This is a genomic window from Rickettsia philipii str. 364D, from assembly GCF_000283995.1.
Classification (GTDB): domain Bacteria; phylum Pseudomonadota; class Alphaproteobacteria; order Rickettsiales; family Rickettsiaceae; genus Rickettsia; species Rickettsia rickettsii.
The window spans coordinates 1,038,086-1,093,442 of the sequence record NC_016930.1; the positions used below are offsets into that span (position 1 = coordinate 1,038,086).

Genomic DNA, 55,357 nt, shown 5'->3' on the forward strand with positions numbered 1-55,357 from the left:
CATCAACAGTTGTAGCAGCGCCGTTTGTTGTTCTATTCTGCTGTATAGCAGCACCCATAGCTGAACCTGCAAAACTGGCTACTATGGTAGCTGTAGAAGCAGTTACCAACCCTGCGGAAATTAATTTTTTTAGAAAATTTGGTTTTTGAGCCATAATTTTTGTCCTATATTTAAGTTAAAATTTAGTACCTAGTATTAAAACAAGCTTATCAAACGTGAGTCAAGATATCCCACATTTGATAAGGAAATAACCTAATATTTTGTTTCAATAGTTTCTAAACTACGGGCTGAGCATACTATATATTGTATATAATTACAAGCATAGCTATAGTTTTTTTATAAAGTTTTAATAAATGTTATATTTTTACCACATTGGCGTTATGCCTTATCAGTGTCATCCCGTGGCTTGACCGCGGGATCCAAAAAAAATAACTTAATAAGTACACATTTTTGATTTTTTTAGATGGATACCGCTACAAGCTCGCAGTATGACACCAAGCACTGGATTCCATGGTCAAGTCACTGGATGACGAACCAATTATCCCCCTAATCTTTGTTAAATATTAGCACTTCAGCAGTATTTGCCCATTTTAGCATTTCGTCGTATTTAGTATGCCAAATACGCATAATTTCTTTTTCATATTCTACAATTTGCTCTTCGAATCCTTCAAATTGTTTCACCATTTGACGTGCTTTAGAAAGTATCGTGTCATTAGTAATGTCAAAAACTTTTTGCAAATGACGGTCTTGTTCTTCTTTATAATTTAAATGAGCTGCTCTACCAAGCTCCGCATCTTTATGCATATTTTCACTTCTTATCTGTATTTCAAAATTACGTTTAGAGTGTAAAAGCTGCATTATATTATGAAGAGACTGATAGCCGTTACTTTTTGGTCTATTGATATAATCTTTGGTGTATAACCAATCTAAATGCGGAGAACTCTTAACTATGTCCAAAGCATTATAGCATAGAGCTTTAGATTTAACTATAATCCTACATGCAATTAAGTCTTTCAATGCATCAATCGGCACTTCTTTCCTTTTCATCTTTTTTAAAACAGAATAAGGTTCTTTAAGACGCATATATATCTCATTTTCTATATCTGCTTTATTTAAATCTTCTTTAAGCAGATTAATAATATCACAAATCAAATCCCCTCCTGCTACCTAAAATTCTCTATATCTCTATTCTTAGTAAAGATTACCTATAGCTTATTTATAAAATTAATTCTTTAACTAAAAATTAAAAAACAGATTAATAGTAAAAATAAATTTTTTCAATATAATTGTTTAATTAATTTTAACTTAGATTAATTGGATAAGTTCCTTAATAGCCATTTTACGGCTAAATACCTGCCGTTGTGCAGTTGTCATCCCGTGGCTTTATGATCATGGGATCTTACATCACAGACTGGGTCCTAAGATACCGCGGTCGAGCCGCGGTATGACATTAAATGAATAATAGCATTACGCAATAAACAAGTCAGAAAATTTATCTATAGAACTTTCCGAAACACTACATAGAACTTCAGACATTTTGTTAAATTCTCCGGTACATTCAAGTACTATATCTACGCCTGCATCTAAAACTTCTTTGGTTATATCTGCCATACTACCGCTTAAAGCTTTCATATCTATTGCATCGGAAATAATAAGCCCTTTAAAGCCGATATTATTTTTAATATAGTCTATCACTTTTTTTGATAGGGTGGCAGGATTCTCAGGATCAAGAGCTTTATAAATTATATGTGCCGTCATAGCAAGTTTAATATTATCGTGCTTCGCGAGCTCCTTAAATACTTTAAAGTCTGTTTTTGCTAACTCTTCTATATCAACATCGACAATCGGTAATTTTTTATGGCTATCCACCGTAGCTCTACCATGGCCCGGAATATGTTTTATACAAGCCCCGACTTTCTCTTCTTGTAATCCGTCTATAGCAGCTAAACATAAAGGCACGACTACTTCCGGCTCCCAACCAAAACTTCTATCGCCGACTATCTTGTCTGCTCCTTCGTGGAGCAAATCCGCTACCGGTGCAAAATCTAGATTAATGCCTACTTCTCTCAGCTCTTTCGCAATATCACTATAATTTTGTTTACATGCTTGGGGATCAGTAAAAGTTTGAGCAGCCGGAGCGTCATAAAAAGTCGGTGCTATAAGCCTTTGTACCCTACCGCCTTCTTGATCTATAGAGATGATAGTATTTTCCCCTAATACTTCTTTTATATCTGCAATAAGCTTAATAAGGGCTTCTTTAACCTGCGCACCGTTATCATTCTTTCTAATATTACGACGGAATAAAACTACACCTAAAGGATTATGCTCTTCAAATAATTCTCTTTCGGCATCGGTTAATTCAGGACCAGATATACCTATAATTACTGGCTTTACCATTTGTCTTATTGTCATAATATGTTCTTTTCTTTAAAACATGATATGACAAGTACTATACGCACGTCATCGAGGAATCGGCAAGAATTTTTTTTATTTGAAGAGACAAATTATGGAAATTGGTAAGTAATATATCGATTCTAGCGGTAGAAAGAGATGTAATATCTTTATTTAAAGATTTTTGGAGTAGATCAATATCATTAGCAGTATAATATTTTCTATTATTTATTTTATAATTAGATAAATCAGGGCTTTTTGTCTCTAGATATCTTAATTGATGTAAAGCAATATTTAAATGCTTAATCACTTCACTAGCAGAATAATATTTTTTTGTTAGCTTATTGTTTGTCATATACTCCGAATACAGATTTTGTTGCATGGCTCGTTTTATGTCATTCCCGCGTAGGCGGGAGTCCCAAAAATAACCTTAATATTGATACACATTATTGACACAATAAACCTAAAAAAACAAGTTTTTTATAGGTTTTACTGGATTCCTACTTTCGCGGGAATGACATAAAAAGCATTTTCCGAGACATACAACAAGCCAACAAATTATAACGAAGTTCATCGAGTAGATTCATTAATTAAAGCTTTTAATTTAGAAGAAGGGACAAAACGTAAATGCTTTTTTGATTCTATAATTACCAGTGCTTTGGTATGAAAATTTATTCCGGGACGTGGATTTTTTTGTTTCACCTCAAAGCTACCAAAATTCTTTAAAGTTAATTTTTGCGCTTTTGCTATTTCTAAAATATTAGAAAAAACCGTATGAACTATTTCCTCGCATAAATGATTTGAAAAACCCAATTTAGAGCTTAACATAGCTGCAATTTTTGCTTTGGTAATAGTCATAAATAATACCGGTTTTTAAGGGTGTATTGTCTGCAGTCATTGCGAGGAAAAACTATAAGTTGCGACGAAGCAATCTCAGAAGTTGATCCTACTTTATGAGATTGCCGCGTCGATGCTACGCATCTCCTCGCAATGACGTTAAAAAATTACGAATTTGCTTTTTCTTCATCGTTATTATATTCGTTAATATTTTTATTTAGCTCTTCTAATTTATCCACTAGGTGCTGACGTATTTTTTCTTGCTTCTTGCTGCCTGCTTTTTTATAAGCTTCCATTTTTGCTTTTACAGCATCTATAGATTTTTGCAGTTCTTCACCTTGTTTATCTTTCTGATCTTTCACATTCTTTTTTATCTCTGTAACGCTTTGGGCTATCTGATCATAAGTATTGCTTAAGGTCTGATTAAATTTATCGGCTCCCGTTTGTGCTAGATTTGTTAAATTGTCTTTTAATTCCTGTAAGTTTTCGGTAATTGTTTTTGTACTGCTTGTAGCTACTTCTGCAGTTTGTACTTCATTTGCTGTTGTTTCATCCTTGGTAGGCAAATCTGCAAAAATACTAGGTGTTAATAATAAAGTAGCGGCAGCACCTAAGGTTATTAAAAATTTTTTCATTATATTCTCCAATTATTTATGTTTATTATTATATTGTTCAACTTTCTGACTTAAATCATCAAGTTTTTTCACAAGAGTCTATCTATATTCTTCCACTTTATCATCTTTAATTTTCTGATAATCCTGTAACTCTTTCGTTAAATTTTTATATTGCGCTTTTATAGTTTCTAAAGAATGGTCTTTACTATCCTTAGCATATGCCTCTAAATCATTAATTTTGACGGATAATTTATCTGCTACTTCATGACATTTTTTATTAAAATCGACAGTAGTAATTTTAGCAGAGTCCTTAAGATGTTAATGTAATTCTTCAAGTGCTTCACTTATAGTTCTTATAAAACCTCTTTCTTTATTGAAATAGTTAATAAAAATTAAACTTAAGCATTATATACCGGTATCATAAATAATATAATTATAAAAAGCAATTTTAAAAAGTACATATTGAATATATAGTTATTGTATCAAATAAATTTGAGGGTGTTATGACATTAGAACTAGGAAAAAAACTTCCCGATTTATCTTTACACATAGGTCAAGATAACGTAATTAAACTATCGGATTTAAAAGGAAAATTCGTAATATTATATTTTTACCCGAAAGACGATACACCTGGATGTACTATTGAAGCACAAGATTTTAACAAGCTAAAACCGGAATTCGATAAACTTAATACGGTAATTATCGGAGTATCCAAAGATAAGCTTGACTCTCATGATAAATTTAAAGAAAAATATAGTTTAGGATTTGATTTAGCCTCTGATGCAAATTCAAATTTATGCGAACAATTAGGGGTATGGATAGAAAAATCAATGTTCGGTAAAAAATATATGGGTATTGATAGAGCTACGTTTTTACTTGATAAGGAAGGCATAGTTAAACATATTTGGCGGTCGGTAAATGCTAAAAATCATGCTCAAGAAGTACTTGAGAAATTACGGACTATGCTTTCTTAAAATGTCATACCGTGGCTCATTTTTTTGTCATTGCGAGGAAATTGCATAGCAATTGACGAAGCAATCTCAGGATATTGGACGAGATTGCCACGCAGCTTACGGCTGTTCGCAATGACGTTTCATTGCTTCCATCTATTGTGAAACCAAAACCATTGAGCAGGATTTTGCTTAACCCATTCTCCTAGCATTTGATTAATATTAAGCATAATATTATAGCAATCGGCTTTATTATCGCCGGTTTGCTCCAACTTTAATTGCGGATGAACTATTACTTTAAAATAACTGCCTTTAGTTCTAATGATTTGGCAAGGTATAATTGGATATTTATACTGCAAAGCAATTTTAGCGATGGCGCTTGCAGTCATAGCAGGATGCCCTAAAAAAGGCACTTCAATTCCATCGTTCATTTTTTGATCAACAAGCATAACAATAGATTCACTCTCCTTGATAGCCCTGACTAAAGCTCTGCTACCTTCAGGACCTTTCGGTATAAGTCTTAATTTATCACCGGCACGACTTTCATTAACCAACTTGTTAACATATGGGTTATTTGCTTTACGATAAATTACGGCAACTTTCGGATAAAATTTATGAAGAATCTTAATACTAATATCCCAATTGGCAAAGTGACCGCTAAATAATAAAAAAGGTTGTCCTTCAAGTTTTTTAATATTTTCTATGCCGATTATTGCGATTCTACGCTCTAACTCGGCTTCATCCATCTTGCTAACATATGTAAATTCACCGATAAACCTACCAAAATTATCCCAAGTTTGATCTATGATTTTTTCAACATCACACATATAACCGAATACTACTTTAATATTTCGTCTAGCAATTTTATTAACAGCAAATAATATACCGACTTTTCTTGCTATAAAACTACAAATATCCGCCGCTTTATCTACACCGAATATTCCTATTACTTTCAGAAATATAACAACGATAAAATACTCAATTAAATATCTAAGCTTTTTTAAAAATTTTTTCATTTAATAAATCAGGATGGTTTATAGATAATTCTACATCTAGACAGACAATATTATTATTTAAATCATTAAACTTAACATGATCTTTTCTTGTAGTAACTAAGGTAGCATTATGCTCTTTAGCTAATGAATATAAATTTTCTAAATCTGCTTGTAAATAATTATAATGATCAGGAAAAATTTTGTAACCGGTTATATTTAATCCGTAATTTTTTAAAGTCGCAAAGAAACGCTCAGGATTACCGATACCGCTAAAAGCAAAATAATTTTTAGTTTTATCTATATTATTTGAAGGAACTATTTGAGCATTTATTAACTTATTGACATAAGGAGTTAAAATCTGCGGTATTTTATCTTGGTGGCTACTGACTAAAAAAATTAAATCAGCTGCATCAAGGGCTTTATTTGGATATTGTCTTAAAGGACCGGCAGGAATTAGAAAACCGTTGCCGAAAAGCCTTTGGCTATCTACTGAGACTATAGTAAAGTCTTTATGAAAATAAGGATTTTGTAGGAAATCATCAACTATTATTATATCAGGTTTAAGCTCGTTAATTAACGGCACAATCTCTTTAATATTTTTAGTAGCAATAACTGCTCCGTACTTTGCAAGTATTACCCCCTCATCTCCTACCTCTAATGCTGTATGTCTTTGATGTATGGTAGTTGCACTTTTAAGGTTACTACCATAAGCCTTAGTTACTATTACAAAACTTACATTTCTAGCTTTTAGTAATTTGGCTAGATACATTACTATCTGCGTCTTACCCGTACCTCCTACGCTACAATTACCGACACAAATAACTTTAGCAGGCAACATAATAGGACGTGCTAAACTAGCTCGTAAATAGCCTAAAAATTGATATATCAAGCTTATAGGCAAAAGCAAATAAGCTATAATATTTCGCTTCTGCCAAAATTCAGGATATAAAAGTTTGATCATAGTTTAACATTTATGGTAGTTAAAAATAAAGTCAAACGGATTGATTGCTTTATTATCTAACAGAATTTCAAAATGCAAATGTTCACCCGTTGCATTACCAGTGCTTCCTTGTATACCGATAAATTGACCACGCTTAATTTTATTTCCTTCCTTGACTGACATTTCTTTTAAATGAGCATATTTCGTAACAAATTTGTGTCCATGTTTAATCTCAACAAAATTCCCGTAATCAGGTGCTCTAGCGGCTTTTATAACAATTCCGCTTGCTGCCGCATATATCGGTGCTGCTTTTTTAGCTTGTAAATCAATACCACTATGGAAACATTTCTTTTTTCTTTTCTTTTTATGAGGACTTGTCCTAGTTCCGTAATGGCTAGTAATTTTCGGCTCATATTCCGGCATCATAAGTGGTATTGTACTAATTATTTTATCAAGCTTGGTTAATTCTGAGATATTATTCCTATGAGTTTGTTTTTTTGCAAAATAGCTAGCTTCCGGTTTAGAGAGAAACTTATATTTTGAATGTAGTTTTGTTACAACTGCTTTTATATTAGCTATTTTTATTTCGGCTGCTTTATTAAATTCTGCTGGGTTTTTATTATGTAATTTGTGTAAAAAAATCTTATTTTGTTTAGGGTTATTAATTATTAGACCTAAGTTTTTTGCATATATACATTTGCTATTTTTGTTTGTTAAATCATACTGTACTACTAAATCCGCATGGCTGATTTTATATTTTTGTTTTAATTGAGATGAAGTAGTAGCAAGTAACGTAGTATCACTAGATTTTTTAATACTGCTACAACCTTGAACAAGAAAAACTATAAACAGTAAAAAGATATATTTTTTAAAAGACATTAAAGATAAATGTATGTAAATTTCAAATTAAGAGTGCCACTTAAATATTCTGTTAATTGCTCTAATTCTCCTCTAATATTTGGAGGGTTAATTAACATTAACCCACACTTTACCATATTTTTATCACTATTTAAAAGCTCATATTCAATAATCATAGTTTCTTTAAATCCGATATTTTTGTAATTATGGTAAAAATCACGGACTAAAGATAAATCTTTTATAGGATACCAAATTAAGACAGTATTATTAAGAACTCGTAGCTTAATTTTTTTAAGTGCTTCAAGTAATTTTTGAAACTCATTTTTTACTTCAAAAGGCGGATCAAGAAAAATTAATCCTCTATTCTCTTTAAATGGTAGCAAAGCTTTGATAGCATTATAAGCATCTATATTATGCGTATCATTTGGTAATAATTTTTTTAAACTTAAATAATCGCTTGGATGAAGTTCGCAGGCAATTAAGCGATCATTTGGTCTTAATAATTGCTTAATTATAAAAGGTGAACCTGGGTAGTGACTTTTGCCTGCTATATTTATTATATTTAAAAAAGTTTGTAAGAGCTGAGGAATAGGATCGGTAGCTTGCAGTAATTTATTAATTCCCGTATCGCTTTCTAGAGTTTTAGACGCCGCCTCCGAGTTTAAATCGTAAAGACCTGGCCCAGTAAAAGCATCTAAAACCACAAAAGGTTTTTCTTTTTTCTTGAGCTGTTCTAAAATACTAATTAGGACTAAATGTTTGACTATATCGGCAAAATTGCCTGCATGATAAATATGACGATAGTTCATTTTAAATTAATCATAAATTTCACGTCTATTACCAACTCGCACGCATGGCTCTATGTCATTCCCGCTTTCGCGGGAATGACATAGAGCATATACTTTATAAACCATATTTCTTTTTTAAGAATTCCGTTGCTTCTGTTGAAGTAAGTAATTTATCACTTTTATTATTGCTTCTTGCTAAAGCAGTTTCTGCATCTGCTCTATCTTCTTTTAGTTCACGTAAATAATTTTTAATGGCTTCTCGTATTAGTATATTTAGGCATCTCGTCTAATTTAGCTACAGTAATTATATATTATATCATAGTATAATTTACTGTGCAATCTTTCGTAAAAGCAGTGTAGATTAATACTATAGCCTTTAATTAGACATTCTTTAAGTAAGTTAGTAGCCCATTTTCTGAAAGCGATCCCTCTCTTAGAATTTACCCTATATCCTACTGATATTATCATATCTAAATTATAGTATTCTACTTGGTATGTTTTACCATCAGCGGCAGTATGTACAAAATTTGCACATACTATATAGTTTTCTTTCTTTTAGCATTTTATTAATATGTTTTGTAATAACTGTTCTATCTTTGTCAAAAAGTTTAGCATTGCCTAGAAAAAGTTGTTTTATAGTGTAGTTTAGCTTTCCGATGTCATTCCCGCTTTCGCGGAAATGACAGCGAGTTTTTTATTTACTATCATTTAGTTAGCAATGCCTTGCTTTAAACATTTTTTATAAGTGTAAGCCATTCTTCTTCATCAATAATTTTAATATTAAGCTCTTTAGCTTTTTTAAGTTTACTGCCTGCATCAACGCCGGCTACAACTAAATCCGTGTTCGATGATACGCCAACTGCAACTTTAGCCCCAAGCTTCTCAGCCGTTGCTTTAGCTTCTGCTCTAGATATCGTCGGTAAACTACCGGTAAATACGACTATCTTGTCCGTTAAACTACTCTGTTCTCTAGTCTCTTTATAATCTTCAATATTTAATATTTCACCAAGTTTTTTGATAAGCTCAATATTTTCTTTAACATCAAAAAAATCAATAATATCTACTAAAATCTTATCACCGATTCCTTCTAAATTGTTTAGTTTTTGATAAATATCAGGCTCATTTGTTCTAAGCAATTCCATTTGAGCTATAAAATTATTATAGCTGCCAAATTCTCTAGCAAGTAATTTAGCATTTTGTTCACCGATATGCCTTATGCCTAATGCATATATAAATCTTGGCAAACTAACGTTTTTTGATTTTTCTATATTTTTAAAAAGATTTTCTACTGATTTTTTACCCCATCCATCCATATTTTCAAGTTTTGCTAAGCTAGAGTCATTTTTGTCTTTTAAAAAGAAAATATCTAAAGGATTACTAATCAATCCCTTATCTATTAAAAACTCAACTTGCTTACGCCCAAGCCCCTCAATATCCATAGCATTTTTCGATACAAAATGACGGATACGCTCATAATTCTGAGCAGGGCAGTTAAGGCCATTATCACAGCGTATAATAATATCTTCAGGCGTATAATGCAATTTAGAATTGCATGACAGACAAAATAAAGGAGTATCAAACGTTTCTGTATCATTAGGACGTTTATCAAAATCAACTCCCATGATTTTAGGAATAACGTCACCAGCACGTTGCAGGAATACATAATCCTTAATCCGCAAATCTTTTCGTGCAATTTCTTGGAAATTATGTAATGTTGCTCTGCTAACAGTGACCCCGCCTATTTCTATGGGTTCAAGTTCGGCTACTGGCGTTAACGTACCAGTTCTACCGACCTGTACAGTAATAGAAAGTAACTTTGTTTGTCCTATTATTGCAGGAAATTTATGAGCGGTAGCAAAGCGTGGATTTCGTGCAATAAAGCCCATTCTATTTTGCAGTGCAAAATCATTTAGCTTATATACTACTCCATCAATTTCATAAGGTAAATTTTCTCTATTTGTTTTGAGATATTCGTAAAAGGCAAAAATTTCTTCTTCAGAACTCGCAAGTTTAGATATTTCATTAATGTTAAAGCCGCATTCTTTTAATTTTGTAAGTAATTGATCTTGTGAAGAAGCGAGATTCTGTTCAGTTACCCCTCCTGAATATACAAAATATTTGAGCGGTCTTTTAGCCGTAATAGAAGAATCAAGCTGACGAAGTGATCCGGCAGCAGCATTACGAGGATTGGCAAATTTATCCTTGCCCTGCTCTTCTTGTTCTTTATTTAGATTTAAAAAATCTTGTTTTTCAATATAAATTTCCCCTCGTACTTCTAAAAACTCCGGAACATTATCTATTTTATGAGGAAAATTTTTGATTGTTTTAATATTTGCTGTTATATCTTCACCGACATATCCGTCACCTCTTGTAGCTCCCGTTGTAAGCACCCCGTGTTTATAAACAGCAGAAAAAGACAAACCGTCTATTTTAGGTTCACAAAAGATAGGAGCAAACTCATTAAGGCGTAAGAAAATTTTTATACGGTCTACAAAATCTCTCACATCTTGCTCATCAAAAGCATTACTGAGAGATAACATGGGCACTTGATGCGTAACTTTAGCAAATTTATTTGCTATTTTAGCCCCTACTTTTTTGCTAGGACTATTTTCTAAAATTAAATGAGGAAATTTTTGTTCTAACTTGAGATTGGTATTAAATAGCTGATCATACTCGCTATCAGAAACTAAAGGATTATCTTCTATATAATAAGCATGGTTATACGCTGCAATTTTATCAGCGAGTTCTTCTAGTAATTTTTGTGCTTCCTCTTCAGATATTAAATCAATATTTTGCATTAGTAGTTCATACTTTTATTTTAATTTACAATCAAATCCAATTCCTAAAATTTTTATTTTCTTCAAAATCGCTAATTGCTCGTTTTAGTCTTTCAGCATTTTTAGGACTTTTTAACCAGTATAGTTTCCTCCATAGCATTATGATCTTCAAGCGACATAATAACCACCGGTTTTTGTTTTTGTCTAGTTACAATCACTGAAGTGTGATCTGCACAAACTTTTTTCATAACATAACCTACTTAAGTACGTTTACATGTAATAAGGCATGTTTTATAACTAGTCACTTTAAGAATCAAAATCAAAATCTTTACCTAGTTTAATATATGCTCTAATACGGCTCATGAGATTTTGGAAATATGTTAAATTATGCCATGTCATTAGCATAGAGCCAAGTATTTCACCGATTCTAACTAAATGATGTAGATAAGCTTTACTATAGTTTCTACAAGCAGGACATAGGCAATCATGTTCTAGCGGCTTGTTATCATCGGCATATTTGCTATTGCGGATATTTACCGTACCGTATTTCGTAAAAGCCTGACCGTTGCGACCTGAGCGTGTCGGGATTACGCAGTCAAACATATCTATACCCCTGCTAACCGCACCTATAATATCAGCAGGCTTACCGACTCCCATTAAATAACGCGGCTTATTTTGCGGCAGAAAATCAGGAGCATAATCAAGTACTTTAAACATAAGCTCCTGCCCCTCCCCTACTGCAAGTCCACCTATAGCATAACCGTCAAAATCAAGTTCTACTAGATCCTTAGCCGATTGCTCACGTAATTCTTCGTAAACGCTACCTTGAATAATACCGAATTGTGCATAGCCTTCCCGCTTAACAAAAGTATTACGTGATCTCTTCGCCCATCTAGTCGTAAGCTGCATAGAAGTTTTAGCTTCTTCAAAGGTTGCAGGGTAAGGCGTACATTCATCAAAAGCCATAGTGATTGTGCTACCGAGCAGATATTGTATTTCGGTAGAACGCTCAGGAGTTAACATATATTTATCGCCGTTAATATGAGAGCTGAAACTTACTCCCTCTTCGGTGATCTTGCATAACTTCGATAGCGACATTACCTGAAAACCGCCAGAATCGGTTAATATCGGCTTATCCCAATTCATGAATTTATGTAAGCCACCAAGCTGTACTATACGTTCGGCAGTCGGCTGAAGCATTAAGTGGTAAGTATTGCCAAGCAATATATCCGCCCCCGTTTCTGCTACCGATTCAGGTAGCATTGCCTTAACCGTTCCTCTAGTTCCAACTGGCATAAAAGCGGGTGTACGCATCTCACCGTGTGCAGTCACGATAATACCGCTTCTAGCTTTTTTATGCTGATGATGAATATTAAAAGAAAATTTTGACACTGATAATCACTTATTTTTAAAAGCAATATCTTAGCATACTATAGTTTATCCTGGAATATAAAAATTAAGATTAAAAGCAGATATCACCTAAAAGCAGTTGTTTTATGCTGTAATTTAGCCTTCCGATGTCATTCCCGCGTAATGATAATCTTTTCAACTCTAAATAATTATAGTCATTGACTTATTTTAATTACTTTATAGATTACTTTTCTTAAAAATGATAATTAAACTCTGTCATTCATAATATAATTTAATTTATAAGAGTTAAAATATGGAAAATAAAGAAGAAGAAACTTTAACCTTTGAGTGAATAATAGATGAAGAGGAGGAAAAGCGTTTAAAAGCTCACAATGCAAGAAAAGAGCTTAAGTTAATATTAATAACATTTGCTATTATTCTCACTAGTTTTTTAACTTTTTGTTATTTCTTTTTTAAATATATAGAAGAAAAAGCAGCAGGGTATAAATGACAGCAAGAACAAGAAGCAAAAATAAATAATAACACAAAATGAAATTGTTTAAATACAATGTAACCAAAAACTATTAATCTATTTAAAGTTAAAAATTATTTGTTATTACAATTTTTACACTTTTGCTTTAATTGTAATCAACTATTATTAATATAAATAAAATAACTTTTATGGAAGATATAAACTCTTGGAAAGAAAAGTTTGAAATTTGTGTTTACGCTAAAAAGCTAGTTGATAAACTCGAATATTTAAACACTAAAGTAAAAAATCCTGTTGATATAGAGGCAGTTAAAACAGGTATCTACTACGCTCGTAAATATCATGGTGCACAAATGCGTCAGTCAGGTGATCCGTATTATTCGCACCCGATCGAAGTAGAGATTATGCTTGCAAAGTTTGTAGCAGACGAAGCGCCTAAGCTTTTTACTTCTAATATGATAAATGCTGCTCTACTTCCACTATACTAGAGGATACAGAACTTACTGAAAAGCTGAGCATCGAAATTTTTGGTAAAGAAATAGCAAAACATGTAGAAGGTTTAACTAGAATTAAACCTCACGGACAAATCAGTGTCGAGGAAAGCTTAAACCTATTAATTAAGCAAAAAAGATAGGATACCGCACTTATAAAATTATTTGATCGTATTCATAATGTACAAACATTAGGAGCTAAATAACCTGAAAAAGCGAAGCAGATCATTGTGGAAACATTTAAGAAGTTTCTAGTTGTTGCTATACATTTAGAGTGTTATGAAATTGAAGAAAAGTTTAATGAAATTTGCTATAGGTTTTTATACAAAGATAAATATCATTATTCACTATGAATAACCTGCTTCTTTTTCCAACTTTTGAAAATGATTTAGACCAAACATACAAATTATAAGTAATGGAACCATCACAACAAACAAACCATATTGACCCAAATATTTTGTTAAATATATAATTCCAAACGAAGTGATTATACACATTAAGGCTCTAGAAACAGCATATATAATACTACTGTGAAGCGTTTAAAAACCGGAGCCTAAAAAAGATTGAAACAGCAGGAACAGTATCAAATGAACATATTATCAAACCTATTTGAATTAAAAGAAGCTGGAAAGGTGTAGTTGTACTTTTTAAAAGGTATGGTGCAAATAGAATCAATATAAGAGTAAAGCTAATTTTACTCTAAGAATTTTTAAAGGATATATTTTATAACTTAGAAAACATATTTAAAGACATACTAGCTAGGTGGAACATTGAAATAATAAAATTATGATGAACAACCTGAGCTGCACTATATCCAAATGCATTCTTTAAAACTTCACCACAAGTAATATAAGTATAGTAGAAAATATGGGCCAAGCACAACCATTATGACAAAATATATAGTTGTCTTCTTATTAGGTTTTTGGTAAAAAATCTCATCGTTTTTTAATTCTTTTTTGTCAATATTTGCTTTTTCATATTTTCGTAAAAGTCTAGCACTTGCATCTACAAAATCAGGCGTTTCTCTAAGATGAGCTTTAGCGTAACCTCTCACAACTACAATAATTGCATCTATCCAAACGGCAAGACGCCAATTAAATCCTTGAGTAGTAACTAAAGATACTATAGCTAAAGCTACAGTTGTCCCAATTACTGATGCTACGGCAATAAAAGAAACTACGGGATATTGTATAGGTGGTTTTGTAATTTCAGTTAAATAAAGTTCTGCTACTACTATTGCACCTACAGAAGCTATACCTTGAATTGCACGGCAAATTGTGATTAATACAGCAGCAAAATAACCTACTTGTTCATAAGTATAATTATACAGGATAAAGCCATTAAGGTAGATAATAACAGTAGATTTTCGCCCTAATTTATATCTATCACCTATTCAACCAAAAACATATGCTCCTAGTGGTCTAAATATAAAGGTAGCACAAAAGGTAAAGGCAGAGAGAAGAGCAGCTGCACTCGCATCATATGTAGGAAAGAACAATGCATTGATACTGCTAAATGGACGTACAACATTAAATCACAATACTCAAGAAAAGTAGCTGTAGATAAAATTCCTGTGGCTGCTTTTTGGTCGCTTGTTAAACTTCTCTGTTCTTTTTCATAGCCTAGAATAAATTCTTTACAAAAAATTAAATTGTAAAGAAATTTATACTGTTTTATATAAAAGTCAATAGAAAATTTCACTTTATACGATAAATAAGCAAAGGAAGTACAACTTAATATATTCCGTGAATTGATAGAAAGAAGCTATAATATATTGCGATGTTTTTTATAGTTGTAATTATATAGATTTAACTGTATTCCCCAGCAAATAGTAACGTTAAAAGCAAGAAACAAGCTAACAATTAGTACTTTAAATTTACTTTATTTTATTAGCATGGATAGATATGTGATAAATAAACTAATTGAGAGAAAAAATAAATAATATACAGTAATAATGGTTCATTTTTAGATTGAAAAGTAAAATACTATACTATCATTGGTAGTTATAATTAAATATATTCAAAATATGCTTTTTCAATCACTAAATTTATACTCTATCTTAGTTGTAGGGCTTACAGCTACTTTTATCGTGTTTATGCGTCAATTATCTTATTACAAACAGCAAATTATTAATAAGGATTTAAAAATAATACCTGCATATTTTGATAAAAAAATGTTATATAAAATTCTTAATAATAACTGCGATAGATATTCTGCTCTTGAAATGATTAAAGCATATTTTAAGTTGAAAACTGCAAGATAGTTATCATATGCAGAACTTGAAAATGATAAGCAATTAAGCGAATTATTTAGAGATTCTTTAAACTATTTTATGATTTTATATCAAAATCCGATAAATCAGTTACAGTAAATAAAGTGTTTAGTATACAAGATGAACATAACAATACTCATAAATCATATGTGTTGTTAGAGAAAAATAAAATATCGGACAAAACACATCAAATGCTTATATATGTCAAAGTGCATTATATAATGACCAAAGACGATGAAGAAAGCTTAAACACTTTCATACACTTGGCTAAGATAATGTAGATTTCCCAAAAACAAAATCAGACACTCAAATAACAAATTTAAGAGTGAGCTTAACGAAGTCGTATAAGCGAACCTTACCAAATGCAGTATCAAGAGCTTAATATTGAAACTATATTTTTAAGTAAGACAGAGTTATTTAAAGCTCGGTTTAGAGTTACCTAAACCGAGAGATACATTACTACTTACCTAAAAGTGGATATGTAACATTTTTTAAGAATTTTCTTTTAATATAAGTACATACTAAAAATGTCAGTACGGTACTTGGAACATAGCGAATTATCGTAGGTACATATCTTATTAAGGTCTTAGTTGAGACTAAGTCAGTAAACGACGTACTGATGCTCTCTACTAACTCTCTACTTTTTGATCTTAAACAATCTAAAGTACAATATCTATTTTTGTATTTTAAATAACATCTCACAGCTTCAATAACCATAGAAGATATAATAGAAATTATTCCGCTTTGCATAAGAAAATAAAATTCCAGACTATCCGAACAATAACAATAATTAGCAATAATTATTAAAACTAAACCTAGAATATTAAAAAAATAGACAAATGGTTTGCCATCAGATTTCTCTTCTTGCTTAATGCTACTTTTTAATAATTCATATATTAGAGATTTTAACATGGAATTACCTATTTCATAAGAATAGCGAGCAATACACCTACACCAAAAGCGTAAGCGAGATTCCGCAAAGGGTGGTCACGTGTCGACTCACATAAATCCGCTACATTAGCTTTACCTTTATCCATTCCTTTATCTTTATAATGTTCCATAACGGGATGATAAATTACCTAACTGCTCATCTAGAATATCTCCGGATTACCTTTTAAATTACGTAATCTTGACACTAAGCTTTCAATATCTTTTTTGATACCTTCGACATCTGCTTTAGCAGAGTTTGAATTTGATTCTTTCATAATTTACTCCTTTATTAGTTTACATTTTGTTAAGCAAATTATTTTGCCTACAAAACTTATACGATGCTCCTCTTATAAGAACTTTACAATAGCTTAAACAATAAAAAAACCGAATCTAAACTAGATTCGGCTAAATTTAATGATTTTTTATTTCGTATTACTTCTACTTACTACCGAATGAAGAAACAATTTTGTTAATTAATGATTCAATATTAATTGCTGATTGAGTATATTTTATCTCTTCATTAGCCGCTAAATTTTCATCGTCATTACCTGGTACAATTGAAATATATTTACCTCCAAGTAACCCGCTGGTGACTACTTGGGCTTTAGAATCTTTAGGTATTTTAACATCATCATTAATATTTAGATATACACTTGCATCAAAACTATTTGGATCTAAAGTAATTTGCTTTACACTACCGATTTTTATACCTGAAATCATTACGTCGCTTCCAACTGCTATCCCTTCCGCACTTTGGAAATGAGCAGTTACCTGATATCCTTTTGAGCTAGTTATAGAACTACCTGTTTTGTAAGCAAAAATCAAAAATAGCAAAGCAATAATTAATACTACAAAGCCTATAATTGTTTCAATAATGTTCTGTTGCATTGTTTTTTATATTTTATTAATTACGGTTGCCATCTATTATATTTAAGATTTGATGTTTTAGGCAGCTTTTTAACTATTTTATTATTCTTTTGCCATGGAAAAAGCTGAATATTTTTTGGTATCTCATTTACTAAATGATGTAACCAAGCGTGCCAACTTGGCGGAATTTTTGTAGGTTCATTTACATTTTTATAAATAACAAACCTCCTTGGACGCCCTAAATAATCAATATTACGGCTTTCATAATATTGATTCAAAAACTCATCTTCTCCTACTTTTTTGTGAAAAAAAGTAATAAAACACTTATCTATCCACGACATTTTAAAATTTCTATAGCAGTTTCTCTTCCTTGCACTGCAAGTTTATCGGCAGCAATATTACCGCTATTATTTGCATGACCTTTTACCCATTTCCAAATAATAGTATGTTTACTCAATTCTGCGTATAATTTTTGCCATAAATCGGCATTTTTAACGGGTTCATTGTTGCTTTTACACCAATTATTTTTTATCCAATTATGAATCCAAGCGGTAATTCCTTGTTGCAAATATTTACTATCGGTATAAATCTCAACATTACAAGATTTTTTTAAAATCCTCAAGGCTTCAAGTGCTGCCGTAATTTCCATACGATTATTAGTCGTATCTAACTCATACCCAAATACTTCTTTGCTAGTATCATTAAATTGAAGCAAAGCTCCCCACCCTCCGGGACCTGGATTACCCGCACATGCACCATCAGTATATATCAATACTTTTGAATCCATAATATGCATTAACTAGGTTTAGAAGAATTACGAAACTTATCTAACATTATAACATTTGGACTTGAAGATGATGAAGTCTGATAACTTTTATTATTACTTATTGCCTCTTCATGTTGAGGATTTTCATGTATATTTAACGACTGACTAAAAGTGAGACTGTAATTATTATTGGAATCAACAAAGCTAATAAGTGCATCAAAAGGTACGTAAATTATTTCTTTAACACCGTCAAAACTTACCGTTAAAGAAAAGCCCGTATCATTTACTATTAAATTTTCAAACTGATATTGCAGTACTATTGTTATCTGTTTCGGATATGCCTGTTTAACTTTTGAAGGTAAAATTACCGCAGGATTATCGGTTCTGTACGATATGTATATTAACTGATCCCAATATAAATTTTCATGCTGAATTTTTGTTAGAATTTTTTTCACAAATTCTAGCATATATTCATACACAAATTTTTTATATTCAATATTCATACGAGAAAAATAAATAAAAATAGGTCGACGAAGTTTAATTTGAACAGTTTAAGTCATTGCAAGGAAAAACTGTAAGTTTTGACTAAACAATCTCAGAAGTCCTACTTTATGAGATTGCCACATTCTCTACGTTCGCCTGCAATGACAAGATCAACCGTTTTTAGGCAATGCCAATTTTTCAAATTAAACAAGTATAAGTGAGGGTTTTTCTGTTGCCCGGCACACCCTCCAGCCGCGTAGGATTAAGCTGCTAAAGCTAAACGACCTACAGAACGATTATTATCGTTTGCGTTTCTTTGTTTTGACCCATATGGCACAAGCCATCGGCGGAATCATCCCGAGTAAAAGCAATCTTTTTATTAGGCACGTCGATCCTATTTCGCCCCCAAAAAATACTCGATGAACTTCGTATTGTCTACTCTTTAAGAGTTATGACATATTTAAACTTTTCTAAATGACATAGCGAATAAAGAGAAATTTGAAGGCGACACGGAACGCAGAACCGCAGGGTACACGCAAGTAACGTGAGGATGCGAATACCGGATCGACGTACAAATTACCTTTAGGAGCAAGTTATTTAGAAAGTTTTGGTGGAGGCGTCGGGTACTGCCCCCGAGTCCGCAACCTCTATTCTAAATTACGTTTATTACTATAGCTATATTAGCACCAAATATTATGCCTTAATTTGATTAAAATGTAAAGGTCAAATAAGAATTCTAGATTTATATTAAAAATGGACTTATAATAAATGGTTAGAATTCTAAATTAAAAACTTAATTATGCTACCAAATCTTGGAATTATCGCCGGCAGAGGTTCATTACCTTACTTAATAGCAGGTAATTATACAAAGCAAGGCGGTAATTGCTATATCGCAGCAATTAAAGACGAAACTGATATAGAGCAAATTAAAGATTTTGAATATAAGATTTTAAAAATCGGTATGGTCGGGGAAGCTATAAAATATTTTAAGGAGCATAAGGTAAAAAATATTATTTTTATCGGTGGAGTTAATAGACCAAATTTTAAAAATTTAGCCGTAGATAAAATAGGCGGTTTATTGCTTTTCAAAATAGTTGGGCAAAAAATTCGAGGAGATGATAGTTTGCTAAAAATAGTAGCGGATTTTTTTGAAAGTTACGGTTTCAAGGTAATTTCAAGTAATGAAATATATAAAAATCAACAAGGTAACTCCAATATTATAACCGATACTAACCCTATAAGTTCAGATAAAAATGATATTGAGCTTGGAATAAAATTATTGAATCATCTAAGTGCATTCGATATCGCACAATCGGTTATAGTTGAAAGTGGCTATATACTTGGTATAGAGGCTGCCGAAGGAACGGATAATTTAATAACGAGATGTGCAGATTTACGTAAAAATCCTCATGGAGGAGTATTAGTAAAAATAGCGAAATTAGGTCAAGATAATAGACTAGATATGCCGACGATCGGTCCTAATACTATAAAGAATCTTGCTAAATATAATTACAAAGGGGTAGCGATTCAAAAAAATAACGTAATTATAGTCGAAGAGGAATTAACTATAAAACTCGCTAATGAACATAAAATTTTTATAACAAAATGTTAGCAATAGGTATTACCGGTAGCTATGCATCGGGTAAAACTTTTATGTTGGATTATTTAGCAGAAAAAGGATATAAAACTTTTTGTGCCGATAGATGCATAAAAGAATTATATCAAGATGTAGTTTTGCAAACTCAGATTTTAAAATTACTACCTGAACTTGAGTCGTTCAATATTAGAAAAATCAGTAATTTAATTTACAATAACGACCTAGCTAGAGAAAAACTACAAAATTTTATTTACCCTTTACTAATAGATAAACTCATTTTATTTCAAAAAGAAAATGCTAATTCCAAATTTGGCTTTGCCGAAATACCGCTGCTTTATGAAGCTAAATTTGAGAAATATTTTGATTTTGTCGTAACAATATACTGCTCTGAAGAAAGAAGAATGCAAAGAGCAATAACGAGATCTTCGTTTGATATAGAAATTTATAATAAAATCAAAGAAATTCAACTATCACAAGAGAGCAAAATAGCAAAAGCAGATTTTGCTATAAATAGCGGCGTTGATATGTTAGACTTGGAAAAACAAATAGCGAAACTAATAAAGGATTTGGAATGTCGAGTTTAAGAGAAATAATTTTAGATACCGAGACTACGGGACTTGACCCACGACAAGGTCATCGAATCGTTGAGATCGGTGCTATTGAGATGGTAAATAAGGTATTAACAGGCAGGAATTTTCATTTTTATATTAATCCCGAGCGAGATATGCCGTTTGAGGCTTATAGAATTCATGGCATATCCGGCGAATTTTTAAAAGACAAGCCTCTATTTCATACAATAGCCGATGATTTTTTAGAGTTTATTTCAGATAGCAAACTGATTATTCATAATGCTCCTTTCGATATTAAATTTCTAAATCATGAATTATCATTATTAAAAAGAACCGACATTAAACTCTTGGAACTAGCAAATACTATTGATACTTTAGTAATGGCTAGAAGCATATTTCCAGGCTCAAAATATAATCTTGATGCATTATGTAAAAGATTTAAAGTTGATAATTCAGGTAGGCAGCTTCACGGAGCTTTGAAAGATGCCGCATTACTTGCAGAAGTATATGTAGAGTTAATGGGCGGTAGACAATCCGCTTTTAAAATGGTTGATAAATCTGCCGTAATAAATAATTTAGCAACTAATCAAGTAAATAACAAAACAGAACAAACTACTATTGTTATTAAACCTACAAAAGAAGAGCTGCAAAAACATAAAGAGTTTCTCAGTAGGATTTTAAAAACTGCTTAGTAAAACGTCATTGCGAGGAGAGGCAAAGCCTCGACGTGGCAATCTCAGGAATTTTATATTATTTCATGAGATTGCCACGCTCCTTTTAGTCGCTCGCAATAACGATTATCAATAATCCCCTTATCTATGAAAACAAATTTTCTTGTATTTATAACCTTTACAATACTTATCTCTTTAGGCTTTTGGCAGCTTAGTCGTTTAAAAGAAAAGAAATTATTTTTAGCTTCAATGCAAGCTAACCTAACTTCACCTGCAATTAATTTAGCAGAAATTCAAGACGGTTTACCTTATCACAAAGTAAAAATTACCGGTCAATTTTTGCCTAATAAAGACATATATTTATACGGTAGAAGGTCAATGTCGAGTGAAAAAGACGGATATTATTTAGTTACTCCTTTTAAAACCATAGAAGATAAAGTTATTTTAGTAGCACGAGGTTGGTTCAGTAATCGCAATAAAAATATTATCACGCAAGCTACAACCGACCGGCAGCACGAGATTATAGGTGTTACCATGCCATCAGAAAAAACTCGTATCTACTTACCTGCTAATGATATAAAAAATAATGTGTGGCTAACGCTAAATTTAAAAGAAACATCCAAAGTGTTAGGCTTAGATCTTGAGAATTTTTATATTATTGCGGAAGGAAAAGATATTAGCAATCTAGATATTTTATTACCTCTTGCAATAAATCATTTAGCAGCAATCAGAAATGACCATTTAGAATACGCCCTAACTTGGTTTGGACTTGCTATTTCTTTAATCGTAATATATGTAATTTATCGGCGTCGTTATATGGCTGTGGATGTCATCCCGCGAGCTTGTAGCGAGATCCAGAAAAATAATTAAAAAGACTGGACCCCGTGGTCAAGCCACGGGGTAACAGTAGAAAATCGATACATAAATGAGTGACTTACAAAGAGACGCATCCGATCCTAATTACTCCGTTTGGGTATCGGCATCTGCCGGTACCGGTAAAACCAAAATCCTAACCGATCGATTTTTACGTCTGTTAATAACGGGCGTAGAGCCTTCCAATATTTTATGCCTTACTTTTACTAATGCTGCAGCTATAGAGATGCAAGTAAGGATTAATAGCAGACTTAAATATCTTTCTCTTTGCAACGCCGAGAAACTAGAAGCAGCACTTTTCTTAATGAGCGGCAATAAGCCATCGCCGCAAGACACAGAAAACGCAAAAACTTTATATGATAAAATACTAAATAGCAATAAGCTTTTAAATATCTATACAATACATGCTTTTTGTCAAAAAATCCTTAACACTTTTCCCTTAGAAGCCGGCATAACACCAGAATTTACAATCCTTGAAGAAACTAAATTACAAGATATCTTCCTAAATATCAGAAACGAAATTTACTTAAGCGATGAACATAATGACTTAATGAAAATTTTACTTAACCGATTTCATGAAATAACTCTGCAAGATATTTTTACCGAGATAATCGAGCAGCAAATTAAATTCAGAAAGTTATTTATAAATAAGCAAATTCCCAAAGAAATATCTAATAAAAGATTAGCGTTAGGGGAATTAAATAATATTTACGATAAGGTAAAAAACTTATTTGCCGAGTATGATGTGGAGATAGCACCGAAAGAAATTTTTTTTACCAAAGATGGGAAAAAACGAAAAAGCCTTTTATCGAAAGAATTAATAAGGAAATATCCTAAATTATTACTAGAGCTAGAAAAAATTACCTCTGAAATTTACCGATTAGATGAGCTGCGTCGCATAGAAGAGCTAGAATATCATACGAACTTACTTACTAAACTTGCGCATATTATTTTAAAAAAATACGATTCATATAAGGAAGAAAATAATTTACTCGATTACGACGATTTAATTTACTACACCGAGAAATTACTAAATAATAAAACTACTCATAAGTGGTTGCTGCATAAGCTTGAAAGCGAGATAAATCATATTCTTGTCGATGAAGCACAAGACACAAGCCTCTCGCAGTGGAATATTATTACTACTTTAATAACAGAGTTTAATGCTGTAGAGAGGCCAAATAATAGTGTTTTCATAGTCGGCGATGATAAACAATCGATCTTCAGTTTTCAAGGGGCTGATCTTCGTAATTTCAACTTAGTAAATGAGCGACTAAAAGCAAATCTTACAAATGCTAATAAGAAATTCAAAAATATCACCCTTGAATATTCTTATAGATCATGTACAGAGATTTTACAATTTACTTATAATGTTTTAAAAAATATAAAATCCAATTACCCGAGTTTATTCCTTGCGAATAATCCTTTAATATCCTCATTTCGTACACATCAAGGCTCTGTAACGGTCTGGCCATTAGTGACGAGTGAAAAACAAGAAGAGCTTTTTTGGGCACTACCTGAAGATTATGAAAATTCTAAATCTGCTGCCGATTTACTCATAGAAAAAATCGTAAATTTTATAAAAGAACAAATAGAAAGCGAAGAAATTTTACCGTCTACTGCAAACAGAATATCTGAAAAAGATTTCATGATATTAGTCAGAAAGAGAGATGAATTTAGTAATAATCTGATCAAAGAACTTAGCAAAGCTAAGCTTAAAGTTGAGGTAAGCGATAGAATGAACCTTAAGGAAAATCTAACTATAATGGATTTAATTTCATTAGCTAAATTTGTGTTACTACCTGATGATGATTTAAATCTTGCCGGTTTACTAAAATCACCGATTATTGGAATAAGCGAGCAGCAATTATACGCACTTCTTGTAAATAAAAGTGAGAATAGCTTATGGGATATACTCTCTTCACATGAGGAGATATATAATAAGTTAGATTCTCTAATTGCAATTTATAAAATATCGATTGTTGAGAACTTCTTTGATTTAGTGGTACATAATCTAAATTTACGAGAGCTTTACGATGATGATAGTGATGATATGATAAATGAGCTATTAACATTAAGCAAAAACTATGCAAATGATATAGATAATTCACTGCAAGGATTCGTTGCTTGGTTTGAGAATAACGATATCTATATTAAACGTGATATAGAGCATTCAGACAAAATAAGAGTAATGACCGTCCACGGCTCTAAAGGGCTTGAAACTCCTATTGTTATATTATGCGATTCTACTACTTTACCGATAAGCAGCAATAAATTTATTTGGGATGATAAAGGAGAAATGTTTTTCTCTGCTAATGCTGCCGATACTCCTGAGTTTTTGCAAGAGCTGAAAGAAGCTGAAAAATTAAAAGATTTGCAAGAATATATAAGACTACTCTACGTTGCAATGACAAGAGCTAAAGACAGGCTGATTATATGCGGTTTTAGTAATAAATCTACCACTCCTAAAAATTGCTGGTATGAAATAGCCAAACAAACTTGCGATCAATCTCTCAATTAGTAGCTGCTATATTAAATATAATAGACTATTAAGACGCACATATATTTAAATAGCGTCTTATGTTAAAAATTTTAGAAAGTTTCTTTAAAAATAAAGCAAGAATTAAAATAGAAAGGTTAAACAATTACCATCCCTGCATTATGCTTATGAAAAAGGTCATAAGGAATAATACTTAAATTTTTTTCTTTTAAGGCTTGTTTATACTTTGTTATTTTAGAAATAACAACTACAACAAGAAAAATAAAAATACTTATTAACAGGGGATATAAGATATTTAACTGATCAAACATCATTAATTTCACAGAATTTAGTTAGATACTACATAATAGTAGTAACATTTATTTGAATTTCAACTTAAATATTTTTTATTTCAATTTAACTCCTATATCTTAAATTTAAATCATTTATAGATATTGTCATAAGAAAATTAATAAGATTTTTATTGAAACCGCTACTTCTAAAATAGATAGCATAATAATTTATGCATTATGATAATAATCATGCCTTAATAAATCAGATTTAAGAATACCACAATTATATTCATATGAATCTAAATAAGCTTGTAATTCATGAACATTTTGTTCTATTTTTTCATAATTATATTTATATGAGTTTTGGAATTTTTCAACTAATTTACCTTTATTAACAACTTTTTTATAAGCATCTTCTTTAAAAAACCCATCTTTTTGTTCTTCACTACGAAAGTAATCCTTAAATTCACTATGTTTTTTCGGTCAATTAGAGATAAATTCTGCAAATTTTTCTAATTGAATATTGGTAATTAGAGTAAATACCAAACCTATATTTTCTTTATCTTGGTTAACTCTTGAAACTTCATGCGCTATTGTATCTTTTTGTCCAATTTCAATAACATTATTAGATAAAATAACTAAATCTTTTTTATTAACCTCTTGCTTTTCAGATTCCTTTAGTTTTATATTCAGTATTGCCTCTTCTAATGCCTCTTTACTAAATAATTTTTTAAATGCAGCAAGCCACGGACCAAAAGCTGTACTTTCTAACTTTTTAAAATATTCTTTTAACTTCATAACTAATTTCCTTGTTTATATTTTCTTAGTTTAATTTATAGTACTAGTTGGAAGTAATCAAGTTATAGATCTAAGAAAAATTAATACTTTTGTAAAAATTATATATAGCGTAAAAATTGAAAAACAGTGTTAAAATGCTTAAAATAATTTGACTATTTTAGAAAATTTTAATAAAATCTATTAATAAACTCAATCGATAATACAAAATATGAAAACAGCTTTTATCTTCCCCGGTCAAGGGTTGCAATTGATCGGCATGGGAAAAGATTTTTATGATAATTTTAAACCCGCCAAAGAAACTTTTCAAATCGTTGATGAAGTACTAAACCGAAAACTCACTGATATAATTTTTAATGGACCTTCTGAAGAACTTACCTTAACCACTAACGCACAACCGGCATTAATGGCAGTATCTATGGCAATAATAAATATTATCAAAGCTGAAACCGGTAAAAGTTTGGATAGTCTTTGCGATTATGCTGCCGGTCATTCGCTAGGTGAATATAGTGCTTTATGTAGCACCGAAAGTATTAACCTTGAGACAGCAGCAAAACTACTTCATATACGTAGTACATCTATGCAGGAAGCATGTCCTGAAGGTGAGGGAAGCATGGCGGCTTGTATCAATATTCCGCTTCAAAAACTTGAAGAAATATTAGAAGAGATCAACAAAATAAATTTATGCCAAATTGCCAACGATAACATCGAAGGACAAATAGTTATTAGCGGCAAGACCACAGCTATAGATCATGCTATTAGTATAATTAAAGATTTAGGTTATAAAGCGATAAAGCTGAAAGTCAGTGCTCCATTTCATTGTAGCTTAATGAAGCCGGCAGAAGAAAAAATGCGAGTAGCTCTTGATAAAGCTGTAATTAATAAACCTCTGATACCGATAATCCAAAATTATACCGCAAAACCTACTCTAGATCCTACAGAAATCAAACAAAATTTAATGCTTCAGATATGCGGGCGAGTTAGATGGCGTGAAACTTTAGAACTATTTCACAAATTAGAAATCGCGCATATAGTAGAAATAGGGGCAGGAAGCGTACTAACAAATATGCTCCGGAAAATTAATTATCCATATAAGTTAAGTAATATAAGTAATTTAGAAGAACTACAGCATTGTTTAGATAACATTAGTCAATAACTGACTCTAATAACTTCTGATTCATAAAGTTTTTAAATTAACTTAATATTAATTATATGCAAATTAGTTTTAGTTTTTTTAAGCAATTGCTAGAATTATTCACTAGTGATTGGCAGAGCTATTTAGACAAGGTAATAGAGGATTTTATTTAGCCTTAACAGATACTAATGATACATTTTTAAAAGAAGAATGTTATATTGCTCTTATCCAAAAAGACATTAAAGAAGGTGAATATACATGGTATGTTGCTCCTTTTAATAAAATAGATCATGCAAGTTTATTACTTACCAATATTCTCATATATTAGAGCTTAATCAAAATACGGTAAAAGCAGTAAAAAATATGCTGCGAAATAACTTCAAAGATATATATAATCCGAAAATTTATATTATTGCTAATTATGAAGAACCTATAATTAAAAACTATACAATAATAGATAAAATAGCCGAAGGTAAAGTTATTACCTTTGAAGATTTAAATATTAAATATGTAGATCACACGGATGAAGAGTTAAAATATATAGGTGATATAGTAAATGATATTAGAAAACTAGACAGCAAGTTAGTAGCAGATATTCCAATATCATCAATTTTATTTTGTAGATTTTCTTATTACTCAGTGTACAATCATTTTTATGGCTGCATATTTTGAAGAATTAAACAATTTTCATCAAAATTTAGATAACCTCAATTTTTCCGTTACAAAAATATATTCCCGAATACCAACCAAAAGACTATAAGAGTTTTGTCAATATCAGAAATTATTTGAGAACATTCAGAACATATTATTTAGCATCTGTAGTGATAGTGAGAATTTTGGAACATTGTTAATTTCAGACTCTTATAATCTTAGCTTAAACAAGCGAATCGAAATTATAGAGTACTTAATAGATAAATATAAAAATGATACTAAAGCTATTTATTACATAACCCAACAACTTTTTGATATTTGTGATGATAACACGGATATTAAAACTCTCGAAGCCAAGGCTAAACAGTTTTACAAATATATTGAATATTTCCGTAGTTGGGATAATTTACCTAGTTATTGGTATATGGACTTTAAAGGGCTATCCGGATGTGATAAGGAAGCTTTGATTATGGGCAATTCTGTAAAGCCGGAAAATATATTTAGTTAGAAAAATTATAAAATAATTCTAGAAACTTTGCTTATTAGATGATATAAAGTAAAGCCATAACCGGAGAGATGGCCGAGTGGCCGAAGGCGGCGGTTTGCTAAACCGTTATATGGGTCATACCGTATCGAGGGTTCGAATCCCTCTCTCTCCGCCAGTCTGGACAGTTAGCCAATTCTTGTAGTTGATCGAATGGAAAAGCCAAGGAGTAATCAAGATTTCCGAATTTCAAATTTAGGTTCGTAAGTACACATTATCGCCTTATTGCCTTGATTTAACAAGGATTTTAGCTCTTAATACAAACCTACTCATATGTTCTATGCTATTCATATGTTAGTTTATGATAGACTTTTCTCTAATATTTTCTGTTACTTATAAGTTATTTTCTACAAATTTCACCAATTTTAGTCATTTTTTTTCTAACAATATGTACACTATACAAACTAGGGGCTATTCCTCGTAAAATAAGGGATTGGAGGACTTTTTGTAAAAATTTTTTTTAATAGAATTAATTGTTTATACCAAAATTTTTCAGTTTTTGTGTATAAAAATTGCACCTATTACCAGAATTGAGTGAGGACTTAAATAAAGCTCAAGGGTTGGGTCGGAAATATAAAGATTTCAACGTTTCTTCTTTATTACTACAGTCTGTGCTACCATTATTACACATGGTACATCCTAATTTTACTTTATCATTTGCTACTAAATCTTTTAATTGTGTTACTTCCTCTAAGGTAGCCAATTTTATATCACTTATGTTGCGCAAACCATCTATTACTTCATTAAATATATTATTTACGCCTTACGAAACTATCCTTCTTATATCATTTATATCTTCATTAGTACGCCAAGAAACATAAGGTAAACTACTATCGTATTTGTGACACAAACCCCAACACCAACCTTGTACTCCTTCTGTATTTCCAAGTGTTGATTTATATAATTCATATCATTTATAAATAATTTTTGTTCTTTCATTTTTTACTTAATTCTTGTAGTGCTATCTAAGTATAAGATTTCCGGCATATATTTATGTTTCAGCCAAATCTCAAGGCTACCGATAATATAAAGGTTATTTTTAGCTCTGCTAATACCGACGTTTAAAACGTTTGGCTTTTGCGTCATTATATTTCGTGCACCTTTATCAAGAGGATGCTGAGCTTCTAGTAGTATTATTACCGTATCGTTTTCTGTGCCTTGAAATGCATGAATAGTGGCGATATTTTTATATCCAAATGCTTGAATTGTTTTCTCATATCTTGAATCGTCATATATTTCATTCACTTTTCTACGAATAGATTGCTGTAATCTTTATACATTGTAATAATGTAAATTTGTTTGAGCACATCATCCCCATTTTTCTCTTTTAATACTTGGTTTTAATAACTCTAGTAATTTTTGAAATTCGGCTTCCGATTCATATTTATAACGTTGAACCTTATTATCTTTTATATCTATCCATTTTGAAGTACCTAAAATCGTTCTAATATCAGAGTTACAGTCAGAGGTAGCAAAAATCATTTTGTCACCGTAAGCTATTTTGTTACATATTTTAAACATCAGATTTTGGCATCTTCTATGCACTCATAAAGGGACACTAACCGTAACATCATCTATTTTTGTTTGATATAAAGAATTACGGTCAGCTAGGTTTTGCAATGAAACTTCCGAAGGTGACCACTCAGGATATGAAACCTTAAAATGTTCACATAATTTGTGCATTAAATCTTGCTTTAATATAGAAATAGGATCTGTTTGCAGCGGATCACCAACTACTACGACTTTTTTCGATTTTGTAAATAGCACTAGCTGCGTATTTTGGCGGTATCTGCCCTGCTTCATCAATAAATAACCAAGGAATTTCATTATGTTCGGATGTTGCCAACATTTTATCGAATGAGTAAAAAGTTGTAGACACAACAGGTATGACCATACAGAAATTTTGCCAAGCAATTTTGTCAGTTAAAAATTTTCTTGCCAATTTTTCCAAAATAAATCTTCTTCAAAATCCTTAATATTGCAATATTTATCTTTGAAACTTACGATAGCCAAGCTTATATCGTCATTAAGCTGTTTTATTTCTTCTACAGAAGCTTCAATTTTCTTAATTGCAGCTTTAATATTCTTAATATCAGTTTTTATCCGGTCAATTTCTTCTGAAGATTTATTTTTTAGCTTAATTAAATCCCGTTTTTGCTCATAGCAAGAATTGTATTTTGCGGTTTTAAAAAATGCATGAATTTTTTCAAAAAAAACCAAATTTAATAATTTTATTTCACAATCAATTTCAAGTATTTTAGAGCTTTTATAATCAAGCTCTAATTCTAACTCATTTTACTCTTCTTTTTTTCTACATATATCACTCCTAAATCCTCTTCCTTAATTAACTCTCTTTTCTTTTTATTAAATTCAATAACTGATGCAATATTTTCATAAATTTCATGAATTTCACTGTATAAATTGTTAAAACCAGCACACGCTTCTTTCCATTCATTATTAATTTCATCTATAGAATTACAATATTCAGGTTTAAAATGTGCAGGGGCTTTATCTTTACATTTATTATTAACTAGCAGATTAAGATATTACAGCATTGTATGTTTTTCATCATTCTTATAATCGTTTTCTTCTTCATCTTTATATTTCCAAAACTTATTTGAAAATCTCTTTTTATTTCCATGATTAACGAGCACCGCAGCAAATATACCCCTATCTTTCTCTTTTTCCTCTTTCAATAAAAGTTATTTAAAATAACTTAAATCTTTATGATATAGCTTATCTATTTTACTATATAACGATATTTCTTTAGATATATTTTCAACGGCATTGTTATTAGATGATGCAACAACCATACCGTAAGGTTGTAATTCCGATTTTAAAGAATTAACATGATAATCAAAATTTGGTGTATGTAAGGAAGATTTTTTATTTTGAAACCCCTCCTTAGGATCTTCTAAAGTTGTTAAATATGAAGCACGATCTACATAGATATTTGCTATAAGATCAAAAAGTATAGTGGTTTTCCTGTACCAGGTGGACCATTAACAGCAAAAAGCTTTCCTGACAAGAGGGTCATACCAAATTAATCGCAACAGCTTGCAGTACCGCAAGAGAGTGACTCGGCGATGAACACCAACGCGTCGGTTGCATCATAAATGGAGATAACAGTTCTTGTAGACGTTCTTGATGCTTTAAAACATCTATGGAATCCGGCTTATCTTCTTTACCGAGATATTTGGCAATTGCTGATTCCGAGTCAAATTTTTCTATATTACTTCGTACAAAATCTAATGGTCTTAGAAAAAAACTATTAAACATTTCTAAGGAAGGAGCAGCAAAATTATAAATTACCGGTTTATCTTTTTTCTTTTTATGCGAGGTAACTCTTCTTAAGCATATTTCAGAGCGGCTAAATAAATATTTTTTGTCAATTTCTAACTTCTGCACTACAAGATCAATCATAAGATTAATCATTTTTAAATCTAGAGTTTTAACTCAAGAATCTTGCTTTTTATCCTTAAAATATATCTCTCACTTTCTAAAAATACTTCCTCTATTAGGCTGTTATTATTATCTACAAAATTTGGTAAATCTTTTAATTCTTTTTCTTGGAACTCATCTCTCATGATTCTACCAAGAGCATAAGCAGCAGTAGAGATAACCATCAATCCTTCAATATATTTACCGTTTTCATCTATAGTTAAACCAGCAATAGGTGTTTGTCGGTTGCTCTTGCTTATCTTGATGGTTATTATAATCATTTAAGAACTCTTGATCTAATTTAGTTATAGTTTGGATTTTCTTTTTATCTAGTTTATCATTTATTAAATAACTAACATGTCCGCCTGCTACATCTATAAGCTTAGAGTTTTTTAATAATTTTTGCAAAGGTAAAATGGAAAATTTAGATACTATTTGATCATCTTCTGCTGCTACTATATATATACAGGACAATGAATTAAACTCGGATCAATAATAAAATTATTCGATTTTCCATTTAAGATTTATAAACATATTTTCATCTAATATATTTTGTATAATTTGATTATAAACCTCCTTAGATATACTATTACCTGACATAAGCCAATTCTCTATTCTCAATGCTAATTCTTGCTCCTTATCGGAAGTTATAGAGAAAAATTTTTTTAATTTAGCATTGAAATAATCAGGGAATAAAAGAAAAAATAAAATTTGAATATGAATTTTAGGAATTATCGGTAAATTGTCTATGCCACTATCTAGTTTTAAATATCGATTCAACATTCTTATATAGAAAAAATGAGAAAAATCCCACGAGCAGGTAAGTAAAGTCAGAGTTTTGATAAATTTAGGCATAAGTACGTTTGTAGCTATCGCAAGGTTACCGCCGATACAATGACCTATTAAATTAATGTCTTTAATTTTCAAATTATCTATTACTTCGATTATTTTATGCACATAGTCGTCTAGTAAATATTTAGGTTCCTCAATCTCTAGCCAATCTATTAAATAAACTTCACCGTAGCTTCTCAAATTTTCAATAAAACTTTTGTCACGAGCTAAAAAAAATATTTCCAGTGAGTTGAAGATAGAGAGGATGATTAGGAAAGTTTTGATGTCATCCTGACTTCTTTCTATGTCATTCCTGACTTCCCCTTTGTCATTCTCACGAAAGCGGGCATCCATTTTTAATTTATTTTTACTGAAACCTCTGGACAAACCACGGGATAACGCCGAGTAATACAACACCCTATAATGCTCTGTTTGCATTACTATTTTACCTGATTTTAAATATTAATTACCTAAATTATGTGTCTTTGTATAATTATTATAAAGGTCAAAATATTCCTGTAGTTTATTACTATCTAGAATTGAGAGTATCTAGTAATTCTTGACAAAAGGCTAAATATATTGTATAAGTTCAGCACCTTCAGAATGTAATAACAAGTATATAGGCTCTAAAGTTTTAGGGGAAATATCTTTTCATAAAATCTTGAAGTGCTTAAGTTTTTTTTTTGTCCTTAGGGATTTATAATGCTAAGTACCTCATCACGATCGTTTAAAAACAAATTCAGAGCGGCATTTTGGCCTGTGCATAATTACGAACTCGGAAAGTTTATTCCGATGAGTACCTTAATGTTTTGTATTTTATTTAATCAAAATGTTTTACGCATCTTAAAAGATAGTATTTTAATCTCCGAGATTAGTGCAGAAATAGCAGGTTTTGCTAAAGTTTATTGCGTTACGCCTGCCGCTGCTTTATTCGTGATTATTTATGCTAAAATGATTAATTATCTTACTTTTGAAAAGATCTTTTATTATTTAAGTGCATTTTTTATCAGCTTTTTTGTTCTATTCACTTTTGTAATCTATCCTAATATTCATATTTTTCATGTACATCCCGATAATCTAGCTGACTGGATGGAACGTTATCCTCATTTTAAGTGGTACATCTCATTAGTAGGTAATTGGGGTTATATAGTATATTATAGTCTTGCCGAGCTTTGGCCTAATATTTTTTACGTATTATTATTTTGGCAGTTTGCTAATGAACTTACTACTACCGAAGAAGCAAAAAGATTTTATACTCTCTTTTCGCTATTCGGCAACTCTTCTTTAATATTAGTCGGCTTTTTAATGATGAATCTATCATCGGAAGATACTATTATTAAGAAGTTTATGAGTATTTCGGATAGTAAAATCACTTTAGTTCAAGTATCCACGACAATTGTGGCAATTGTTGCTATTATTTGTTGTTTGTTAGTTAGATTTATTAGCAAGAACGTTTTTACTAATCCGTTATTTTATGCTAAAGCAAAAAGCGGTCGCTCAACTTCAGAACGTATGGGGCTAATTAAAAGCTTTAAATATATTGCGAAATCAAAATATTTATGGCTACTTTTAATTTGTTCGGCAGCTTTCGGATTTGCTATTAACTTAGTCGAAGCCGTATGGAAAGCAAAAATTAAGGAATTATATCCGACTGTAAATACCTATGCTGAATTTAACAGTCTGTATATACTTTGGACAGGCGTGGCAATAATGGTTATGACCATCATCGGTAATAACATTATGCGTATGCACAACTGGTTTGTAGCAGCAGTGATTTCACCGGTTATAATAATGGTGACCGGCATTTTGTTCTTTGTACTTATCGTATTTGACCAACAAATTTTATCATTATTTGATGGAGCAATTTTAATGTCACCTCTGGCTCTTGCCGTTTCAATCGGTGGTATTCAAAATATTTTAGCTAAAGGTACTAAATATTCTATATGGGATACTTCAAGAGAAATGTTATATATCCCTCTTGATGAGGAGCTTAAAACTAAAGGCAAAGCTGCGGTTGACGTGATAAGTGCAAAAGTCGGCAAATCCTCTAGCGGTCTTGTGCAATCTATTATTTTTACTTTAGTTCCAACCGCTACTTTTACCTTAATCTCACCAATTCTAATGTTGGTATTTACTTTCGTATGCTTAGCGTGGATTTATGCAGTAAGAAAAATATATTTTGAATATCAAAAAATAGCATAAAATAAATTATTGTCATCCCGCGACTTGACCACGGGATCTAAGAATACAAGTCTGTGACCAAGATACCGTGGTCAAGCCACGGTATGACACCGAGCACAGCATAAAACTATCGATGTTACTATGAATCAATTTCACTCTTTATAAAATTATGAGGCTGAGGTTAATCCTTAATTTTAATAGTAACAACTTCGCCTGCTAGAGAGTTCGGATATCTGTTCTTATTAATTGAATCTGGATATTTATTATAGGGCAATAATTTATATTTAACAAGCAGGATGGTTAATTGTCATAAACTTTTCTATCATTCTAGTAACGGAACGTTCTAGCTCAATAGCTAATTTTGAATCATCAGAAAAGTTAAACCATTTAAGTTCATTTGATTCGTTATTTTTTATAAAATTATCATTATTTACTGTTTTTAGTAAAAATCGTACATCATAGTGATAATGAGCAGGTTCCTTATGAGTTCGCGGCATATAATGGGTGTCTATATCAAAAATCTCCTTATTTATCGTTTTGATTTCATTAATTCCGGATTCTTCTATAGCTTCTTTAACCGCTACATTTAATATATTACTATCTCCATCACAATGACCGCCTGGTTGAAGCCACTTATCAAGCTTTTTATGGTGCATCAATAAAAATTTAGTTTTATCATTATTAAGTAAAAAAGCCGAAGCAGTGAAATGTCCTATTTGTAAATCTCAGCTAAAAGGGTTTGCATATTCATTTAAAAATTCAAGCATTTTTGTTTTTGTAACAATTTCTTCAGGATATGTACTACTGTAATTTTGTAGTTTAATATGTAATTCATTCATAATGATAATTTTTTATGTATAGGGCTTTGATATTTAACTCAAATTTCTCTGCTAAGTCAAATGAAATTATATTGTCCATGTTTCATGGTAATTATCATTGACAATTAGTTAATGTTTAGTTATATATCGCATAACTAAAATTTAATATTAACTAATTAGGTTTATTTTTATGCTTAACAAAATAGTCGAATTATTTAGAAGTGATGATACCAACCCCTTGGTATGGTAAGCTTGCAGTAGTAAGAGCATGTGCTGTTGGAATTTATGTGATAGCAGGTGATTTACTTAAATCTCCGGCTTGTCTTCTCAAATGTGGTGCCGATATAGTAGCCACAATGGGAGCAATGCTAGCATATGAGCATTATACAGACGCAACTTCGCAAGAAAGTCCGATGATAGGAAATGAAGCACAAGCTGCAATATAATAATAAAATATTTTTAACGAATTTAGAGGACACACCGACTCTAAATTCGTATTCATTGACCATTCAAACCGTTTTTTAGTCTAATTTTGACTTGTTTTAAAGAACGAGGAGTTGCGTCCGTAACTTCAATTTCAATATTTTCTGAAATATCTATTCTAGTACCGATAGCCGGAACACTACTGACTCTAGTCAATACTAATCCACCTATCGTATCAAACTCATCATAATCATTGTGTAGCTTTTCGCCTATTATTTCTTCTAGCACTTCTACTTCAACACGTGCATTTGAAATAATTGTTGAGTTATTAATAACCTTGAAATTATCGCTATCTAATTGCTGATCATGCTCATCATCTATTCGTCCTACTATTTCTTCTATAAGATCTTCAATAGTAACTAAACCGTCAGTACCGCCATACTCATCAACAACTATTGCAATATGTGTTCTCTCACGACGCATTTTTGCTAGCAAATCTAATAATTTCATAGAAGGAGCTGCAATTATATGCTTACGTATAAGCTTTTTTAAACGACCGTTTTGCTTTGTAGCCAATGCTTTAAATAAATCCTTGATATGAATGAACCCTACTACATTATCCAAAGTACCATCATATATAAGAGTTCGTGTATGTGGGACTTCTAACTTAATAGACTCACTTAATTCTTCTAGATTCGTAGTTAATTTTATTGCCGCAATATCGGAACGCGGTACCATTATATCTTCAATAGTTTTATCTTCTAGCTCCAATAAATTAGCTAAAATATTACGCTCGTCTAAAGTCATTTTTTGGCTATTAATTTTAAGGCGTTTTATGACACCAAAAAAATTATCGGGCGTTTTTGTTTTTCTAAAAAAATTTTTTATCGGAGAGAATAATTTTCGTACAGTAAAAATTAACTTATTATTTTGATTTTTTTTACTAGAATCTTCTTTTTTTGAAGATTTTAACATAAATTTTTTTATTTAGTTAATAAGGGGGGAAAATACCGAAATATGATAATATTTCAATTTCTAGATTTTCCATAATATTTGCTTCTGTGTCATTTTGATGATCAAAACCAATTAAGTGTAAAATACTATGTATTAAAAGATGAATAAAATGATTCTCAAAAGTTTTGTGCTGCTCGCACGATTCATTATATATTACCTCATAACAAAATGCTATATCACCTAAATGCATATAATCAGAGTCACCTAAAAATTCAAGTTTAGAATATAAATCCTGCCAATTTAATTCGTTGCTTGGAAAAGAAAGAACGTTAGTAGCTTTTTCTATATTACGAAATTGTTTGTTTAAGATCAATATTTCTGCAGCATTTGTTAGTAAAATTGATAATTCAAATTGTTTTATTTTACTAAAATTATCAAACCGCAATAAAATATTTTGAGTTATTTTTTTGATTAAACTCTTATTTATCTGCTTATGCTCACGCCATTTGTTGTAGTGTCTTACAATTTCTACGTTTATCATTGTACCAAATATTGAATAAATAGTCGTTATAGACTTAGCTGTAACTTAAGAGCATATTTTAAAAGCTGTATATCTTCATTAGAGATAACGTTAATTTTAGATTTTAATCTTAATTTGCTTACTGTCATTATTCGATCAGTCATGGCTTTACCTTTTTTGCTACCTATCATTACGTAGGCTTCACAAGGATAGCATTGATCGATGTTACTAGTTAAAGGTATTACTTGCACACGATTTAATGAAGCATTTGAGTCATTATTGCCGGTCTTACCTTAGCGACTTCCCACCTAACAAAGGATTCAAGTCGACCACCATACCTCAGCTCTTTTCATAAAAATCGCGTTCTATTAACCCTTCTACCCACTCATTGGCCTTCTCCTCAGCTTTTGTATCTTGAGCCATGGCTTTGTAAGCGGCTCCAAGCTTCCCATTAATTACATAAGGTTTTACACAAGTTGCTCAATAAATTTGCTAATTTTATGTTCACCTATTACAGAATAAAGCCTATAATAAACCGCTTCATCTATAGTAATTGTCAATTTCTTCTGCATAAAATACTCGTATACACGTGTGTTACACGTATGATATCATATATATAAATTAATCAACATAAGGATTATTTACTTTAGTAAACAAAGATAATAGCTATGAAAACTGACCACACAGGCAATAAGCATGATATTTTAAGACACCAGTTTTTGTTGGTAATTCTCTTTTAATTTTTGAAAATCCTCATCGGCATGGTATGAAGAACGGGTTAGCGGGCTTGCCGAAACCATCAAGAATCCTTTTGTTTTTGCTAGTCGCTCTAGATATTTAAACTCTTCCGGCGTAACATATTTTGCGACCTCAGCATGATTTTTGGTAGGCTGCAGATACTGCCCGATAGTTAGGAAATCAACCTTTGCTTCTCTTAAATCATCTATAACCTGTACTACTTCATTTATTTCTTCCCCAAGTCCTACCATCATACCGGATTTTGTAAAAATTTCAGGAGATAATTTTTTAATATTATGAAGTAAGCTTAAAGAATTATAATATCTAGCCCCCGGTCTAATCGTTTTGTATAAAGACGGTACTGTTTCGACATTATGGTTAAAAACGTCAGGTTTTGCGTTTGCTATTATTTCAGCTGCTCCTTCTTTTCTTAAAAAATCGGGTGTTAGAATCTCAATAGTAGTATTTGGCGATGATTTTCGGATTTCGCTAATACACTCCGCAAAATGTGACGCTCCGCCATCCTCAAGATCATCACGATCGACGGAAGTAATTACTACATGCTTAAGATTTAGCTTTTGTACCGCCTCCGCTAACCTTTGCGGTTCATACGGATCAAGTAAATCCGGTCTACCCGTTTTAACGTTACAAAACCTACAAGCTCTAGTACAAACCGAACCTAAAATCATCACAGTTGTATGTTTTTTTGACCAGCACTCACCAATATTAGGACAAGCAGCTTCCTCGCACACAGTATTTAATCTCAGATTCTTTATTAAATCTTTTGTATTATAGTACTCTGTAGAATTAGGAGCTTTTACTTTTATCCAATCAGGTCGTTTATTTAAATTAGCCATAAAACGGAAATAATTCAATTAATTTTGTCACTTCATTTAATACTTGCTGCTCAAGAGCGCTATTATCTTCATTATTTTTTAAGCCGTCTAAAATATCTGCTACCATATGACCGACTAATACAAAATCCTTTTCCTTAAAGCCTCTAGTAGTACATGCTGGAGTACCAAGGCGAATACCTGAAGTGATAAAAGGCGAAGTTTCATCAAACGGGATAGCATTCTTATTACACGTAATCCCTGCTCTATCCAAAGAATTTGCGGCAAGCTTACCAGTGATTCCGTCTTTACGCAAATCCACTAAAACAATATGATTATCGGTACCACCTGTTAATATATCATATCCTCTTTCTTGCAAGCTACTTGCTAAAGCTTTAGCGTTACTTATTACCTGCTGAATATAACTTTTATATTCAGGCTGCAAATTTTCTAAAAAAGCTACGGCTTTTGCAGCTATTATATGCATTAACGGACCACCTTGTAGTCCTGGAAATAATGCAGAATTTATTTTGTGACCTATCTCTTCATCGTTAGATAAAATTAAACCGCCTCTTGGACCTCTAAGTGTTTTATGAGTAGTAGAGGTAACAGCGTGAGCATAAGGAATAGGGCTTTGATGCTCACCTGTGGCAACAAGTCCTGCAATATGAGCAATATCTGCCATAAAGTAAGCTCCTACTTTATCCACGATTTCTCTAAATTTTGCAAAATCAATATTACGAGGATAAGCAGAAAAACCGGCTATAAGTAATTTTGGTTTATGCAAATCCGCTAAGCGTTCAATCTCATCATAATCGATTAAATAAGTCTCTTTATTTACGCTATAAGAAACGGCGTTAAACCATTTACCAGACATATTAGGAGCTGCACCGTGAGTTAGATGCCCGCCGCTATCTAAGGACATACCAAGCACCGTATCACCCGGCTGTAATAAAGCAAGATATACAGCCTGATTTGCTTGTGATCCTGAATGAGGTTGGACATTTGCATATTTGCAGTTAAAGAGTTTTTTTACTCGTTCTATAGCTAAATTTTCAGCTTTATCTACTTCCTCGCAACCGTTATAGAATCGCTTACTTGGGTATCCTTCGGCATATTTGTTAGTCAGAAGCGCCCCTTGAGCTTCAAGCACAGCAGGACTTACGAAATTTTCTGATGCAATAAGCTCGATTACACTACTTTGACGTAGCTTTTCATGCTTTATTATTTCATTAATCTCTTTATCCGTTTCGTGTAAATTATTATTAAAAATATTCATTCATCCTCATATTTTTTTGGTTTTGTTGTGTGGATATCTAATCATCATTGCGAGGAAAAATTGAAAATTTTGACGAAGCAATCTCATACCAAAATCCTTAGATTGCCACGCAGCCTACGGCTGCTCGCAATGACGGTTATTTATAAAATTAATCGCAATCTCAAGCCCCCGTCCATCTATTGAATGAGCAAGAGACGTTAATTTATGTCCGCTATGCTCTATATGCAGCTTAGATAAATAGTTTGAAGCATTATACATCTCGCTAACACCGACCACCTCATCTAATTCCCCATGAATCAAGCATATAGGAGTAAGCTTATTATTAACTTCCATAGGTGGAATTAATGCACCCGCAAAACCTATAGTACAGAAAAACGGCTCTTTTTGAACTAGCGTTAAATATAATCCTATCATCGTACCTTGAGAAAAGCCAATAATGATAGTATCTTTATTGGTTAGATTTAACTCGTCCTGCTTTTGCTTTATTATATCTTCAACCTTAGAAATATTATTTGCAATTAGCTTTGCCATAATATGCGGGCTGCGGTCTTGCAAACTAAACCATTGTCTACCATAAGGCATCATATCATAAGCCTCAATACCATGCGGGGAAATAAAATGACAATTGGGTAAATAATTTTTGATATAAGGCACAAGTCCTATTAAATCATGTCCGTCCGAGCCGACACCGTGCAGTAATACTACTAGCTTCTTCGGCGGCTGCTCTTTACTTTCTACTTCGGGGTATTCTAAATATTTGCTCATGTTTTTATATGTTTATGTACTTAAAATATTAAGGTTGAGTAGTAGTGAAGGTCAATTTCAAAAAGAGCAAGGAGTCTGCAAGGCGAGGAGCGGAACGTATACTGAATACGTGAACACCGCAGCACTTACTAGACGAATACGCCAATTTTTGAAATTCACCGAGTATACGCTTTCAACATCTTCTCAAGTTCTCCACTTTGATATAACTCTCTAGCAATATCACACCCGCCGACTAATTCTCCGTTAATGTATAATTGTGGGAATGTCGGCCAGTCGCTAAATTTTTTTACATCTTCACGTAATTCAGCATCAAAAAGTACATTAATATCACGAAATTCTACACCTAATTTATTCAAAATAGCTACTACGGTTCCTGAAAACCCGCATGCAGGCGACTTTTTAATACCTTTCATGAACAATACTACTTTATTATTTTTTATCTCATTTTCTATAAATTTAAAATTTTTATTTTCTAGCATTTTAAGACTCAATAATTTATCTTCTAAAATACACTTTCTATAGCAATATATGCAAGCACAAATAGTGAATAAAATTTTTGAGATTTTTAGCAAGAATAATCCAAATCCGAAAACCGAATTAATATATAAGAATGATTTTACCTTATTAGTAGCGGTAATATTATCTGCTCAAGCCACCGATATATCAGTAAATTTAGCAACTAAATCTTTATTTAAAACTTATGATACACCAGAAAAAATTTTAGCACTCGGCGAAGAAGGACTTAAAAAATATATAAAATCTATAGGACTATTTAACAGCAAAGCAAAAAATATTATCGCATTATGTAAAATATTGATAAGCAATTATCAAGCTTCAGTACCGAATGATTTTAAGGCATTAATTAAACTACCGGGCGTTGGCAGAAAAACTGCTAATGTTGTACTAAATTGCTTATTCGGCATGCCTACAATGGCAGTTGATACGCATGTCTTTAGAGTAGCCAACAGAATCGGGCTTGCTAAAGGCGGTACTCCCGAAATAGTAGAAAAAGAGCTACTGCAGATTATCGATAAAAAATGGCTAACGCATGCCCATCACTGGCTAATTCTGCACGGCAGATATATATGCAAAGCTAGAAAACCCGATTGCGACATCTGCCCTATTAAAGAGTATTGCGATTATTATTTTAACCTTAAATAATGAGTTATAGTAAATCTTATAAATTACCAATTATTTCTGAATAATATTCATGTTCTATAGAATTAGGTTTAGGATCAAGTGTTGCTAATGTTTCTAAATGACAAGTAACGAACGGTGCACCTTTTACCTTGCCCCCTGCATAGATACGGATGTTTGCAAAACCAAGCGAATTCTCCTTCAATTTGTGCACTAGTTAATTCATGTAATATATTACCGTTTTTATCATAAAGACTAAATAAAGTTTAGTCATTATCCTCAACAAGTTTTATAGGGGTTTGTTTATTATCTAAATTTTCTTGCTGATGTCCTATATATATTTTATCTAAAACTCCTTTTTTCTCATATTCTTTAAGAATTATTTGTGTCATTTCTTTTACCGGTACAGTAATCATATATGCTTTTTTATTAGAATAAATATCTTTGGCACAGGCGGCAATAAAACTATGAAGTTTAACTACAAGATTTTTATGTTTTATAATAAAAGGTTTTTCTTGATATATTGGAAGTCTTGCTATACCAGAATGCGCAATAAAGCTTGCATTTTGAGAAGTCAGCATGGTTATAAACATCTCTATAGATGAAATATCACGCGAATCATATTTTATTGGAAACAAAGGCTACATAATACATAGGTTAAGCCTTGATCATGATAATCTAAGCTAGCGGAAAAGGCATACTTCCCCTTAAAACTTTTTATCACCAGATCATTACCTTGATAAGAACTTTGAAAGCTACTCTGCTTACCCAAAAAATCTTGCCAAGCAGACATATTCGCTCCGTTGACTTTTACCATATAAAAATGTAAATCATCTTCCTGTTTATAATGATGAATTTCTGAATTTACTTTTTGTATTTGTGTCTCTTGTAACTTTTTAAAAATACCCTATAAATCAGAACATTTTATCTATTTTACTGAAATTATACTTAGAACCAAGCCGTAAAGCTCACCCATATTGCATTTCGATTCCATCCGGGGTTTTATCTTCTTTACATACAGCTTTTATAAATTGACTTAACTGTTCTTCATCTTTAGTAAAATTATTTTTTTTAAATCTCTCTAAGAATTTTTTTAATAAATCCTCTTTTCCACGATCTGTCATATTAACATCAATATGATTAGTAATATTTATGCCTGTTTTTAATCTTAAATTCAAAATATCTTCCATATATCTATAGCAGGTATAAATTTCTATAGTTTGGGGCTTAAAAGATGAATTATCATTTAATTGCAAAATAAAATCATTTACTTCTTTCCAATGTTCATAAGTTGATATATCAAGAGCGATAATTTTATCCTTTACTATATAAGGATTTTGAAGAAAATTAAAAATCTCTTGTAAGCTTATTCCCTCTAAATTTGTACAATCTAAGACACCGTCTTTCATAAAAGATAGTGCTTCTTTCAATTGATCATTAATTTTTCTTTCATTTTATAAATCTTTTAAATATTAATTCTTAAAGCAATACTAAAAATTAATATTTTATCAACAAAATATCTTATGTGATTATAAAGATACGGCTAAGTGATGTGTACAAATACTTTAAATTTTAATATATTTTCAAGTTGACAATTTGTTGCGTACTTCATAACATCTAGGCTCAATTTGATAAAGGTAAAATTTATGCGTTCAGCACTTATAACTTCTATATTAGTAGCTGTAGCTTTCTTAACAAGTGCTTGTAATACAATGCAAGGTGCAGGTCAAGATATGCAGGCAGCCGGTAAAAAACTTAAAGATTCGGCAGAAAGCAATAAGCCTCAAAAAGGTTGCGGCTGTCCTCACAGCTCAGCTAACTAAATATACTGTTTTTTATAATGGGTCGTCTGCCGATTCTTCATTTACTCGGAGTATATATCGCAGACGACTTTTTATTTTTCTGCCTTATCGATTTCTGCTTTTAGCTTTTCTATTTCTTCTTTTGAAAGTTTAGTATATTTAATTATTGTTTCTAGAGGCTCTTTATCAATTAGCATTTCTTTTGCTATTTCAATATTTCTTCTAGCTTCGCCTTCAGCTCTTCCTTCCTCTTTCATCTTTTTAAAAGCACTAGTTTCAATTCTAAGCAACTCTAAACGATTTTCATATTCCTCTCTTTCTGCATCATTTAAATTTATTACCTCAAGCACGGTTAATGCTTTTTTCAATACATCATTATCCAATTCTTTCGGTAAATTATCTTTATTTAATAAATCATTACGTGTTAAAAATGCTAGCCATATATCTAAAGCATTTTTAACTTTTTAACTTTCTTGACGACATCAGATAACTCCTCCTTAGGATGCTTAGCAAATTTATTAATCTCTATAGTATGTAACTCTATATCTTTAAAATATACTAAACCACTTTTTACTTCCTTTAACTGAAAGGAATTATGATATGCATCTGTATCTGTAATACTGGTAAAGTTAAGTATGTGTATCCCTATTGTTTTATTTAATGCCACATAATCTGATCCCTCTTTCAGTTGCTTCGTATACAGTTTCGCCCAGTAATACAAAGCTCTTTTATCGTAATCCACTTCATCGGTTACTTGGATTGCGATTTATACCTTTTACTGCTTTTACTTTTGGCTTTTATATCAAGTATAGATAGTTTATCGGCTTTAAAATTCTTTGGATTATACGGATTAAGTAATGTTACTTCTACAATCTGATCTTTCTCACTTACTATCGAATTAATAAGCGATATCAATAAATCTTTATTTCTCTTCTACTCCGAAGATTTTTTTAAATGCTAAATCTACTCTCGGATTAACTTTTAACATATTATTATGTTACTGAATGTGATCTTCTCTTTATTTTAGCATATTCTGAGGTAAATATTCTACTATAAATTTATATTAAATCTTGTGCTTATTCACCAATCTATATATCTCTTTTTTACTATAAACATCTTTGAATTTGTCATAAACAAGTTCGGTAGTAGTTTTGCTACTTAAGTTTTTACTTAAGCAAAGTTCTATAAATTTTTCTAAATTTTTGTGTTGGTTTTGTTCCTGTATATTTCCTGAAATCAACAATACTATCTCACCTTTTAAAATATTATTTTGATAGAACTCTATTATTTCATCTATATCCCCTGTTTTTATTTCTTGATACAGTTTAGTTAACTCACGAGCTACACATATTTCTCGGTTTCCTAGTATTTCCTTAGCTACCGATAAAGTATTTATCAAACGAGGAGCCGTTTCAAAAAAAATCAAAGTAGCCTTAAGATTTACTAGTTCAGAAAAAATCTTTTTCTTACTTTCTATAGTTTTAGGTAAAAACCCGTGAAATAAAAATCGATCAGTAGGAAAAGCCGATAAAGTTAGAGCAGTAACCGGTGCAGATACTCCCGGTACTACGTCTATATGACAATTAAGATTGCGTATACCTCTAACTAACTTATAGCCGGGATCGGAAATTAAAGGAGTCCCTGCATCAGAAATTAAGCTTATTATATTGCCCGATTTTATTAAACTTATGATATTTTCTCTATCTTTCTCGTCACTATGATCATTATAAATTTGTAATTTTGTATGAATATCATGTTTTGCTAGCAATTTTTGTGATATTCTAGTATCCTCGCATAAGATAACATCCGAATTTTTTAAAGTCGATATAGCACGAAGCGTTATATCTTCAAAATTACCGATCGGTGTTGAAACAATATATAATCCCGGTTTGGAAAGATATCTAATCATAGTTTTTTAATTTTAAGTAACATTATGGCTAGTATAAAACATAAACTACGAATCGTTCTATCATTTTTTTGCTTGATATATTTAACGTCCTGTCAAACTCCTAAAGAAGAACCTATAAGTTTTCCTAAAAAAGAACAAACAGAAATTGAGATTGCAATTTTAATGCCAAATCAGGGTCCTGATAGTATTGTCGGGAAACAATATAAAGATTTAATTAAAATGGGACTTAACGACGGAATCAAATCTTACATACATGTTACTTCTTACGATGGTTCAGACGAAAAAAACGTTTTAGCCGCTATGGATAAAATAGTAGCACGTAAAACTAAAATTATTTTAGGTCCTCTATATTCTAACTTTACCTCTCTAATAGCCGAAAAAGCAAAGGCAAATGATATTATTATAATAACTATGTCAAATAATCCGGCTCTTGCAGAAGATAAATTATTTGTATTCGGTCATGCACCTTTAAAACAACTGATACGTATCATTAATTATTACGCAAGTAACAACCATAAAGATTTTATGGCATTATTACCTAAAGGGAAGCATTCGCAAACTATTAGTCAAGTAATGCAAAATATATTGATTCAGAACAATGCATCATTATCAAGCACTGAATTTTATGAGGATAATCCTGAATCTATAGCAAAAGCTGCAAGAAATATTTCAGACAATACCGATATTATAAATGAACGTAGCGACACGACAAAACCGGTTATTTATCTATCAGACGATCCAAAAAATTTAAACCTACTCGCTGATAGTATTCGTAAATATAATTTAGATAAAAAGGCTATTTTAATCGGTGATCATCGTATTGATATCGATTACCCTGAAAATATCGATATTAGCTTTACCGGCTCTTTAAATTTACTCAATAGCAACGTTCCGGATAGGGCAAAAGACTTAGGTATTAACCATATAGGCTTCATGCATCTTCTTTCTTATGATTTAGGACGTATGACTGCAAACTATATAGGCAATGAATTTGCATCTGAAAGGTTTTTAAATAGAATGAACAGTAGACAACCTTATATAGGTTTATCCGGTAATATTTATTTCATCGATGGAGTAGCTCAGAGACGATATGATATTATTAGGAAAAAGAATGGGATATATTCTACTGTTTCAGAAAATTAGGGCGTTGTTGTATCTTGGTCACTCAGTGACCTGACCATGTGTTGTACGAATGTTCAGGATGTCATTCCCGCGGAAGCGGGAATGAACATTGAGTAGGTTTTTCAAGCCATGCAACAAGGCGGGTCAAGCCACAGGATAACAAAGGGACACTAAAGATTAATTATTTATTTTTATCATTATCACTACCGTCGTCTTTCATGCCGTCTTTAAACGCTTTAAGACCTTTAGCAAGATCGGACATGACTTGCGGTAATTTGCCGGCACCGAATAATACAAAAATAATTAATAAAACTATTAATAAATGGCTAAAGCTCATTCCCATGATATTTTTTTTGCTGTATAAGTTAAAATTTAATTATATAAGATATTATAGCTCTAATCTAGGATAAAATAATTAAAGAAATGTTTACTAAAAAACAATTTTCAGAATTTGTTGCTACTTTTTTTTATATCGGGAAAATAAAATACTGCCCAGGCACTTTTGGATCGATTGCTGCTTTCCCTCTAACTTATTTCTTAATATATTTTATTGTTAATAACAAAATAATCATTCCTTTCTTAAGTCTTACTCTCGGTGAAGCTCAACTTGTCAGTATATTTATTATAAGCTTTAGCCTATGTTTGATACTCTTAATACTCGGCACTTATTTTACTAAAATATATTTAAATTATACAAATTCAGAAGACCCTAAAGAAGTGGTCATTGATGAAGTAGTAGGGCAAATACTAACTATTGTTTTAGTATTTTTTTCTGCTTTATTTGCTAATGAATCGTATTTAATTAAATATTTTAGTCCGCTCACAATAAATATTATATTACTTTTCGTATTACCTTTTTGTCTATTCCGATTTTTTGATATAGTAAAGCCCTGGCCTATTAATTGGTTGGACCAAAATATTAAGGGCAGTATCGGCGTTATGCTTGATGATTTGCTAGCCGCAATATTTGCTGCGGTAACTCAATACGCAATTATATTTGTGTTAATAGATATTCGACAATAGATTTGCTATAAAAAAAGATCATTGACTAATTTCTAATATAATAATATGATACGATAAATATTTATAAATTTTTAAAGAGATAGTTTTCATGTTCGCAGTTATAAAAGCAGGTGGAAAACAATATAAAGTAGACAGAAATAGTATTATTAAAGTCGAAAAAATTGATGGAGAACTTGGCTCTAAAATTCAGTTTGATCAAATTTTAATGATTGGCGAATACTCAAAGCCTTCTTTTATTGGGACTCCAATAGTTAAAGGGGCTGTCGTTACGGCTGAAATTACTAACCAACTTAAAGATAATAAAATTATAGTCTTTAAGAAAAAGCGTAGAAAAAATTATCGTCGTAAAGCCGGTCATCGTCAAGAATTGACGGAATTAAAAATATTAGATATTACCAAACAATAATAATAACTTAAAAGGAATTATAAAATGGCAACCAAAAAAGCCGGTGGTAGTTCTAGAAACGGAAGAGACTCGGCCGGTCGAAGGCTAGGAGTTAAAAAAGCCGATGGACAATATGTAATACCCGGTAATATTATAGTTAGACAACGCGGCACAAAAATTCATCCTGGAATGAATGTAGGGCTTGGCAAAGATCATACAATATTTGCTTTGATAGAAGGTAGAGTAGAATTTTTAACTAAGCGAAATCATAAAATCGTGAATGTTAAAGAAATTGCAAGTACTTAAGTATTGCGGTTTGATCTACTAGTGTTACGTGGAACGAAAAATGCTTTTTATGGCATTGTTACGTTGATTGGTAAAATCCACTTGGTCACCCCGTGGCTTGACTAAAGGGTCCATAAAAATAATTTAAAGTACTAATAATATTAGTATTTTAAGCTGGATCTCGTAATCAATCGCGAGATGACAATTGAAAACCGTTCCACACAATAATGTCTGTAAGTGCGCTAGATGACGACAGGCGGAAATTAATTATATAACATAATAGTATATTAGGCTTTCTTTACTTATGGCCTTAATAATTCAAAAGTTCGGTGGCACTTCCGTTGCAAATATTGATAGAATAAAAAAAATCGTTCCTATCATAAAAACCGAAATAGCTAAAAATAACCAAGTAATTGTAGTGGTTTCGGCTATGGCAGGTGTTACTAATCAACTTGTCACATTGTGTAATGAAGTATCAAGCCTTAATAACATTTCTCAATTTGCAGAATATGATGTAGCACTTTCTAGCGGTGAAATAGTCACTGCTTCATTACTAGCGCTCGCTCTTCAAGAAGAAGACATAAAGGCGCGATCATTTCTAGCTTGGCAATTACCGATGCTCACCGATAATAATCATAGTAAAGCTTTAGTAGAATCAATTACTACAGATTTACTAGAAAAATATTTACAGTTAAATACCATCCCTATAATAGCCGGTTTTCAAGGAATTAACAAATCCAATAGGTTAACTACTTTGGGCAGAGGAGGCTCTGATACTACTGCCGCCTTAATCGCTGCAGCTATGAAAGCCGATAGATGTGATATTTATACCGATGTAGAGGGAATATTTACTGCTGATCCAAGAATTATTCCAAATGCCAAGAAGATAAAAGAAATAGATTTTTTAGAAATGTTAGAACTAGCATCAAGTGGAGCAAAAGTACTACACCCTAGAGCCGGAGAGTTAGTAATGCGGTATAAAATAGATATGCGTGTTCTGTCAACATTTTCACAGGATACAGAAGGTACGTTAATCACTTCAAAGGATAAAAATATGGAGAATGGGATTATTAACAGCATTACTTCTAATAAAAATTTATTAAAAATATCTGTAAAGAGCATGTCTTTAAGTTTTTTGCAAGTTGCAAATATGATTACACAAAATAATAATCATATTGAGTTTATGCAAGAAATAAAAAATAATGAAGAATATAGTTTTATTACAAATTTAACCGATAAAAATAATTTACAAGCTTTACTGACTAATTTAAAAGATGATAAGCAGATACAAGATTTTACTTTTGATACCGAAATTGCTACAATCTCTCTTATTGGTTATGGGATTAAAAATGATTGTAAATTACTTGAAACGATATTATCAAAGTTAACGAACGATAATATAAATGTTCACATGATACAATTATCAGCAGTTAAAATTACCTTATTCATAAATGATCAAGATGCAGAAAAAACAATTTTTAATTTATATAATCTTTTTAAAATATCTTAGATTCTGCATCTGAAATTTAATTTATAGAAAAAGAAGTGGAACAGACATGGCTCATACTACAAAAAATTTTATAATTTGTGACAAAAAAAGTTAAAATAGATTAATTTAAATTTCATATATAAGACCTAAATACTTAATTCAATAGCTTAAATTTATTATTTTCATTATAATTATCTTCTATTTACTATTTATTAGTTATATATTAATAAATAAGTCCAAGAGACTATCTATGAAGTTATTTGCACTCTCAATTTTTAGGAGTAAATTTTACAGGAAAAAATAATGAGCGAAGATATAAGGTCAAAAGAACTATTTAATCGGATTAACGATATATCAGAAACAAATAAAGATGATCCAGAAGAAATTAGAAATAATTTTAAAAAATTTGTACTGAATATATTAGAAACAGACAATATAACCCCGTATAAGTTAAGTGAAAAAACAGGTACTCATGAAACAGCGTGGAAAAATTTTCTAGATGGTCGTACAAAAATGCCTGATATGGGAGCAATTGTTGCTCTTGCAGATTATAAAAATGTTCCACTAGATGAAGTAATAGGCAGAGATATAAATAAAGAAAAAAAGATAACGGTAGAAATAAAACAAACTCCGGAAATATCGGCATCTATAGCTAAACTACCAAAAGATATACTGCAAGAAGCCATGTTGATAGGAGAAAAAACTAGAGAGGTTATTCATAAACCAACAAATAAAAAGACAAAATCTTTTGCTGAACAAGTTAAAAGCTCTAATAAACCGAAAGGAAGGTCTATCTAAATAAAAATATGTTTTTCAATATTGAGCCTAATATAAAACTTAAAGCCTTACTTGATATTCTAAAATGGAAAATAACTTCAAAACGACCAAAATGGCCGACAACACTGCCGTTTACTTCCACTGATATCCCACCACAAAAAATAACTAGCAGTAAAAATACACAGCTCAATCTCGATCGCTTCAGACAAGATGAATTTAAGGACAAATCTGCACAGTGTACATTAGTACGTGACTACAGACGAGTTCCACAAAATTCATTAGTATCAAGCGATCGAGATGACGCTGTACGAGTAGCCTACGTAGGACATGTAACCTTTTGAATTCAAATAGACGGTTTAAATATCTTAACCGATCCGGTATGGTAGGAGCGGGTTAGTCCTTTTACTTTTACAGTACCAACGAGAGTGGTAAAACCCGGTATTAATTTTACCGATTTACCTAAAATAGATGTTATATTAATAAGCCATAATCACTATGACCATTTAGACATCAGAACAATTAAAGATTTATGGGTACAAGATAAGCCTAAGATTATTACACCGCTAATGAATGACGTAATAATCACAAAACATATTACCGATGCAGAAATTGTTACCTTAGGGTGGGGAGAGTCATATAAAGAACAAGAAATACAGCTAAATTCAAAAAGTTTCTAAGAAGATGAAATTAAAGGCGATGTAGAATTTTATTTAGAACCGACACAGCATTGTCGGCTAGAGGAATATTTGATAAAAATAAAGCATTATAGGGAACTTTGATCATTAAAACTAAGATAGGAAATATTTGTTTTATAGGTGATGCGGGTTATAACGATAATCTTTTTAAAGAGATCGGGAAAAAACATAATATTTTAATAAGCCTTATTCCGATAGGGGCTTATGAACCAAGATGGTTTATGAAACCGGTGCATATGCATCCTGAAGAAGCCGTATTTACTCATTTGGACTTAGGCGCTAAAAATATTTTCTATAATTAGCTGATGAAGCATTTAATGCCGCTCCTTTGGAACTCCGACACACTATGAAAAAACATAATATTGATGAAAATAAGTTGATTACCCCTGAAATAGGTGAATTTTTCCTATTTGATAAAAATGATTTATAGTTTATGCACTTAAATTAGATGTGTTTTGTCTACCCATACTATATGTTTTACTGGATCCCGTGAATAAATCACGGAATGACAGAGAGGAATAATAAGCCACACCAACCACCCCTGAACGACACAAAATTCAGTTTATAATGGAGATAAAAGCATATTTATTACTGAATAAAAATTGCCAATTTCTGATTTATCACGAGAAGAGAAAATAGAGCTACTAAATGGTTGTGCTTGGGGCGTTGCATTAGTCCATAATATTCTACCACTTTTTGCTTCTACTATTCCTATAGACATAAATATATTATCTACATTACTTACTGAACAACCCAAAGCACTCATTAAAAAGTCACATGTACGAGCTCCATTAGTCTTTATCATTTGCACATAATGAAGCAATACAAATATATCAGCTCCTGTTTTTTCTCCTAACATTATAACAGGTTCACCTATATTTTGAGTCATTGAGAAAGCTTTTCCTTCAGGCCATAATAAAGGCGTATATAAAGCAGTATAAGTATTATTATAGGAGCTACGGAAACGAGATACTAAATCATCAAGCTTTTGTGTTCTAATATCTTTGTTATACAATAGCTTAACTCTTAAACCATTCTTCTGCATTGCTAAAGAAATTTCTTGCTTCAACAATTCTTCCAAATGATCTTCATAGTTATATTTACGTTCTTTGCAATGACCAATATCTAACGTATATACTTCCGTTTGCATCGGTAAAACTAATATTTCCTTGTATACATAAGATAATAACAATTATAGATTTATGAAAAATTTTATGCATAACATTTAAAGTTATCGTCAAGATTTATTTTTTACCTATTACGGTTAAATAATATGGTCATAGAATAAGCAAGTACGGCAAACATGCAAAGATATAAAATCGGGAATAGGTTAAAATCAAATGATTTTATTACCTTTGCACAAATATAATTAGCAGTACCGGACATTAACATTGAGCCGATATTATGTCCTAAACTTATAACACGATAGCGTTCTTTAACTACAAAAGACTTAATAACTATACTATGAGCAAGAGAATTAAAAGGTGCAACTGATGCAGCTAACATTAAACTAGCTGCAAGCCCTAAATTAGTCATTTGATATTTTACTGCTATCACAAAAAATACACTTGCTGTAATAGTACATATAAATGCGATTTTTAATACTGAATTAGCTCCTAAGCGATCGGCAATAAAACCGGCAATCGGCATGCAAACAGCAAAACATATTACTATTAAGACCGAAAAAGCACTCATAATAATACCGACTGAAGGTAATACGATCGGTAAATATTGCTTCATAAAGATGATCGCAATTTGATATGTTGCTCCAAAACCTCCGGCTAAAAATATTAACCGTGCAATATTTTTCCATTGCTTTTTAATTATAGAGCTAAGTTTTTCAATAGAATCTTGGCTATAGTGTGCTTTTTTAAACTCCGGTGTTTCATCAAATTTCCGGCGATAATAAAGAGTTATTAATGCAAGTGGTAAACTTAGTAAAAACGGAATACGCCAACTCCACTCCGGAAAAATATGAGAATTAAAGAAATTAGTTGCACCGATTCCGCATAATAAACCCATTACTCCTGTACATCTAGTGATTGCCGAGGCAGTAAATCGGTATTTTGCTCCTAAATGTTCAATAACATAAATCGCTGCACCGTCATATTCCCCTCCAATAAAAATACCTTGCATGAAGCGACATAAAATTAAAATTATTGTACTCCAAACTCCTATCGAGGAATAATCAGGCAATAAACCTATTATTAAGGTAGGGATTACAATACCGATAATCGTAAAACTTAAGGCTTTTTTTCGACCGTATATATCCCCTATACGTCCAAAAATATAAGCACCCATAGGCTTTGATAAATATGCTGCTGCATAAACGGCAAAAACATTTACAAGCTTTGTTAATAGATCAGTACTGACTGAAAAGAATTTATCAGCGATAATTGCCGCTGAAAAACCATATAAACTATAGTCGTAATATTCAATAATAGTGCCTAAAAAAGCACCGAGAACTTTATTGCGTGATTTTGTTTGTTTCATTTTAAAGGTATACTGTGAGTAAACGAAAAGTAGGTAGACGACGAAGTTTAATTTGGAAAAGAGCAAGGCGTCTTGAAGCTGATAACCGCAGTGTACATACTAGTACGTGAGGATTATCAGCAAAAGACAACGTAGCCAATTTTTCAAATTAAACGAGTATACATGACCGCTTTGGCCGTTACTTAAAATCCTTCAAAGACCTTTATGTAAAGGTGGACTTCATATATCTAAACTGAATTAGTATTAGACAGGGACGATGTCCTAAAAGTTAGTGGTAGTCCTAGGTTAATATTAAGCTCACGAACCAAGCAGCTAAGAGCTAGTATATCACTTTCCCATTTTACGTGCAAGGTTTTCTAGGTAACCTGCTATAGTAGTTAAGGTTTCTGCGAATTTTTCTTCGTCGGGATGATTTTTTTGAAGACCATTTTTATTAAGTTTTTCTGTGAGACTAGCTATTTCAGCTTGTGCATTAAGTAATGCCATAACTAATAATAGCTCAAAAGAGGCTGTGGGACTACCAAGTTTAATTTCCGCTATTTTATCATTCAATTTATTCGCTAAAGATAGTAATTCTTCCTCATCTCCATTATTACAATATAATTGAAAACTCTTGTTATTTAATGTTACCGTAACAATTGACATAATTATTTTTGCTGTTTTTTTATTTCTTCAAGTTCATTAATATAAATGTTAATTTGATCTAGCATTATTATATAATTATCTTTTAATGCTTTATTTTCGTTTTGTAATTTTTGAACTTCATTTTGATTATTTACAAGCATACTCAACAAATCATCGAGTTTATGTTCTACTTCTTCCATTAATTTCTTTAGACTGCTTACATAACTTGCTTCTAAAGGTAATTTGTACGTCGATCCCGTACTCGCATCCTCAAGTACGTCTATGTACGCTGCGGTGCCGCGTTCCGTGTCTCCTTCAAATGCCTCTTTATTAGCTTCATTCTGTAAGCAGTCTAATATTTCATTATCCATTTTTGTTTAAGCGTTAATTATGAATGGATGACTTACAATAATAATTGATAACATTA

General features: G+C 31.5%; 76 protein-coding genes, 1 tRNA gene, 2 other RNA genes and 3 pseudogenes (2 of these 82 cut by a window edge). 26 read left to right on the forward strand and 56 right to left on the reverse strand.

Annotated elements, in window-relative coordinates:
- The 6 genes from ompB to RSA_RS05455 all read right to left on the reverse strand — a co-directional run.
- On the reverse strand, positions 1-154 hold the beginning of the coding sequence (gene ompB / locus RSA_RS05430; protein WP_014364963.1) for an outer membrane protein OmpB. Its footprint begins 4,814 nt before the window's first position; 154 of the gene's 4,968 nt are visible here — the first part of the coding sequence; it begins with the start codon at positions 152-154; its stop codon lies off the left edge, out of view.
- Positions 155-546: 392 nt separating this feature from the next.
- Positions 547-1,152: a guanosine polyphosphate pyrophosphohydrolase gene (locus tag RSA_RS05435; RefSeq protein ID WP_014364964.1), complete on the reverse strand. Its 606-nt coding sequence runs from the start codon at positions 1,150-1,152 to the stop codon at positions 547-549.
- Between the two features lie 315 nt (positions 1,153-1,467).
- Positions 1,468-2,412: a beta-N-acetylhexosaminidase gene (gene nagZ, locus RSA_RS05440; protein ID WP_014364965.1), complete on the reverse strand. Its 945-nt coding sequence runs from the start codon at positions 2,410-2,412 to the stop codon at positions 1,468-1,470.
- A 37-nt stretch (positions 2,413-2,449) separates the two neighbouring features.
- On the reverse strand, positions 2,450-2,746 hold the full coding sequence (locus tag RSA_RS05445) for a MerR family transcriptional regulator (protein WP_014364966.1): 297 nt from the start codon (positions 2,744-2,746) through the stop codon (positions 2,450-2,452).
- A gap of 215 nt (positions 2,747-2,961) precedes the next feature.
- Positions 2,962-3,249 carry an HU family DNA-binding protein gene (locus RSA_RS05450; RefSeq protein ID WP_012151223.1) on the reverse strand — a complete coding sequence of 96 codons (288 nt, stop codon included), beginning with the start codon at positions 3,247-3,249 and terminating at the stop codon, positions 2,962-2,964.
- 146 nt (positions 3,250-3,395) lie between these two features.
- Complete coding sequence (locus tag RSA_RS05455; RefSeq protein ID WP_014364967.1) at positions 3,396-3,863, reverse strand: hypothetical protein; 468 nt, start codon at positions 3,861-3,863, stop codon at positions 3,396-3,398.
- Between the two features lie 482 nt (positions 3,864-4,345).
- On the opposite strand from RSA_RS05455, the gene bcp reads away from it, so the two are divergent.
- Positions 4,346-4,816 carry a thioredoxin-dependent thiol peroxidase gene (gene bcp / locus RSA_RS05460; protein ID WP_004997602.1) on the forward strand — a complete coding sequence of 157 codons (471 nt, stop codon included), beginning with the start codon at positions 4,346-4,348 and terminating at the stop codon, positions 4,814-4,816.
- Positions 4,817-4,935: 119 nt separating this feature from the next.
- On the opposite strand, the gene RSA_RS05465 is transcribed toward bcp, so the two are convergent.
- The 8 genes from RSA_RS05465 to tgt all read right to left on the reverse strand — a co-directional run bounded on the left by RSA_RS05465 (position 4,936) and on the right by tgt (position 12,542).
- Positions 4,936-5,808, reverse strand: coding sequence for a lipid A biosynthesis lauroyl acyltransferase (locus RSA_RS05465; RefSeq protein WP_014364968.1), 873 nt, complete (start codon positions 5,806-5,808; stop codon positions 4,936-4,938).
- Positions 5,783-6,748: a tetraacyldisaccharide 4'-kinase gene (gene lpxK / locus RSA_RS05470; RefSeq protein ID WP_014364969.1), complete on the reverse strand. Its 966-nt coding sequence runs from the start codon at positions 6,746-6,748 to the stop codon at positions 5,783-5,785. Before lpxK ends, RSA_RS05465 begins: the two co-directional genes overlap by 26 nt.
- A 3-nt stretch (positions 6,749-6,751) precedes the next feature.
- Positions 6,752-7,606 carry a M23 family metallopeptidase gene (locus tag RSA_RS05475; protein ID WP_014364970.1) on the reverse strand — a complete coding sequence of 285 codons (855 nt, stop codon included), beginning with the start codon at positions 7,604-7,606 and terminating at the stop codon, positions 6,752-6,754.
- Positions 7,606-8,394 carry a 23S rRNA (adenine(2030)-N(6))-methyltransferase RlmJ gene (locus RSA_RS05480; protein WP_012151228.1) on the reverse strand — a complete coding sequence of 263 codons (789 nt, stop codon included), beginning with the start codon at positions 8,392-8,394 and terminating at the stop codon, positions 7,606-7,608. Before RSA_RS05480 ends, RSA_RS05475 begins: the two co-directional genes overlap by 1 nt.
- 270 nt (positions 8,395-8,664) lie before the next feature.
- Positions 8,665-8,913, reverse strand: coding sequence for a RhuM family protein (rhuM, locus tag RSA_RS07980; RefSeq protein ID WP_081498230.1), 249 nt, complete (start codon positions 8,911-8,913; stop codon positions 8,665-8,667).
- Between the two features lie 188 nt (positions 8,914-9,101).
- A complete protein-coding gene (ligA, locus tag RSA_RS05485) occupies positions 9,102-11,171 on the reverse strand; it encodes an NAD-dependent DNA ligase LigA (protein WP_014364971.1) in 2,070 nt (689 codons plus the stop codon).
- Positions 11,172-11,272: 101 nt separating this feature from the next.
- The gene (locus tag RSA_RS09730) at positions 11,273-11,398 is read right to left on the reverse strand and encodes a type II toxin-antitoxin system Phd/YefM family antitoxin (RefSeq protein WP_014364972.1); all 126 of its coding nucleotides are present in this window, start codon (positions 11,396-11,398) and stop codon (positions 11,273-11,275) included.
- A 58-nt stretch (positions 11,399-11,456) separates the two neighbouring features.
- A complete protein-coding gene (tgt, locus tag RSA_RS05490) occupies positions 11,457-12,542 on the reverse strand; it encodes a tRNA guanosine(34) transglycosylase Tgt (protein ID WP_014364973.1) in 1,086 nt (361 codons plus the stop codon).
- A 639-nt stretch (positions 12,543-13,181) separates the two neighbouring features.
- Here tgt and RSA_RS05495 point away from each other — a divergent pair.
- Entirely contained in the window at positions 13,182-13,478 is a 297-nt protein-coding gene (locus tag RSA_RS05495; RefSeq protein ID WP_014364974.1) for a bifunctional (p)ppGpp synthetase/guanosine-3',5'-bis(diphosphate) 3'-pyrophosphohydrolase, read from the forward strand.
- An 838-nt stretch (positions 13,479-14,316) separates the two neighbouring features.
- Here RSA_RS05495 and RSA_RS08005 read toward each other — a convergent pair.
- Positions 14,317-14,874, reverse strand: coding sequence for an MFS transporter (locus RSA_RS08005; RefSeq protein ID WP_081498231.1), 558 nt, complete (start codon positions 14,872-14,874; stop codon positions 14,317-14,319).
- A gap of 603 nt (positions 14,875-15,477) precedes the next feature.
- On the opposite strand from RSA_RS08005, the pseudogene RSA_RS10345 reads away from it, so the two are divergent.
- Positions 15,478-16,034 (forward strand): annotated as a pseudogene (locus RSA_RS10345) (hypothetical protein).
- Positions 16,035-16,212: 178 nt separating this feature from the next.
- On the opposite strand, the gene RSA_RS05515 reads toward RSA_RS10345, so the two are convergent.
- The 7 genes and pseudogenes from RSA_RS05515 to ssrA all read right to left on the reverse strand — a co-directional run bounded on the left by RSA_RS05515 (position 16,213) and on the right by ssrA (position 19,524).
- Positions 16,213-16,665 carry a hypothetical protein gene (locus RSA_RS05515; RefSeq protein WP_014364976.1) on the reverse strand — a complete coding sequence of 151 codons (453 nt, stop codon included), beginning with the start codon at positions 16,663-16,665 and terminating at the stop codon, positions 16,213-16,215.
- Between the two features lie 8 nt (positions 16,666-16,673).
- A pseudogene (locus RSA_RS10350) lies at positions 16,674-16,958 on the reverse strand (hypothetical protein).
- Between the two features lie 163 nt (positions 16,959-17,121).
- The gene (gene mlaD / locus RSA_RS05525; RefSeq protein WP_004997581.1) at positions 17,122-17,571 is read right to left on the reverse strand and encodes an outer membrane lipid asymmetry maintenance protein MlaD; all 450 of its coding nucleotides are present in this window, start codon (positions 17,569-17,571) and stop codon (positions 17,122-17,124) included.
- 20 nt (positions 17,572-17,591) lie between these two features.
- Positions 17,592-17,891: an NADH-ubiquinone oxidoreductase subunit NDUFA12 family protein gene (locus tag RSA_RS05530; protein ID WP_004997578.1), complete on the reverse strand. Its 300-nt coding sequence runs from the start codon at positions 17,889-17,891 to the stop codon at positions 17,592-17,594.
- Positions 17,879-18,346 carry a ribonuclease HI gene (rnhA, locus tag RSA_RS05535; RefSeq protein WP_014363236.1) on the reverse strand — a complete coding sequence of 156 codons (468 nt, stop codon included), beginning with the start codon at positions 18,344-18,346 and terminating at the stop codon, positions 17,879-17,881. The genes RSA_RS05530 and rnhA overlap by 13 nt, the downstream gene beginning before the upstream one ends.
- Positions 18,346-18,819, reverse strand: coding sequence for an SspB family protein (locus RSA_RS05540; protein ID WP_014364977.1), 474 nt, complete (start codon positions 18,817-18,819; stop codon positions 18,346-18,348). The genes rnhA and RSA_RS05540 overlap by 1 nt, the downstream gene beginning before the upstream one ends.
- 196 nt (positions 18,820-19,015) lie before the next feature.
- Positions 19,016-19,524: a transfer-messenger RNA gene (gene ssrA, locus RSA_RS08015) on the reverse strand.
- Positions 19,525-19,598: 74 nt separating this feature from the next.
- Between ssrA and RSA_RS05545 the strand changes: the two genes are divergently transcribed.
- From RSA_RS05545 to RSA_RS05565, 5 genes are all read left to right on the forward strand, one after another.
- Positions 19,599-20,411, forward strand: a complete 813-nt coding sequence (locus tag RSA_RS05545; RefSeq protein ID WP_014364978.1) for an LpxI family protein — start codon at positions 19,599-19,601, stop codon at positions 20,409-20,411.
- Positions 20,405-20,980 carry a dephospho-CoA kinase gene (gene coaE / locus RSA_RS05550; RefSeq protein WP_012151240.1) on the forward strand — a complete coding sequence of 192 codons (576 nt, stop codon included), beginning with the start codon at positions 20,405-20,407 and terminating at the stop codon, positions 20,978-20,980. The genes RSA_RS05545 and coaE overlap by 7 nt, the downstream gene beginning before the upstream one ends.
- Entirely contained in the window at positions 20,968-21,657 is a 690-nt protein-coding gene (gene dnaQ / locus RSA_RS05555) for a DNA polymerase III subunit epsilon (protein ID WP_004997573.1), read from the forward strand. Before coaE ends, dnaQ begins: the two co-directional genes overlap by 13 nt.
- 126 nt (positions 21,658-21,783) lie before the next feature.
- A complete protein-coding gene (locus RSA_RS05560) occupies positions 21,784-22,506 on the forward strand; it encodes an SURF1 family protein (RefSeq protein ID WP_014364979.1) in 723 nt (240 codons plus the stop codon).
- 55 nt (positions 22,507-22,561) lie between these two features.
- On the forward strand, positions 22,562-25,030 hold the full coding sequence (locus tag RSA_RS05565) for a UvrD-helicase domain-containing protein (RefSeq protein ID WP_014364980.1): 2,469 nt from the start codon (positions 22,562-22,564) through the stop codon (positions 25,028-25,030).
- A gap of 734 nt (positions 25,031-25,764) precedes the next feature.
- Here the strand turns inward: RSA_RS05565 and RSA_RS05570 are convergent.
- On the reverse strand, positions 25,765-26,079 hold the full coding sequence (locus tag RSA_RS05570; RefSeq protein ID WP_014364981.1) for a hypothetical protein: 315 nt from the start codon (positions 26,077-26,079) through the stop codon (positions 25,765-25,767).
- Positions 26,080-26,287: 208 nt separating this feature from the next.
- Here RSA_RS05570 and fabD point away from each other — a divergent pair, with 208 nt between their 5' ends.
- From fabD to RSA_RS05600, 5 genes are all read left to right on the forward strand, one after another.
- Positions 26,288-27,232: an ACP S-malonyltransferase gene (gene fabD, locus RSA_RS05575; protein WP_012736481.1), complete on the forward strand. Its 945-nt coding sequence runs from the start codon at positions 26,288-26,290 to the stop codon at positions 27,230-27,232.
- Between the two features lie 109 nt (positions 27,233-27,341).
- Entirely contained in the window at positions 27,342-27,539 is a 198-nt protein-coding gene (locus RSA_RS05580) for a hypothetical protein (RefSeq protein WP_012151247.1), read from the forward strand.
- Positions 27,540-27,574: 35 nt separating this feature from the next.
- On the forward strand, positions 27,575-27,883 hold the full coding sequence (locus RSA_RS05585; protein ID WP_012151248.1) for a hypothetical protein: 309 nt from the start codon (positions 27,575-27,577) through the stop codon (positions 27,881-27,883).
- Between the two features lie 172 nt (positions 27,884-28,055).
- Positions 28,056-28,370, forward strand: a complete 315-nt coding sequence (locus tag RSA_RS05595) for a hypothetical protein (RefSeq protein WP_014364982.1) — start codon at positions 28,056-28,058, stop codon at positions 28,368-28,370.
- A gap of 62 nt (positions 28,371-28,432) precedes the next feature.
- Positions 28,433-28,524 (forward strand) — tRNA-Ser (locus RSA_RS05600).
- A gap of 824 nt (positions 28,525-29,348) precedes the next feature.
- Here the strand turns inward: RSA_RS05600 and RSA_RS05605 are convergent.
- The 10 genes from RSA_RS05605 to RSA_RS05640 form a co-directional block, all read right to left on the reverse strand.
- Positions 29,349-29,651 (reverse strand): AAA domain-containing protein, encoded by a 303-nt coding sequence (locus RSA_RS05605; protein ID WP_230453745.1) that lies wholly within the window; start codon positions 29,649-29,651, stop codon positions 29,349-29,351.
- A gap of 63 nt (positions 29,652-29,714) precedes the next feature.
- On the reverse strand, positions 29,715-29,927 hold the full coding sequence (locus RSA_RS05610; RefSeq protein ID WP_041471938.1) for a hypothetical protein: 213 nt from the start codon (positions 29,925-29,927) through the stop codon (positions 29,715-29,717).
- Between the two features lie 24 nt (positions 29,928-29,951).
- Positions 29,952-30,173 (reverse strand): hypothetical protein, encoded by a 222-nt coding sequence (locus RSA_RS09740; RefSeq protein WP_231284220.1) that lies wholly within the window; start codon positions 30,171-30,173, stop codon positions 29,952-29,954.
- On the reverse strand, positions 30,133-30,348 hold the full coding sequence (locus tag RSA_RS09745; RefSeq protein WP_231284221.1) for a hypothetical protein: 216 nt from the start codon (positions 30,346-30,348) through the stop codon (positions 30,133-30,135). The genes RSA_RS09740 and RSA_RS09745 overlap by 41 nt, the downstream gene beginning before the upstream one ends.
- The gene (locus RSA_RS05620) at positions 30,330-30,626 is read right to left on the reverse strand and encodes a hypothetical protein (RefSeq protein WP_012262572.1); all 297 of its coding nucleotides are present in this window, start codon (positions 30,624-30,626) and stop codon (positions 30,330-30,332) included. Before RSA_RS05620 ends, RSA_RS09745 begins: the two co-directional genes overlap by 19 nt.
- Before the next feature lie 326 nt (positions 30,627-30,952).
- Positions 30,953-31,102, reverse strand: a complete 150-nt coding sequence (locus RSA_RS09095) for a hypothetical protein (protein ID WP_014364983.1) — start codon at positions 31,100-31,102, stop codon at positions 30,953-30,955.
- A 337-nt stretch (positions 31,103-31,439) separates the two neighbouring features.
- Positions 31,440-31,829, reverse strand: coding sequence for a hypothetical protein (locus RSA_RS05625; RefSeq protein ID WP_231284222.1), 390 nt, complete (start codon positions 31,827-31,829; stop codon positions 31,440-31,442).
- A 20-nt stretch (positions 31,830-31,849) separates the two neighbouring features.
- On the reverse strand, positions 31,850-32,128 hold the full coding sequence (locus RSA_RS05630; RefSeq protein ID WP_231284223.1) for a cytochrome P450: 279 nt from the start codon (positions 32,126-32,128) through the stop codon (positions 31,850-31,852).
- Positions 32,058-32,321, reverse strand: coding sequence for an alpha/beta hydrolase family protein (locus tag RSA_RS09100; protein WP_014363244.1), 264 nt, complete (start codon positions 32,319-32,321; stop codon positions 32,058-32,060). The genes RSA_RS05630 and RSA_RS09100 overlap by 71 nt, the downstream gene beginning before the upstream one ends.
- Before the next feature lie 27 nt (positions 32,322-32,348).
- Entirely contained in the window at positions 32,349-33,032 is a 684-nt protein-coding gene (locus tag RSA_RS05640; RefSeq protein ID WP_012151255.1) for an alpha/beta hydrolase, read from the reverse strand.
- 348 nt (positions 33,033-33,380) lie between these two features.
- On the opposite strand from RSA_RS05640, the gene tlc5 reads away from it, so the two are divergent.
- On the forward strand, positions 33,381-34,880 hold the full coding sequence (tlc5, locus tag RSA_RS05645; RefSeq protein ID WP_012262574.1) for a GTP/GDP exchange transporter Tlc5: 1,500 nt from the start codon (positions 33,381-33,383) through the stop codon (positions 34,878-34,880).
- 263 nt (positions 34,881-35,143) lie between these two features.
- Here the strand turns inward: tlc5 and RSA_RS05650 are convergent, their stop codons facing one another.
- A complete protein-coding gene (locus tag RSA_RS05650; RefSeq protein WP_081498232.1) occupies positions 35,144-35,575 on the reverse strand; it encodes an NUDIX hydrolase in 432 nt (143 codons plus the stop codon).
- A gap of 9 nt (positions 35,576-35,584) precedes the next feature.
- Complete coding sequence (locus RSA_RS05655) at positions 35,585-35,698, reverse strand: hypothetical protein (RefSeq protein ID WP_014363246.1); 114 nt, start codon at positions 35,696-35,698, stop codon at positions 35,585-35,587.
- A 203-nt stretch (positions 35,699-35,901) separates the two neighbouring features.
- On the opposite strand from RSA_RS05655, the gene RSA_RS05660 reads away from it, so the two are divergent.
- Positions 35,902-36,123 carry a hypothetical protein gene (locus RSA_RS05660; protein WP_014364986.1) on the forward strand — a complete coding sequence of 74 codons (222 nt, stop codon included), beginning with the start codon at positions 35,902-35,904 and terminating at the stop codon, positions 36,121-36,123.
- A 52-nt stretch (positions 36,124-36,175) separates the two neighbouring features.
- On the opposite strand, the gene tlyC is transcribed toward RSA_RS05660, so the two are convergent.
- The 7 genes and pseudogenes from tlyC to grxD all read right to left on the reverse strand — a co-directional run bounded on the left by tlyC (position 36,176) and on the right by grxD (position 41,668).
- Positions 36,176-37,075 carry a hemolysin C gene (gene tlyC, locus RSA_RS05665; RefSeq protein WP_012151259.1) on the reverse strand — a complete coding sequence of 300 codons (900 nt, stop codon included), beginning with the start codon at positions 37,073-37,075 and terminating at the stop codon, positions 36,176-36,178.
- A gap of 16 nt (positions 37,076-37,091) precedes the next feature.
- Positions 37,092-37,595 (reverse strand): rRNA maturation RNase YbeY, encoded by a 504-nt coding sequence (gene ybeY, locus RSA_RS05670; protein ID WP_012262576.1) that lies wholly within the window; start codon positions 37,593-37,595, stop codon positions 37,092-37,094.
- Positions 37,596-37,621: 26 nt separating this feature from the next.
- Positions 37,622-37,843 (reverse strand): annotated as a pseudogene (locus RSA_RS05675) (type II toxin-antitoxin system PemK/MazF family toxin); the annotation flags it as partial.
- Positions 37,844-38,278: 435 nt separating this feature from the next.
- Positions 38,279-39,169, reverse strand: a complete 891-nt coding sequence (gene lipA, locus RSA_RS05680) for a lipoyl synthase (RefSeq protein WP_012151263.1) — start codon at positions 39,167-39,169, stop codon at positions 38,279-38,281.
- Positions 39,162-40,424, reverse strand: a complete 1,263-nt coding sequence (glyA, locus tag RSA_RS05685; protein ID WP_012151264.1) for a serine hydroxymethyltransferase — start codon at positions 40,422-40,424, stop codon at positions 39,162-39,164. Before glyA ends, lipA begins: the two co-directional genes overlap by 8 nt.
- Before the next feature lie 114 nt (positions 40,425-40,538).
- Positions 40,539-41,189, reverse strand: coding sequence for a hydrolase (locus tag RSA_RS05690; RefSeq protein ID WP_012151265.1), 651 nt, complete (start codon positions 41,187-41,189; stop codon positions 40,539-40,541).
- Positions 41,190-41,344: 155 nt separating this feature from the next.
- Positions 41,345-41,668: a Grx4 family monothiol glutaredoxin gene (gene grxD, locus RSA_RS05695; RefSeq protein ID WP_014364987.1), complete on the reverse strand. Its 324-nt coding sequence runs from the start codon at positions 41,666-41,668 to the stop codon at positions 41,345-41,347.
- Between the two features lie 49 nt (positions 41,669-41,717).
- Between grxD and nth the strand changes: the two genes are divergently transcribed.
- A complete protein-coding gene (gene nth, locus RSA_RS05700) occupies positions 41,718-42,350 on the forward strand; it encodes an endonuclease III (protein WP_012262578.1) in 633 nt (210 codons plus the stop codon).
- 16 nt (positions 42,351-42,366) lie between these two features.
- Here the strand turns inward: nth and RSA_RS08645 are convergent, their stop codons facing one another.
- The 3 genes from RSA_RS08645 to RSA_RS05715 all read right to left on the reverse strand — a co-directional run bounded on the left by RSA_RS08645 (position 42,367) and on the right by RSA_RS05715 (position 43,756).
- Complete coding sequence (locus RSA_RS08645) at positions 42,367-42,540, reverse strand: hypothetical protein (protein WP_155114822.1); 174 nt, start codon at positions 42,538-42,540, stop codon at positions 42,367-42,369.
- A gap of 52 nt (positions 42,541-42,592) precedes the next feature.
- On the reverse strand, positions 42,593-42,964 hold the full coding sequence (locus RSA_RS05705; RefSeq protein WP_041472361.1) for a hypothetical protein: 372 nt from the start codon (positions 42,962-42,964) through the stop codon (positions 42,593-42,595).
- Between the two features lie 330 nt (positions 42,965-43,294).
- Positions 43,295-43,756, reverse strand: a complete 462-nt coding sequence (locus tag RSA_RS05715) for a hypothetical protein (RefSeq protein WP_231284224.1) — start codon at positions 43,754-43,756, stop codon at positions 43,295-43,297.
- Positions 43,757-43,972: 216 nt separating this feature from the next.
- Between RSA_RS05715 and RSA_RS05720 the strand changes: the two genes are divergently transcribed.
- Complete coding sequence (locus tag RSA_RS05720; RefSeq protein WP_012151273.1) at positions 43,973-44,149, forward strand: entericidin A/B family lipoprotein; 177 nt, start codon at positions 43,973-43,975, stop codon at positions 44,147-44,149.
- A gap of 71 nt (positions 44,150-44,220) precedes the next feature.
- Here RSA_RS05720 and RSA_RS09750 read toward each other — a convergent pair whose 3' ends face one another.
- The 4 genes from RSA_RS09750 to rsmI all read right to left on the reverse strand — a co-directional run bounded on the left by RSA_RS09750 (position 44,221) and on the right by rsmI (position 46,037).
- Entirely contained in the window at positions 44,221-44,511 is a 291-nt protein-coding gene (locus tag RSA_RS09750; protein ID WP_014363254.1) for a hypothetical protein, read from the reverse strand.
- A 62-nt stretch (positions 44,512-44,573) separates the two neighbouring features.
- Positions 44,574-44,870, reverse strand: a complete 297-nt coding sequence (locus RSA_RS10080; protein WP_041472363.1) for an Rpn family recombination-promoting nuclease/putative transposase — start codon at positions 44,868-44,870, stop codon at positions 44,574-44,576.
- 8 nt (positions 44,871-44,878) lie between these two features.
- Positions 44,879-45,043 (reverse strand): PD-(D/E)XK nuclease family transposase, encoded by a 165-nt coding sequence (locus RSA_RS10085; RefSeq protein ID WP_012151275.1) that lies wholly within the window; start codon positions 45,041-45,043, stop codon positions 44,879-44,881.
- Positions 45,044-45,191: 148 nt separating this feature from the next.
- Positions 45,192-46,037, reverse strand: coding sequence for a 16S rRNA (cytidine(1402)-2'-O)-methyltransferase (rsmI, locus tag RSA_RS05735; protein WP_014364990.1), 846 nt, complete (start codon positions 46,035-46,037; stop codon positions 45,192-45,194).
- 24 nt (positions 46,038-46,061) lie between these two features.
- Here rsmI and RSA_RS05740 point away from each other — a divergent pair, with 24 nt between their 5' ends.
- On the forward strand, positions 46,062-47,180 hold the full coding sequence (locus RSA_RS05740) for a penicillin-binding protein activator (RefSeq protein WP_012151278.1): 1,119 nt from the start codon (positions 46,062-46,064) through the stop codon (positions 47,178-47,180).
- A gap of 160 nt (positions 47,181-47,340) precedes the next feature.
- Here the strand turns inward: RSA_RS05740 and RSA_RS05745 are convergent, their stop codons facing one another.
- Entirely contained in the window at positions 47,341-47,502 is a 162-nt protein-coding gene (locus RSA_RS05745) for a twin-arginine translocase TatA (protein ID WP_004997483.1), read from the reverse strand.
- 80 nt (positions 47,503-47,582) lie between these two features.
- On the opposite strand from RSA_RS05745, the gene RSA_RS05750 reads away from it, so the two are divergent.
- The 8 genes from RSA_RS05750 (at position 47,583) to RSA_RS10095 (ending at position 52,115) form a co-directional block, all read left to right on the forward strand.
- Positions 47,583-48,182 (forward strand): phosphatidylglycerophosphatase A family protein, encoded by a 600-nt coding sequence (locus tag RSA_RS05750; RefSeq protein WP_014363256.1) that lies wholly within the window; start codon positions 47,583-47,585, stop codon positions 48,180-48,182.
- 88 nt (positions 48,183-48,270) lie between these two features.
- A complete protein-coding gene (rplU, locus tag RSA_RS05755; RefSeq protein ID WP_004997480.1) occupies positions 48,271-48,588 on the forward strand; it encodes a 50S ribosomal protein L21 in 318 nt (105 codons plus the stop codon).
- 24 nt (positions 48,589-48,612) lie between these two features.
- Positions 48,613-48,873, forward strand: coding sequence for a 50S ribosomal protein L27 (rpmA, locus tag RSA_RS05760; protein WP_012151280.1), 261 nt, complete (start codon positions 48,613-48,615; stop codon positions 48,871-48,873).
- Between the two features lie 283 nt (positions 48,874-49,156).
- Positions 49,157-50,362 (forward strand): aspartate kinase, encoded by a 1,206-nt coding sequence (locus RSA_RS05765; protein ID WP_014364991.1) that lies wholly within the window; start codon positions 49,157-49,159, stop codon positions 50,360-50,362.
- Between the two features lie 282 nt (positions 50,363-50,644).
- Entirely contained in the window at positions 50,645-51,139 is a 495-nt protein-coding gene (locus tag RSA_RS05770) for a helix-turn-helix domain-containing protein (protein ID WP_014364992.1), read from the forward strand.
- 8 nt (positions 51,140-51,147) lie between these two features.
- Positions 51,148-51,459 carry a palindromic element RPE3 domain-containing protein gene (locus RSA_RS05775; protein WP_014364993.1) on the forward strand — a complete coding sequence of 104 codons (312 nt, stop codon included), beginning with the start codon at positions 51,148-51,150 and terminating at the stop codon, positions 51,457-51,459.
- An 84-nt stretch (positions 51,460-51,543) separates the two neighbouring features.
- On the forward strand, positions 51,544-51,795 hold the full coding sequence (locus tag RSA_RS10090; RefSeq protein WP_014364994.1) for an MBL fold metallo-hydrolase: 252 nt from the start codon (positions 51,544-51,546) through the stop codon (positions 51,793-51,795).
- A 98-nt stretch (positions 51,796-51,893) separates the two neighbouring features.
- Complete coding sequence (locus RSA_RS10095; RefSeq protein ID WP_014364995.1) at positions 51,894-52,115, forward strand: MBL fold metallo-hydrolase; 222 nt, start codon at positions 51,894-51,896, stop codon at positions 52,113-52,115.
- A 260-nt stretch (positions 52,116-52,375) separates the two neighbouring features.
- Here the strand turns inward: RSA_RS10095 and RSA_RS05795 are convergent, their stop codons facing one another.
- The 6 genes from RSA_RS05795 to RSA_RS05815 all read right to left on the reverse strand — a co-directional run.
- Positions 52,376-52,963 carry a hypothetical protein gene (locus RSA_RS05795; protein ID WP_014363261.1) on the reverse strand — a complete coding sequence of 196 codons (588 nt, stop codon included), beginning with the start codon at positions 52,961-52,963 and terminating at the stop codon, positions 52,376-52,378.
- A gap of 101 nt (positions 52,964-53,064) precedes the next feature.
- The gene (locus RSA_RS05800; RefSeq protein ID WP_014364997.1) at positions 53,065-54,306 is read right to left on the reverse strand and encodes an MFS transporter; all 1,242 of its coding nucleotides are present in this window, start codon (positions 54,304-54,306) and stop codon (positions 53,065-53,067) included.
- 159 nt (positions 54,307-54,465) lie between these two features.
- Positions 54,466-54,624, reverse strand: a non-coding RNA gene (ssrS, locus tag RSA_RS08040) — 6S RNA.
- Between the two features lie 9 nt (positions 54,625-54,633).
- The gene (locus RSA_RS05805; protein WP_014364998.1) at positions 54,634-54,951 is read right to left on the reverse strand and encodes a cell division protein ZapA; all 318 of its coding nucleotides are present in this window, start codon (positions 54,949-54,951) and stop codon (positions 54,634-54,636) included.
- A 2-nt stretch (positions 54,952-54,953) separates the two neighbouring features.
- Positions 54,954-55,301 carry a palindromic element RPE1 domain-containing protein gene (locus tag RSA_RS05810; RefSeq protein WP_014364999.1) on the reverse strand — a complete coding sequence of 116 codons (348 nt, stop codon included), beginning with the start codon at positions 55,299-55,301 and terminating at the stop codon, positions 54,954-54,956.
- A 6-nt stretch (positions 55,302-55,307) separates the two neighbouring features.
- Positions 55,308-55,357 carry the final stretch of a helix-turn-helix domain-containing protein gene (locus RSA_RS05815; RefSeq protein WP_014365000.1) on the reverse strand. The gene runs 295 nt beyond the window's last position, so the window shows 50 of its 345 coding nt (coding positions 296-345); its start codon lies off the right edge, out of view; its stop codon occupies positions 55,308-55,310.

What these genes read in the sequence shown, in the direction of transcription:
- nagZ (WP_014364965.1), bottom strand. Translation starts at nt 2,412, where the DNA reads ATGACAATAAGACAAATGGTAAAGCCAGTAATTATAGGTATATCTGGT.
- RSA_RS05445 (WP_014364966.1), bottom strand. Translation starts at nt 2,746, where the DNA reads ATGACAAACAATAAGCTAACAAAAAAATATTATTCTGCTAGTGAAGTG.
- RSA_RS05450 (WP_012151223.1), bottom strand. Translation starts at nt 3,249, where the DNA reads ATGACTATTACCAAAGCAAAAATTGCAGCTATGTTAAGCTCTAAATTG.
- RSA_RS05455 (WP_014364967.1), bottom strand. Translation starts at nt 3,863, where the DNA reads ATGAAAAAATTTTTAATAACCTTAGGTGCTGCCGCTACTTTATTATTA.
- bcp (WP_004997602.1), top strand. Translation starts at nt 4,346, where the DNA reads ATGACATTAGAACTAGGAAAAAAACTTCCCGATTTATCTTTACACATA.
- RSA_RS05465 (WP_014364968.1), bottom strand. Translation starts at nt 5,808, where the DNA reads ATGAAAAAATTTTTAAAAAAGCTTAGATATTTAATTGAGTATTTTATC.
- lpxK (WP_014364969.1), bottom strand. Translation starts at nt 6,748, where the DNA reads ATGATCAAACTTTTATATCCTGAATTTTGGCAGAAGCGAAATATTATA.
- RSA_RS05475 (WP_014364970.1), bottom strand. Translation starts at nt 7,606, where the DNA reads ATGTCTTTTAAAAAATATATCTTTTTACTGTTTATAGTTTTTCTTGTT.
- RSA_RS05480 (WP_012151228.1), bottom strand. Translation starts at nt 8,394, where the DNA reads ATGAACTATCGTCATATTTATCATGCAGGCAATTTTGCCGATATAGTC.
- ligA (WP_014364971.1), bottom strand. Translation starts at nt 11,171, where the DNA reads ATGCAAAATATTGATTTAATATCTGAAGAGGAAGCACAAAAATTACTA.
- RSA_RS09730 (WP_014364972.1), bottom strand. Translation starts at nt 11,398, where the DNA reads ATGAAAAAAGTTTGTGCAGATCACACTTCAGTGATTGTAACTAGACAA.
- RSA_RS05495 (WP_014364974.1), top strand. Translation starts at nt 13,182, where the DNA reads ATGGAAGATATAAACTCTTGGAAAGAAAAGTTTGAAATTTGTGTTTAC.
- RSA_RS05515 (WP_014364976.1), bottom strand. Translation starts at nt 16,665, where the DNA reads ATGTTAAAATCTCTAATATATGAATTATTAAAAAGTAGCATTAAGCAA.
- mlaD (WP_004997581.1), bottom strand. Translation starts at nt 17,571, where the DNA reads ATGCAACAGAACATTATTGAAACAATTATAGGCTTTGTAGTATTAATT.
- RSA_RS05530 (WP_004997578.1), bottom strand. Translation starts at nt 17,891, where the DNA reads ATGTCGTGGATAGATAAGTGTTTTATTACTTTTTTTCACAAAAAAGTA.
- rnhA (WP_014363236.1), bottom strand. Translation starts at nt 18,346, where the DNA reads ATGCATATTATGGATTCAAAAGTATTGATATATACTGATGGTGCATGT.
- RSA_RS05540 (WP_014364977.1), bottom strand. Translation starts at nt 18,819, where the DNA reads ATGAATATTGAATATAAAAAATTTGTGTATGAATATATGCTAGAATTT.
- RSA_RS05545 (WP_014364978.1), top strand. Translation starts at nt 19,599, where the DNA reads ATGCTACCAAATCTTGGAATTATCGCCGGCAGAGGTTCATTACCTTAC.
- coaE (WP_012151240.1), top strand. Translation starts at nt 20,405, where the DNA reads ATGTTAGCAATAGGTATTACCGGTAGCTATGCATCGGGTAAAACTTTT.
- dnaQ (WP_004997573.1), top strand. Translation starts at nt 20,968, where the DNA reads ATGTCGAGTTTAAGAGAAATAATTTTAGATACCGAGACTACGGGACTT.
- RSA_RS05560 (WP_014364979.1), top strand. Translation starts at nt 21,784, where the DNA reads ATGAAAACAAATTTTCTTGTATTTATAACCTTTACAATACTTATCTCT.
- RSA_RS05565 (WP_014364980.1), top strand. Translation starts at nt 22,562, where the DNA reads ATGAGTGACTTACAAAGAGACGCATCCGATCCTAATTACTCCGTTTGG.
- RSA_RS05570 (WP_014364981.1), bottom strand. Translation starts at nt 26,079, where the DNA reads ATGAAGTTAAAAGAATATTTTAAAAAGTTAGAAAGTACAGCTTTTGGT.
- fabD (WP_012736481.1), top strand. Translation starts at nt 26,288, where the DNA reads ATGAAAACAGCTTTTATCTTCCCCGGTCAAGGGTTGCAATTGATCGGC.
- RSA_RS05585 (WP_012151248.1), top strand. Translation starts at nt 27,575, where the DNA reads ATGCTGCGAAATAACTTCAAAGATATATATAATCCGAAAATTTATATT.
- RSA_RS05610 (WP_041471938.1), bottom strand. Translation starts at nt 29,927, where the DNA reads ATGTTTAAAATATGTAACAAAATAGCTTACGGTGACAAAATGATTTTT.
- RSA_RS05625 (WP_231284222.1), bottom strand. Translation starts at nt 31,829, where the DNA reads ATGATTGATCTTGTAGTGCAGAAGTTAGAAATTGACAAAAAATATTTA.
- RSA_RS05630 (WP_231284223.1), bottom strand. Translation starts at nt 32,128, where the DNA reads ATGATTATAATAACCATCAAGATAAGCAAGAGCAACCGACAAACACCT.
- RSA_RS05640 (WP_012151255.1), bottom strand. Translation starts at nt 33,032, where the DNA reads ATGGATGCCCGCTTTCGTGAGAATGACAAAGGGGAAGTCAGGAATGAC.
- tlc5 (WP_012262574.1), top strand. Translation starts at nt 33,381, where the DNA reads ATGCTAAGTACCTCATCACGATCGTTTAAAAACAAATTCAGAGCGGCA.
- RSA_RS05655 (WP_014363246.1), bottom strand. Translation starts at nt 35,698, where the DNA reads ATGAATGAATTACATATTAAACTACAAAATTACAGTAGTACATATCCT.
- RSA_RS05660 (WP_014364986.1), top strand. Translation starts at nt 35,902, where the DNA reads ATGATACCAACCCCTTGGTATGGTAAGCTTGCAGTAGTAAGAGCATGT.
- tlyC (WP_012151259.1), bottom strand. Translation starts at nt 37,075, where the DNA reads ATGTTAAAATCTTCAAAAAAAGAAGATTCTAGTAAAAAAAATCAAAAT.
- ybeY (WP_012262576.1), bottom strand. Translation starts at nt 37,595, where the DNA reads ATGATAAACGTAGAAATTGTAAGACACTACAACAAATGGCGTGAGCAT.
- lipA (WP_012151263.1), bottom strand. Translation starts at nt 39,169, where the DNA reads ATGGCTAATTTAAATAAACGACCTGATTGGATAAAAGTAAAAGCTCCT.
- glyA (WP_012151264.1), bottom strand. Translation starts at nt 40,424, where the DNA reads ATGAATATTTTTAATAATAATTTACACGAAACGGATAAAGAGATTAAT.
- RSA_RS05690 (WP_012151265.1), bottom strand. Translation starts at nt 41,189, where the DNA reads ATGAGCAAATATTTAGAATACCCCGAAGTAGAAAGTAAAGAGCAGCCG.
- grxD (WP_014364987.1), bottom strand. Translation starts at nt 41,668, where the DNA reads ATGCTAGAAAATAAAAATTTTAAATTTATAGAAAATGAGATAAAAAAT.
- nth (WP_012262578.1), top strand. Translation starts at nt 41,718, where the DNA reads ATGCAAGCACAAATAGTGAATAAAATTTTTGAGATTTTTAGCAAGAAT.
- RSA_RS05720 (WP_012151273.1), top strand. Translation starts at nt 43,973, where the DNA reads ATGCGTTCAGCACTTATAACTTCTATATTAGTAGCTGTAGCTTTCTTA.
- rsmI (WP_014364990.1), bottom strand. Translation starts at nt 46,037, where the DNA reads ATGATTAGATATCTTTCCAAACCGGGATTATATATTGTTTCAACACCG.
- RSA_RS05740 (WP_012151278.1), top strand. Translation starts at nt 46,062, where the DNA reads ATGGCTAGTATAAAACATAAACTACGAATCGTTCTATCATTTTTTTGC.
- RSA_RS05745 (WP_004997483.1), bottom strand. Translation starts at nt 47,502, where the DNA reads ATGGGAATGAGCTTTAGCCATTTATTAATAGTTTTATTAATTATTTTT.
- RSA_RS05750 (WP_014363256.1), top strand. Translation starts at nt 47,583, where the DNA reads ATGTTTACTAAAAAACAATTTTCAGAATTTGTTGCTACTTTTTTTTAT.
- rplU (WP_004997480.1), top strand. Translation starts at nt 48,271, where the DNA reads ATGTTCGCAGTTATAAAAGCAGGTGGAAAACAATATAAAGTAGACAGA.
- rpmA (WP_012151280.1), top strand. Translation starts at nt 48,613, where the DNA reads ATGGCAACCAAAAAAGCCGGTGGTAGTTCTAGAAACGGAAGAGACTCG.
- RSA_RS05765 (WP_014364991.1), top strand. Translation starts at nt 49,157, where the DNA reads ATGGCCTTAATAATTCAAAAGTTCGGTGGCACTTCCGTTGCAAATATT.
- RSA_RS05770 (WP_014364992.1), top strand. Translation starts at nt 50,645, where the DNA reads ATGAGCGAAGATATAAGGTCAAAAGAACTATTTAATCGGATTAACGAT.
- RSA_RS05775 (WP_014364993.1), top strand. Translation starts at nt 51,148, where the DNA reads ATGTTTTTCAATATTGAGCCTAATATAAAACTTAAAGCCTTACTTGAT.
- RSA_RS05795 (WP_014363261.1), bottom strand. Translation starts at nt 52,963, where the DNA reads ATGCAAACGGAAGTATATACGTTAGATATTGGTCATTGCAAAGAACGT.
- RSA_RS05800 (WP_014364997.1), bottom strand. Translation starts at nt 54,306, where the DNA reads ATGAAACAAACAAAATCACGCAATAAAGTTCTCGGTGCTTTTTTAGGC.
- RSA_RS05805 (WP_014364998.1), bottom strand. Translation starts at nt 54,951, where the DNA reads ATGTCAATTGTTACGGTAACATTAAATAACAAGAGTTTTCAATTATAT.
- RSA_RS05810 (WP_014364999.1), bottom strand. Translation starts at nt 55,301, where the DNA reads ATGGATAATGAAATATTAGACTGCTTACAGAATGAAGCTAATAAAGAG.